The sequence below is a fragment of the Anaerofustis butyriciformans genome (genome assembly GCF_036289385.1).
Lineage (GTDB): Bacteria > Bacillota > Clostridia > Eubacteriales > Anaerofustaceae > Anaerofustis > Anaerofustis butyriciformans.
Genome location: NZ_JAYFFH010000002.1, coordinates 230,686 through 288,356, shown reverse-complemented (window position 1 = coordinate 288,356; position 57,671 = coordinate 230,686). Strand labels below are relative to the sequence as shown.

Genomic DNA, 57,671 nt, shown 5'->3' with positions numbered 1-57,671 from the left:
AGAAAAATCGATAAAATCACAAACGAACCTTTAATATATAGATATTTTGTATTACCAAAAGAATCTAAATTAAAATCTTCTCAATTAGACGAAAAAGAATTTGTAGTTGAATGTGTTATGAATATCAACACAAATATGAAAGGTTCTTATGTTTTTTCATGCGGGAAAAATATGGGTTCTTTTAAAGCAGTAGGTTATCCGGAAGATGTAGGAGAATTTTATAAACTTGATGAATACAAAGCATATTCTTGGACAGCACACGGAAGATACCCTACCAACACTCCCGGCTGGTGGGGAGGCGCTCATCCATTTAGCCTTCTTGACTATTCAATAGTTCATAACGGTGAAATTTCTTCTTACGATGCAAACAGAAGATATATTGAAATGTTTGGATATAAATGTAATCTTCTAACAGATACAGAAGTAATTACATATATGATGGACTATTTACTTAGAAAAAACAAATTAACTTTAAAAGAAGCAGCAGAAGTTGTTGCAGCACCTTTCTGGGAAACAATAAAAACAAAAGAAGAAAAAGAAAGAGAAAGACTCTCATATTTAAGAACTATTTTTTCAAGTCTGCTTATTACAGGTCCTTTCTCAATCATTTTAGGTTTTAACGGAGGACTTATGGCCCTTAACGATAGATTAAAACTTCGTTCAATGGTTGTTGCCGAAAAAGGAGAAAGCGTATATATGGCAAGTGAAGAAAGCGCAATAAAAATCATACAAAAACAAGTAGACAAAATTTACTCACCTGCCGGTGGTGAACCTGTAATAGTTACATTAAACAAGGGGGTAGAATAAGATGGGAATTAATTTTATACATCCACAGTTTGAAGTGGTAAGAAATCAAGACAGATGTATACAGTGCAGAGTATGTGAAAGACAATGTGCAAATGAAGTACACTTTTATGATGAAGACAGCAAACTTATGTTAAGCGACGAAACAAACTGCGTTGCTTGTCATAGATGTGTATCTCTCTGCCCTACTAAAGCACTAAAAATCGTTGAAAGCGACCATACTTTTAAACCTCATGCAAATTGGAATAAAGAAAACATTGAAAATATTTACCGTCAAGCTGACAGCGGTGGAGTGCTTCTTGCATCAATGGGAAATCCTAAAGAGTACCCTATTTACTTTGATAAAATGCTTATAAACGCATCTCAAGTAACAAACCCATCTATTGACCCCCTAAGAGAGCCAATGGAAACAAAAGTAAGCTTAGGAAAGAAAAATGTAAAAATTGAAAGAGATGATAAAGGAAATATTGTTCCAAACACTCCTCCTCAAATCAAATTAAACGTTCCTATAATGTTTTCTGCAATGTCTTACGGCTCAATAAGTTACAATGCTCATGAAAGCTTGGCAAGAGCTGCAAGCGAACTTGGAATAATGTATAACACAGGTGAAGGTGGTCTTCACGAAGACTTTTATAAATACGGGAAAAATACAATAGTCCAAGTTGCGTCAGGTAGATTTGGCGTACATAAAGATTATCTTGATACATCAGCAGCTATTGAAATAAAAATGGGTCAAGGTGCAAAACCCGGTATCGGAGGACATTTACCGGGAGAAAAAATCGGTCCTGATATTTCAAAAACAAGAATGATTCCAGAAGGAAGTGACGCAATAAGTCCTGCTCCTCATCATGATATTTATTCAATTGAAGATTTAAGACAGCTTGTTCTTTCTCTAAAAGAAGCAACAGGATATAAAAAACCCGTTATCGTAAAAATTGCAGCAGTACATAACGTTGCCGCAATAGCAAGCGGTATCGCAAGAAGCGGTGCAGATATAATTGCAATAGACGGTTTTAGAGGAGGAACAGGAGCAGCTCCAACAAGAATCAGGGATAACGTAGGTATTCCAATCGAACTTGCTCTTGCAAGCGTAGATTCAAGACTTAGAAGTGAAGGCATAAGAGATAATGTTTCTCTTGTAGTTGGCGGAAGTATAAGAAGCAGTGCAGATGTAGTAAAAGCAATTGCCCTTGGTGCCGACTGTGTTTATATAGCAACTTCAGCATTAATGGCCCTTGGCTGTCACTTATGTAGAAATTGCCACAGCGGAAAATGTAACTGGGGTATTGCAACGCAAAGACCAGATCTTGTAAAAAGATTAAATCCTGATATTGGATATAAAAGAGTAGTAAACCTAGTAACCGCATGGGAACATGAAATAAAAGAAATGATGGGCGGTATGGGAATAAACTCAATAGAAGCATTAAAAGGAAACAGACTGATGCTAAGAGGTGTAGGTCTTAACGAAAAAGAACTTGAAATACTAGGAATAAAGCACGCAGGAGAATAAAAAATGAAAAGAATTTACATCAATGAACAGTGGTGTTTAGGGTGCCACCTATGTGAATATAACTGTGCCTTTGCGAACAGTAAAAAAGACAGCATGATAAAAGCACTTAAAGGAAAGAAAATCTATCCTAATATAAGGGTTGAAGATAAAAATCAAGTTCACTTTGCAGTATCTTGCAGGCACTGCGAAGAACCAATATGCGTAAAAAGCTGTATCAGTGGAGCTTTATCGATAAAAGACGGGCTTATTAGTGTAGATAAAGAAAAATGTATCGGATGTTTGACATGCGTTTTAGTTTGTCCTTACGGTGCAATTCATCCCGACGAAGAAAACAGTGTTGTAAACAAATGTGAATTTTGTACAAACAATTCTATTGGAGAACCTAACTGTGTAAAAGGATGTCCAAATAATGCCATTGTTTTCGAAGAAAGGGGTTAATTATGAGCAAATATGTAATTATCGGCGGTTCTATTGCCGCCATTGGAACAATAGAAGGAATAAGAAGTGTTGATAAAAACGGTGATATAACTTTAGTAACGGATGAAAATCATTTTATCTACTCAAGACCTTTAATATCCTATCTTGTGGAAGGAAAGACAACTTTGGAGAAAATGAGATATAGAGAAGATGATTTTTATATAAAAAACAATGTAGAAGTGATAAAGGGGACTAAGGCGGAAAAAATCGATTATGAAAATAAATGTATCGTCCTTAATAATAAAAGAAACATCCCTTTCGAAAAACTAATGATTGCAACCGGCTCTTCCCCTTTTACACCTCACATTGAAGGAGAAGAAAAGGTAAAAAACAAATTTACTTTCATGTCTTTAGATGATGCTCTAAACCTAGAAAAAGCAATTACCAAAGACAGCAAAGTATTAATTTTAGGCGCAGGACTTATTGGACTTAAATGCGCCGAAGCAATTAACAATAAAGTTAAAAATGTTACGGTTGTTGACCTTGCTGATAGAATTTTACCAAGTATCCTTGATGAAAAAGGATGTAAATTGGTTCAAAAACACATTGAAAAACAAGGTGTTAAATTTATACTCGGTAACAGTATTGATAAAATTGATGAAAAACAAGCTACCCTAAAAGATGGTTCAAAGCTTGATTATGATATATTCGTGGTTGCAGTAGGTGTAAGACCAAATGTAAACTTAGCAGAAGAAATAGGTTGTGAAGTCAACAGAGGTATCATAACTGACGAACATGGAATGACAACATTAAAAGATATTTATGCCGCAGGAGACTGCACTGCAAGTTATGATATTACAAGAAATCAAAATATAATTCTTGCTCTTCTTCCAAATGCTTATTTTAAAGGTGAAACTGCAGGAGTAAATATGGCGGGAGGAGAAAAATCCTATAAAAATGCAATGCCAATGAACTCTCTTGGATTATTTGGTCTTCATATGGTAACAGCCGGAAACTACGATGGTGAAGAATATATAGTAGAAAATGAAGATGAATATAAGAAGCTTGTATATAAAGACAACCTTCTTAAAGGCTTCATTATTATAGGAAATGTAGATAAAGCCGGAATATATACTTATTTAATAAGAGAAAAAGTTAATCTTAGTGACATAGATTTCGATTTAATTAAAGATAATCCTGGGCTTATGGCATTTTCAAGAGATTACAGAGACTCTAAGCTTGGAGGTAAAAAGTTATGAGATTTGGTGCAAAAGGACTTGAACATAAACAAATAAATGAACAAATTAAAGCTTGTGCTTTAAAAGACTTGGATATAACCGTTGATGATGTAATGGGACAAAGATTTATAGGAGCAGGTATGTCTAAAGTTAATCTTACTATAAACGGAGTTCCGGGAAATGCAGTGGGAGCATATCTTGACGGAGCACACATCACTATAAATGAAAATGCACAAGACGCAACAGGAGATACAATGAATGACGGTGAAATTGTAATCCACGGTTCAAGCGGAGATGCAACGGGATATGCAATGCGTGGTGGCACAATATATGTTGAGGGTGATGTAGGATACAGAGCAGGTATCCATATGAAAGCCTATAAAGATAAAAAACCTGCAATAATCGTTGGAGGCAAAACCGGCTCATTCCTTGGAGAATATCAAGCAGGAGGAAATATCGTTGTATTAGGATTAGGTTACGAAGATAAAGAAATTCCAATGGGTAATTTCTGTGCAACAGGCATGCACGGAGGAAAAATTTATCTTAGAACAAACAACCCTCCTGTATTTGATGGCGACAAACTTATCGTTAAAGAAGCAGAAAAAGAAGATTTAGAGGAAATAAAAGATAATATAAAAAAATATTGTAATTATTTTAATAAAGATTATGATAATATTATAGAAAGTAAATTTTATATTATAATTCCAAACACAAAAAGTCCATACAAACAATTATATACTAATCATTAGGAGGGTATATGAATAATATTACAAAGGAAGTCATCAATTTCGTTAAAGAAAATGACATTAAATTTATAAGACTTGCATTTTGTGATGTATTCGGCATTCAAAAAAATATAGCTATAATGTCAGATGAACTACAAAATGCTTTTGAAAACGGAATAGCCTTTGACGGATTTGCCATAGACGGATTTTCAAACGAAAAAAATAATACTTTACTTTTATTTCCGGATCCAACAACTTTATCAATTCTTCCTTGGAGGCCATCGGAAGGAAGAGTCGCAAGATTTTTCTGCGATGTCAAATATCCAAATGGAGAAAATTTTGAAAGCGACTCTAGAATGATTCTCACAAAAGCAGTTAATAAAGCGAAGGAAATGGGATATACAATTAAAGTAGGAACAGAATGTGAATTTTATATTTTTAAAACAGACGACGAGGGGCAACCAACTTTAATGCCTTACGATGAAGCGGGATATTTTGATGTCTCTCCTGTTGATAAAGGAGAAAATATAAGAAGAGAAATATGCCTTACCCTTGAAGAAATGGGAATAACGCCTATAAGTTCTCATCATGAAAGAGGCCCCGGACAAAACAGAATAATATTTAGAAACTCCGAAGCCTTGCTTGCTGCAGATGATTTTGTCACATTCAAATGGATTGTAAAAGCAATTGCAAATAAAAACGGCGGATATGCTACTTTCATGCCAAAACCTCTAAAAGAATTATCCGGCAGCGGGCTTCATCTTAATCTTCTTGTATTTAAAGATAACGAAAATATTTTATCCAAAGGGCTTGAAGATTCTAAAGAAGCAAAATATTTTATAGCGGGAATAATGAATAGGATAAAAGAAATAACCGCTATTTTAAATCCGACAAGAAATTCATATAAAAGATTTGGAGAATTCTATGCACCAAAATCAATTACTTGGTCAAAAAAGAACCCAAATACTCTTATAAAAATAACAGACTATATTGAAAACAGAAGCAAGGTTACATTAAGAAGTCTTGACCCTACGGCAAATCCTTACTTAGCTTTTGCTCTTGTAATTAATGCAGGATTAGAAGGAATTAAAAGAAAAGAAGAATTAAACGAAAATGCCAATTTAAAATATTTTACACAAGATGCAAAAATAGAAGATATCGATACTCTTGCAGATAATTTTAGCTTAGCACTTGGCGTTTTTGAAAACAGTACATTCGTAAAAAAATGTCTTGGAGAAAATCTTGTATATAACTTTGTCAATAAAAGAAAAAAAGATTTACAAATAGACGAAGACATTCAGGAACTTAAATATTTTTTAACGGAATAAAAAAGTATATATCATATGGGAGGTGATTATTTGGATAAAGTATTGATAGTTTCATATAGCGAAAAAGCAAAAGATACTTTATGTCAATTATTAAAAGAATATCATAATGTTCAAATAATCACGACATCCTCTGCTTCAAAAGCAAGAAGATATGTAACAAACAACGAAGTAGCTATTGCAATTATAAATACTCCTTTAAAAGAGGAAACAGGAACGCAGCTTAGTCTTGATTTTGCAAGGCTCAATATAGGAACAATTTTAATGGTAAAAAGCGAAATTGTTGAACAAATAAGTGCAGATGTTGAATTTGCAGGAGTTTTTGTACTTCAAAAACCAATTATTAAACCTATGTTTTATCAAGCTTTTAAAATGCAGATGGCACTTAAGAACAGACTCTTAAATCTAAAAAAAGAGAATGAAAAGCTAAGGAATAAAATAGAAGAAATTAAAATTGTAGACAGAGCAAAACTTATTTTAATGGAAAATGAAAAGCTTAATGAAGAACAGGCACATAAATATATAGAAAAACAGGCAATGAATGAAAGAGTAAGCAGATACTTGGTAGCTAAAGATATTTTAATAAAATATAACATAATGTAGTTATCTATCATTTTTACTTTAATATATAATTTTACCAAAAAGAAGAGTCATATATATGACTCTTCTTTAATGTTTATATTATTACCCAGGAAATAATGCTCTTTCTATACCCCTTGAAGTTTTATTACTACTGTTCTATACTATTAAACATAACATTATTTGAGGTAAAAATATGAATATAGAAAAAAATAATTCAAAATATCTTTTTTGCGAATCAAAACTGGTATATTTACTGTTGATGTGCAGTGCAGGAATGATGGGAGCATATACTTTTAATCTAAGAGGCGGTGTGTTTTGTAATGCACAAACAGCAAACTTTGTAATGATGGCAATCGCATTTGGAAAAGGAAACATATCACACGGTTTTTATTTTTTAATTCCAATAACTGCTTACTTTCTCGGAGCTTTCATATCAGAATCTCTCCCCTCTCCAATAAAAAAACTGGGATTTTTATGATGGGATACGTATCTTATCGCTTTTGAAATAATTGTTCTTTTTATCATGGGACTAATTCCTCTTACACTTCCAAATCAAATAGTACAGGTATCCATTAATTTTATTGCTTCAATGCAGTATAATACATTCAGACAAGCTGAAGGCATTCCAATGTCCACAACTTTTTGCACTAACCATTTAAGACAAATAGGAATAGCGATGTCAAGAATCATAAGGAAAAAAGACTATACATTGTTAAATAAATGCTTAACTCATTTATGCATGTTATTCTTCTTTGTAATAGGTGGATTTATATTAACATTTGCTTGTAGTTTTCTTGTTGAAAAATCAATATGGCTTGCTATTATTCCTATTTTAATAACTTTAGCTATATTTATATACGGGGATACATATAAAGAACATGATCTACTTTATAGAAAACCTGCGGGACATTAAAAAAGAACGGTAGTACCGTTCTTTTTATGCTTTTGCTATTTGTTCAAGGGTTATATTTACTGCTTTTTCCAAATCATCATCAAGAGAAAATAATCCTCTGTTTCCTACTATATAAATATCAACTCCCGCATCTTTATATTCTCTAAAATGATCTTTATTTACTACTCCATCAACTTCAATCAAAAAGTTTAATTTCTTTTCTTCTCTAATTTTAACAAGTTCTTTTATTGTATCAAGACTTCCAGAAATAAACTCTCCTCCGGCAAACCCAGGTTCTTCGCTCATTACAGTAACTTTATCTACCTTTTCAATATATTTTTCCAAATCACTTGCTTTTGCTTTGGGGCTTAACACTACCCCAAAATCTTTATTTCTATCATGAAGAAATTTTGCTGTTCTAAATGCTTCGTTTATAAGTTTCTCGCTGTGAATACTTACACAGTCTGCCCCGCTTTCAACCATTTCTTCTAAATAATAAAATGGATCTATTAACATTACATGTGCATCTAACTTTTTATCTGTAATAGTTCGTATAGCCTTCATAAAAGGGGGTGTAAAAGAAAAATTCTTGAAGTATACTCCGTCTATTATGTCAACATGATATGAATATACATATTTATTTAGTATTTTTATTTGCTTTTCGATATTAAGTAAATCCATACACATAAGAGATGGGCTGATTTTATATTCCATTTGCTTTCTTCCTTTTTTTATTTTATTATACAAAAAAACCGACTATTTTGTCGATTTTATTTTAAAATTATTTCTTTTATTTCTTCTACGGCTTTTTCAAGATTATCATTTACTACAACATAATCGTATTTATCTTTATATGATATCTCTTTTTTTGCCGTGCCTATTCTAAGTTTAAGCTGTTCTTCACTTTCAGTGTTTCTTCCTGTAAGTCTGTTTATAAGCTCTTCTTCGCTTGGAGGCATTATAAAGATTAACTTTGCTTCACTATTTTGTTCTTTTATCTGCATTGCTCCTTGAACATCAATTTCAAGTATTACATGATATCCTTCATCGAGCATTTCATCAACTTTTGCTTTTAAAGTACCGTAGTAATTATTAAATACATTGGCATATTCGTAAAAAGCATTTTCCTTTATCTTTTTTTCAAATTCTTCTTTTGTAAGAAAGAAATAATTTACTCCGTCAACTTCACCTGTTCTTTTATCTCTTGTTGTTGCTGAAATTGATATCTTTATTTTATCTTCTTTTTCAAGAAGTGAACATATAGTGCTTTTCCCACTTCCTGAAGGACCTGATATTACAAATAAGTTTCCTCTCATTTTCTTCTCCTACTATTCTATATTTTGAACTTGTTCTCTTATTTTTTCTAACTCGCTTTTTATTTCAACAACTGCAGTACTTATTTCAAAGCTGTTTGATTTTGATGCAATTGTGTTTGCTTCTCTGTTAATTTCCTGTAAAAGAAAATCAAGCTTTCTTCCAATAGGTTCTTTTTTTTCTATTATTGAAAGGAAAGATTTTAAATGATTTGAAAGTCTTACAAGTTCTTCTGTTATGTTTACTCTTTCTGCATAAAGTGCAATTTCAGTTGCTATTCTGTCAGAATCAATAACGCCTATTTTATATTTTTCTATATGGTCATTTAATTCTTTTGCATAATTTTCTGGGATTTCGTGAGCAAGTTTTGATATTGTTTCTTTTTGTTCATCGATAATATTAATTCTTTTTACGAAATCTTTCTTTAATGCTTCACCTTCTGCACTTCTGCTTTCAACAAGTGTATCTACTGCTTCTTTTATGGCACTTTCAAAGTATTTCCATTGTTCCTCAAGGTCAATTTCTGCTTCTTCTGCTTTTATTACATCAGGATATCTTGCAATGTTTATGATTGATATATCATCATTTACCCCAGGGAAATCATTTTTTATTTGATTTAATATTTGATAATATTCCCCTGCAAGCTCTTTATCATAATGAAGAGATACATCTTCGCTTCCAAATTTTTCAGTCTTTATAAATACATCTATTCTTCCTCTGTTTACTTTTTCACTTATAAGGTTTCTTATTTTTTCTTCAAAGGCTGAATATCTTCTTGGAAGTCTTATATTAAAATCTCTGTAACGATGATTGATTGTTTTTATTTCAACATCAATTACAAGGTTTTCGCTTCTATATTCACCTCTTCCAAAGCCCGTCATGCTTTTCATGTTTTTATTCTCCTTCTTTTAATATATCGTCTATTCTGTCAAATACTTCATATACTTGTTCTTGTTCAAAAATGTTATTTATGCTGTTTCGTATTTTGGCACTGTTTTTTATTCCTTTTATATACCAATATAAATATTTTCTAAATTCCACAACGCTTTTCTTTGCAGTTGAATATTTCATGTGAATTTCAAAATGTTTTCTTGCAGCATTTATTTTATCTTGATTATTATACACGCTAACTTCCTTACCTTCAATAAGTTCGTTAAACTGAGAGAAAATAAACGGATCATAATTTGCCCCTCTTCCTATCATTACGGCATCTGTTTTTGTATAATCCATTTTTTCCTTTGCTTTAAGATAGTTATCCAAATCACCGTTTACTACTATAGGAACATCTGCATTCTCTTTTGCTTTTTTGATTTCGTCATAATCAACTTCACCGGTAAATACCTGTTCCCTTGTTCTTCCGTGTACGGTAATCATATCTGCTCCGCCGTCTTCTACAGCTTTTATAATATCGAGTATATATTTTTCATTAAAGCCAAGTCTTACTTTTACGCTTAAGGGTTTAGTTGAGTTTTTCTTAACAGCCTCAGTAACCTCTCTTGCTTTTACAAGATCTTTTAAAAGCGCAGAACCGTCCCCATTATTTACGATTTTCTTCATAGGACAGCCCATATTTATATCTATAAAGTCAAACTCTGTATCATTCAAATGTTCATTTGTTATCTTACCCATAATTTCAGGGTCACTTCCGAATATTTGAATTCCACAGGCACAATCCCTATGCTCAATTTCATTTGTTTCCATTAAAGGAAATGTGTTTTTACTTCCATAAAATATTCCTTTTGCGCTTACCATTTCGCTTACAAATATTCTACAGCCCATTTCCTTCATAAAAATACGATAAGGCAGGTTTGTTACACCTGCCATTGGAGCTAATATTCCTTTGTTTTGTTTAAAAAGTTCGCTAAAATAATTATTTTTTGTTTTTGTCATATATAATCTTTAATCCTTTTAATGTAAGTAATGGGTCAAAATCGTCTATAACATTTGTTTCAGGATAAATTATTTTTCCATATCCTCCACATGCTACAACTTTTATTCCCTCTTCGTTTAATTCTTCTTTCATTTTTCTTATAACATATTCAACTTGTCCGATATATCCGTATACAAGACCTGCCTGCATACTTGTTATAGTATTACTTGCAAGTATACTATCTGGTTTTTTTATTTCTATCTTAGGAAGTTTTGCAGCTTGTTTCCAAAGTGCATCGGCTGATATTTGAATACCGGGAGATGTTACCGCATAAGAAAATACTCCATCTTTATTTACATAATCATATCTTGTTGCAGTTCCAAAGTTTACCACTATAACAGGACATTTATATATATTATAAGCTGCCGCTGCATCTACGATTCTATCTGCACCTACTTCTTTTGGGTTATCTGTTCTTACGTTAATACCTGTTTTAATACCGCTGCCTACAATCATAGGAGTAACACATAGATATTTTTTTACCGCATTTATCAAGTGATAATTTACATCAGGAACAACACTTGAAATTATCGCTCCTTGGAAATCTTTTATATTAATCCCAAAATGAGAAAAGAATGTTATTATAAGAGTTCCTATTTCATCACTTGTTCTGTCTTGTTTTGTAATATATCTAAACTCATGTATTAATTTATCATTTTTAAAAATACCAAGTTGTGTAGTGGTATTGCCTACATCAATAACTAAAATCATTTTTCTCTCCTATTTTTCTACTTTTATATTTGGATTTTTCTTTATATATACCATCATTATTGCAACAGTAAATATTCCCATTACAAATGCTTCCAACAACATGGAAGATGTAATAATACCAATCAAAAGAACTTTGAAACTAGTTCCTACTGCTTTGGCAATTTCTGTACCATAAATTAAATATAACATTGGCATAACAAGTGCTGTATTTATTATTGCCCCAAAGGCACCAGAAAAGAAAAAGCTTAAAGCTTTTGACTTTGTTAACATTTTTACAATCTTATATATAAAATACGGAACAATACCTATAAAAATTCTAGGAAGAACTGATACAAGAGGATTTATAAAATATGGGTCAAGTATTCCTGCAGGAGCGATAATTGCTCTTGAAAGAGTAACAAGACCAGCAAGAGCCCCCATAAATGCACCAGCTTTTATTCCATAAATAAGAGATGTAAGAACAGTAGGAATAAAACAAAGTATTGCAACAGATGCCATACCTGCAGGAATCATTCCTGCAGTATAAGTAAAAAATATTGTTATTCCAAACATTATGCTCATAAATGTAAACTGCTTCGTATCTTTAAATAAGTTACCCATTATATTACCCTTCTTCCTTTTTATAATTACATATAAATGTTATATATTCTTTTTTATATTTGCCGCAATAGTATTTTTCTTCATAAGATAAATTTTTAAAACAGCAAAAGTTGCAATACCCATTATAATGGCTTCTATTACAGAAGAAGAAGTAATAATGCCAAGTAAAACAGCTTTAAAAGCTTTTCCCGTAACCGCTATTATATCTTTTGCATAAACAAGATAAAGCATAGTCATTGCAAAAGCTGTATTTGTAACAGCACCCATCATTCCTGATATAAAGGCTACTATATCTTTTTGTTTTATTATTTTATCCAAAAGTCTGTATACATAATAAGGTATAATTCCTATAAACATTCTTGGGAAAACTGATACAAGAGGATTAATAAAATAAGGAGAAAGTAATCCTGATGGCATTATGATATTTTTTGACATAGCAACAATTCCCGCTAAAATACCCATAAACGCACCTGTCTTAGGACCATATATAAGTGAAGTTAAAACTGTTGGGAAAAATGCAAGAACTGCCATCGAAGCCATCCCCGTAGGAATCATTCCGACCGTATAAGTGAAAAAAATAGTTAAAGCAAGCATTATGCTTAAAAATGTAAAAGATTTTGTGTCTTTAAATAATTTATTATTCATATTTACCTCCGTTCTCACTCCTTCTTTTAGGTTATTACCAAGGATGCAAGACGTTTTAACAAAATCATTATATCACCGCATATACCTTTGTCAAGAAAAAAAAATATATATGATACATTTGAAGGATTATTTGAAAATTATATTTTTGGTAGTATAATATAAAAAAATATTATAAGCAGGTGATAAAGTGCAGAATTTAAAATCATATATAACGGAAAAGCATAGAATAAAGTTTTCAAACGTTGATAATTTTAACAGACTAAAACCTATGGAAGCTGCAAGGTGGTTTCAAGATATATTTTTAAAACAAGATGAAACACTTGGCATAGACAGAACAAGTGACCTTACTTGGATACTTTTAAATTATGATATGAACATATACCACTTTGGTAAAATAGGCGATAATATAACAGTTGAAACATATCCTTATTCATTTAATAAATTCTATGGTAACAGAATATTTTTATTAAAAGATGAAAATGGAAAAATTCTAATAGAAGCTAAAACAAGATGGTTATTTGTCGAAAAAGATACTTTTAAAATAAGAAAAGTAACAAAAGAAATAGCAAATGTTTATGACATTGAAGATATAGAAAAAGGAAGAGGCTTTGATGTTGATAAAATTGATGATGAACTATTTAATAATGTAGAATATAAACCTCTTCAAATAAGACACTGCGATTTAGATACTAACAATCACGTAAACAATGCTTTATATTTTTCATATTTCTTAGACTATGTAGATGAAGATGTTTTAAGTAATTATCTACCTTATAAAATCCAAGTTACATATAAAAAACAAATTACTATAAATGATAAACCTATTGTATATTCAAAAGATACGATAGAAGACGGGCAAAAATATACAAACATTAAAATATGCAGTAAAGAAAATGAAATTTATACATTAATAAAAATACTTTGGAAGAAAAAAGATGAATATTAATATAATATGTGTAGGTAAATTAAAAGAAAAATATTGGGTTATGGCTGAGAATGAATATTCAAAAAGACTTTCAAGATTTGTAAAGTTAAATTTAATTCAACTTCCGGATGAGAAGCTAACCGGTAATGACTCTCTCGATAATATTGCAAAAGAAAAAGAAGGCGAAAAAATTATTTCCAAAATACCCAAAAATTCATTTGTAATTGCAATGGATATTAAAGGAAAACAATTATCATCAGAAGAATTTTCAAAGCAAATAGAAAATTTATCAATAACAGGTAAAAGCAACATAACCTTTATTATCGGCGGTAGCCTTGGAATAAGCGACAGCGTACTTAAAAAGGCAGATAAAAAAATCTCCTTTTCCAAAATGACTTTCCCCCACCAGCTATTTAGAATAATGTTACTTGAACAAATATATAGAAGTTTTAAAATAATAAACAATGAAACCTATCACAAATAAACTAAGGAAGACAATAAAATGACAGAAAAGAAACAAATGTCCGAAACCTATAGGCTGGGAATGATTTTGGCAATTGTTGGAGGTTTCCTAGATGCATATACTTATATTTCAAGAGGAGGTGTTTTTGCAAACGCCCAAACAGGAAATATAGTTTTGCTTGGAATAAATGTATCAAAAGGAAATCTTCAAATGGTTGGATTCTATTTCCTTCCTATATTCGCGTTTTTTATCGGAATACTTGCAGCAGAAATGATAAAGAAAAGACATAAATACAATGACAACATACATTGGAGACAAATAATTATTTTAATTGAAATTATAACTCTTTTAATTGTAGGATTTATTCCTTCCGGTAATTTAGATACATTATGTAATATATTAATATCCTTTGTATGCTCTTTGCAGGTAGAGGGCTTTAGAAAAGTAAACGGCAATGCATATGCGACAACAATGTGCACAGGAAATTTAAGAAGTGCAACAGAAAATTTATACAAATACAAACAAACCAAAAACAAACAGTTATTAAGAAATAGCATTCAATATTATGGAATAATATGTTTCTTTATTTTAGGTGCTATTATTGGAAGTCTTTTAACAAAGATATTTTTCACAAAAGCCGTATTATTTTCAGTAATAGGACTTATTATAGTATTTACTCTAATGTTTATTGAAGAAGTTGAAAAACGTTACTAATACAAATTACATATATCCTTATTTATTCTTAAATATTGTATATATTAATTATTTGTATTAAAATATATATATAATAGACGTTTAGGAGGGATTTATATGTCAAACCAGGTTATTGAAAATATTCTTTCAAGAAGAAGCGTAAGAAGTTATAAGGATACACAAATAAGTGACAAAGCACTTGAGCTTATTTTAAAATCAGGTGAATATGCACCTTCTGGAATGGGCAAACAATCTCCCGTTATCGTGGCCGTACAAAACAAAGATACTTTAACAAAACTTGCAAAAATGAATGCAGAGATTATGGGAAGTGATTCAAATCCTTATTATGATGCTCCAACAGTAATAATAGTTTTAGCTGACAAAAATGCAAGAACGCATGTTCAAGACGGTACTTGTGCACTTGAAAATATGATGCTTGCTGCTCATTCTTTGGGACTTTCAACTTGCTGGATAAACAGAGAATACGAAATGTTTAATACAGATGAAGGAAAAGCTCTTTTAAAAGAATGGAATTTAAGTGATGATTTAGTTGGGATAGGAGCTTTATCTCTTGGTTATTCAAAGGGCGAAATAAAAGAAGCAAAACCAAGAAAAGAAAATTACAGTATAATAATCAAATAAAAAAGAGATACAATATTGTATCTCTTTTTTTTATTATACCTTAATATATTTTGTAATATTACATAACAGTACTTTATTACTATTTCAAAATACTTATAACATTTAAAGTAATAATTTTATTATAAAAATCTTATCATAAATTCCTATTATCTTTTTAAATCTTCTTAAATGCCATTGAAGCCTTATTTTACAGGCTTCTAAGGCATTTTTCATAGGGTCAAGCACTTCACATAGATTTTTATATCTCTATGTATTTTACCGTTCGGAAGTAGTAAATTCTGTGGTAAATACTCTTTTTACCACTATGCACAAAGCCTGTCCATTTCAGACCTTGCAGAAGCATAAGAACCGTGTGCGTAGTAATTCAGCGTCATGGTGATATTGGCGTGTCCCATGATATACTGTAATGTATTTGGGTTCATTCCTTTATTCGCCATATTCGTACAGAACGTATGACGGAATGTATGCGGTGTGATGTGCGGTAAAGGTTCATCATGTGTCTTGTTATACTTCTTTACCAGACCTCTTAACATACCGTCATAATTCGTGGCTACTCTAGGCAATCCTTTTTGATTAAGGAACAGGAAACGGCTGTAACCATCTACTGTAAACGATATACCTTTCTCACGGTTCTTGATAACTCGCTTAAATGCTTCATAAGCCTTTTTGCTCATTGGCACTTGTCGGCTACCATTCTTTGTTTTAGGTGTGGAAATGTAATAACCGATTTCCTTATCCTTTAGCAACTGGTGTTCTACAAGGATTGACCTGTTACGCATGTCAACAGCTACATTTAAGTCCAATCCACAAAATTCAGAAATACGCAAGCCTGTTTCCAGCAGTATGACGACCTCATCATAATACTTGCGGTACGTCTTATCTGACTGCATAAAGGACAATAGGCTGGCTTCCTGCTCTGGTGTCAAAACTACCTTTTCCTCGGTGTCGTCGTCCAGAACGTCGCTCAACTTAAAATCAAACGGGTTCTTTCTGATGTAGTCGTCCTGTATTGCAAGATAGAACGACGCTTTCAAGGAACGCTTGTAATTGCGGATAGAACTGTACGCCACACCATTTTCACTCATACGGATTGCCCACTCTTTAGCGTCGGACAGCTTTACAGTATCAATCGTCATGCTTCCTAAAGGGTCTTTTTTCAGCAGGTTCATAAACTGCTTACGTCCCTTTACCGTATTGCGTTTGACATTCTTTCTAAGGCTGTTCTTTTTGTCATAGAGCTGGCATACCGTGATTTTCTTTCCCGTAGGGTCGATACCGTCATTAAGGTCTTTCTGCAACTGTTCAATCTTTTCTCGCAGGGAAATATCCTTACGTTTTCCTTTTGGTATCTTGTCTGTGGGAACGAGTTTCCATGAATAAAGCGAAACAGGTTCTCCTAATGCGTTGGTACACTTATATAAATATCTTCCGTCGGCTCTCTGGCTTTCTCCTGTGCGTAAAATACGTCCTTTGTTATCTCGTCTGACTTCTTTTGCCATTACAGGAAGCTCCTTTCGTAAAAGGAGCAAGCCTTAAACTCGATAGTATAATTATACCATATTTAAGGCTTGCTTTCATCAGATTGCGTCCAACTTATCAAGAATTTTCTCGAATTGCTTTCGCTTTATCTGCATACGGTTTCCATTCATAATGACCCAGTTTGAGCCGATATTTTCCTCAGCTAAACGGCGAAGTTTATTCTCTCCGATACGGAAGTATTTTGACGCTTCCTCAATCGTCAGCGTGTACTTTTCCCAGATAGGCACATCAGTATTGTTTGTCATGTATAAGCACCCCCTTTACTGTGTGTCTTTTAGAAGCAGACAGACGGCTTTGGAAAGCTCCACTGGCATTTCAGCCATTCCCATTCCTGTGGGCAGAACCGCACCATGCGGGTGTATCATTATCCTGTGAATACAGGTCGTGGCAAAACGACTTTTCCAACGGTCGCTCTCGGATCACTGCATGGGTCGCTCGCTTCCCCTTATGGAAAAGGTCGTGGCGTACAGTCCCCGTGGCTCGCTGTATCACAAACGTATCTGTCTGCTTTATTCACTTGTCAAAGAACAGTGGCGAAAGCCATAGGCTCTCATGTGTAAAAGCAGAGGGCAGGACAGGAAAGAGGGGATTTCAACAAATCATGCCCTGCCATAATTGCTTTATTCTTCTGTTGGAACAGTACCGATATCGAAGTCTAAAATCATTTTGATAATAGCTTCTCTGATACGCCCTTTAAGCTCCATATCTACTACGATATAAACATTACCGTATTCATCATATAGAGGACGCAAACAGCATTTTGATATGTACGGGTCATAAAATGCCAGTATTCTTTCAATAGACTGTTCATTTCCGTCCACAGCAGATGAAATAAGTCGATAGGGTGGAAGTTTGTACCCTTTTTTCATGTTTTATTCACGCTCCTTTGTCAGTGTTTTCTTCAAATTTTGTAAAGCTCTGTAACGGTTTTTAAAAACTCCTGCTCTGGAAATTTTCTGTGCTTTTGCAATTTCTGTATCGCTCATTTCCAGAAAGTAGTACATCAGAAGATTTTCACGGTTGCGTTCCGATAATTGCTTTAACGCTTCTGAAAGTTCTTCATCAAGCACTCGGATTTCAACGCCGCATACTTCAAACACGGTATAGTCACTCATGTACTCGTCCCATACAGCCAGCTTTTCAACAACGATTTCTGGAAGTTCACAGAAAGGAATTTCTTTATCTTTACGACGTTTTAATTCCTTTTTATAATTCCAGATAACGCCCTTAACAGTACGTTTGAGCTTACAGTCAAACTGACACTGGATTGTCTTTTGGAAGTCAGACGGTTTCATCATCTCACCCCCTCTCTGTCCAGACGTAAAAGGTATCTATCCCTCTTTCCGCCCCACATCGGTACAGGAGTGGGTGATTTGCTAACCTGTATAAGAAAGAAATTCAAAAAAATATTGAACTTCTCATAAATAACAAAAACAGTCAATCAGCACATGAATGTACCAACAGACTGTTTTTGCTATGTTTGCGATATGAATTTTTAACTCATGTTTAGGGTGTGCTGACTGGATAACCATTGTAAGGCGGTTATTCAGTTGTGAATACTGGCGTGTTCGCTGATACGCAATCATAGCACACCCCCCTTATCCAGAGCTGTGCCGTGAGTGCAGAAGAAAAGGACAGCTCTGGTTATCCAAAACCGTCCTAATCAGATTGAAAGACATGGAAAAAGATATTACCTTAGAACGGTTTTTTTTATTTACCGTCAAGGTAATATTGATACGAATTACTAACGCATAATATATGCGCTTTTAACACATTCTAATCATGTGCCATGAAGTATAAACTCATGACAGGTGATTTGAAATGAGGAAAAAGAAAGACACGCACAGCTTTGATTTCCGTCCGTTAGGACTGGCAATCAGAGAAGCGAGAGAAAAAGCTGGGCTTTCCCGTAATGATTTAGGCGATAAGGTCTTTTACGGAGAACGTCATATCGCAGATATTGAGAATATAGGGAAACACCCCAGCTTCCAGTTATTTCATGATTTAGTGACAATGTTCCATATCTCTGTTGATGAATACTTCTATCCGCAGGAGAAAGCGGAAAAATCTACAATCCGCAGGCAGATAGACGTATCGCTTGATGAACTGACAGATGAAGAACTCAAAATCATTCAAGGAACAATCGACGGTATCATGAAATACAAGGGGACGGGAAGCAAATAGGCTTCTCGTTTTCTTTTTCCTCGCATAAGCTATCCTGCTGATCTGCTTTGCAGGAAGCAGGATAAGCACCTAAATCTTAGTTTTCTTTGTAATTGTGTAAATGTATTCTTCTGGTGTAGGTATCTTATTACCAAAATACTTTTTAAATCGTTTCTGTACCACTGGGTCTTGACTATTCATAGAGTTGTCAATATTCTCCTGTATTTCAGCCCTAAACTCTGGTAGCGACAATCCTCTGGCTTTTGCCCCAGCTTTTAAAATAGTTCTCATATCTCGTTTTTTAAGACCAATCATTTTGTCACCTCATTACCGATTAGATTAGAAAAGAATTTATAATCGCTATAACAGATTTATCAAATACGCTAACTTTATGCCTTGTTACTAAATTGATAGTATCGTTAATTGAAGTCAAGTTACCATTTTCCAAAAAAGCTAGGCAATTACATTCTAATGCAATGATAACTTTGTCTAATGTCCAGCAAGAGGATAAAGCTATCCTATGAAAGATTGCACATTCTTGTAGTTCACTTAAAATAATATCTTTATCAGCGTCCATATCTAAAATTGCAATATTCTCTAAAGAGCCGTTATTTATCGGGAGTAAATAATTCTGTATCTGTTGAAAAATCGCTAACCCTTGATAATCTGTAATATATTCAACGTTTAAATTTGTAAGAGAGAATACCTTAATCATTATTAGCCTTTCATTCTGCGTTTAAAGATAATAACAGACGGAATGATAAGTACCAGAGCGTATCCTAAAACCCATACAAGCTGTAATGGTATATCTGAAAAATTACCGTTTATTGCATAATTTACCGCATTTACTGCATGACTGAATGGTAGTAAATCGCAGACCGTTTTGAATGTACCACCAATCATATCCAATGATAAGACAGCACCACTTAAAAACACTGTTGCATTCACTAAGATTGTTCCAAATCCATTGACCGCATTATTTGTTGAAAGTACACTACCAATAAATAAGCCAAAACTGATAAATAATATCGCCACTGGAATTAAGGTCAAAATAGCTATAAAAATATTTATATTTAATTCTAATCCGAAGAACAGAGCTACACCAAAACAGCAAACAGCCTGTAAAATTGCAAGCGGAATTATAGGTATAGAATATCCTAAGATGTAATCAATTCCCTTCATAGGTGACGCAAATAATCGGGTTAGGAAAGAACTATTCCTATCGGTGGACATCAACGTACCTACAAAGGTACTTAGAAACGCCATTCCTAAAATCGTCATACTCGGTGCAAAATTTTGGACTTCAAATACATCAGCCATTCCACCGATACTTTCTTTCATCAAAGCTAACGCAATAATCAGCAAAACAGGAAATCCGAGACACATGAGAATACTCATGGGATCTCGCACAATTTCTTTAAAATTACGTCCTGTAAAAATAGTAAATCTCATAATTCAGTACCCCTTTCTGTATACATCAAAAATGCTTCTTCAAAATTTCTAGCACCAGATACCTTGATAATTTCATCAGCCGTACCAAGAACCTGCACAACACCCTTATCCATAATACAGATACGGTCAGCTAATTCCTCTGCTTCTTCAAGATAATGTGTTGTTAAAATCAAAGTTAATTTTCCTTTCAATTTTTCCATTGTTCCCCATAATTCTCGTCTTGCTCTTACGTCAAGCCCGATTGTCGGTTCATCAAGGAAAAGAATTTTAGGATTACTTATCAAAGCCATTGCGATACTTAATTTTCTCTGCCAGCCACCCGATAACTGTTTTGCTCTGTCATTTTTTCGGTCAGTTAGTTCAAAAGTTTCCATGATTTTGTCGGCTTTTTCCCTTGCTTCCTGTTTAGAACTACCATGTAAGCGGGCAATCATCATCAGATTTTCTTTAACTGTCAGCTTTGGTGCAACGGCTGTTTCCTGTGGAGAAAGGTTGATAATATCTTTTACTTTATCTGCCTGTTTTCTCAAACTGTTTCCTAACATAAGGGCATCACCACTTGTTGGCTCTGTCAGACAGCTCAACATTTTAATAGTTGTTGTTTTTCCTGCACCATTTGAACCAAGCATTGCGAAAAATTCTCCTTGTTTGATATTAAGCGAAAGAGAATTAACTGCTGTTAAATTTCCATATCGCTTTGTTAAATCTCTAATTTCTATTGCATTCATTCTTTGTCCTCCTTTTGAAATGCCATTTGAAACGCTTCGTTACAACCGTCCATTTTCTGTAAGGCAATTCCTTTGTCTTTATCAGCAAGTAACACTAATAGCTCGCCGATATGAATACCAAAGAAATCCCTTACCTCTTTTGGAATAAGAATTTGTCCTTTTGTTCCCACTTTTAAGGTGCCTAAATATCGTCCATTGTGGGAATAGTGTTCTGTAACATCTCTATTCACTATATCTCCTCCTTTTGGTATAACAAGTATTACTTGTTATACCAATATTAACACCAGCAGAGTAAAACGTCAATAGAAAAGTATTACTTTTCCTACTTTTTGCTAAAAGTTATAAAAAAGACGGTGCCATAAGCACCGTCTTAATAATTTAATTTATTCTGACTTCGTAGGTGATTGCCCAGAGTTAAACACTTGTTCAAAAAAATCTTTGTAAACCTCATATTTTTGAACAGCGATACCTTGTTTTGCGTCTGCTAATAAGACCAAAGTATCACCTGTACTGATATTTAGCATTTCTCTTGCTTCTTTGGGTATAACAATCTGTCCCTTTGGACCTACTTTCACAGAGCCGACAAATTTATCATTCTTTGTTTTTTTGTTTTCATCAGACATGAACTCGCTCCTCTCTAAAATCGTATAACATTTCCTACTTATTATACAACTCGAACAATAAAAAAACAAGTACTGGTTTTACTCTATTATCTTCCAGTTACTATCCTTATGAAGCGTCAACTCATACTGTGATACCTGTGTTGCCTTTGTCTGGTTATCAATGAACTTCACAGATACCTTGACATTCACATTATCTCCGTCCTTTGTAAATACTGGGTTTACTAGCTCGGAAAAGAGATAGTCCCCGTTTATCGGTTCAAGAGCGTTTCCCTCTACATAGTAGGCAAGCTCCTTATCCGTTGCGGTCGGGTACAGCTTAAAGAATGTTTCCAGAAACGCCGTAGCGTCATTTACCGTATCAGCGTCCACGCTGTTGTCTGCTTCCTGTGCCTTTGGTTCATAGCTGGATTTTTCCATAGCAGGGGCAAGGGTAGGGTTCTGTATGATAACCATATCCCCGTCAGCGTCCACATGAACGGTCACGGTATAGGTTTCTGATACGTTCCTTGTCTGGTCGCCCTCTTTTATCTGCTGATCTACTTCGTAGGTAACAGAAAAAGCGTTCTCCCCAAACTGTTCCACGTCCCAGATAAGTACATCCGTGACCGTGGAGCTGGTCGGTATATCCGTCCTTACCGTATCAACATTCAAATCCTGCAATTCCTGTGTCAGATAGGCACTGATAGCCTGTGTCCTTGCTTCGATTGCTTCCTTGCTGTTGCTCCATGTGTAGTAGGATTTACAGAAATTCTTCACGAAATTTTCTATCCCGTTGGTGTCATTCAAGCGGAGCTGTATGGTTTCTATCTCATGCGTGGTGTGCTGGTCGATAGCGGTAAAGTTCTTATACACACCAAAGCTCACGCTTGCGATAAGCACCACCCAGAGGGCAATGACGGATTTCTTATGCGTCCCCACTTTCATAGTGCGGACTTTCTTTTCCTTTATCGGTTTTTCTTTCTTCTTGAACATGATATTTCCATTCCTTTCTTTCTATTGCTTAATTCTGCCAGCCCCGATAAGGTGCTGTTGCCAGTAGGAGCTTGTAAGGTCGGTGTAACCTATCGGGTCGCCAGCGTGGTACATCTGATTGTTTCCTACATAGATACCGACGTGCGTTACATACGTTCCCGCATTGTAGGTACTGTGGAAGAACACCAAATCCCCAGCCTGTGCCTGTGAAAGCGGGATATGCTGGGTAGCGTCATACTGTGCCTGTGCCGTTCTCGGCAGACTGATACCAGCCTTTCCATAGCACCATTGAACCAGTCCCGAACAGTCAAAAGAAGTGTTAGGATTGCTCCCGCCGTACACATAGTCCCAGCCTTGATATTTCAGTGCTTCGTCCATGATTTTTTGAACGGTCGCATTATCGAATTTTGTAATCGTTAAATATTGGTTGACTATCTCTACATAGAACATATTCCCGTAGGCATATCGCCAGCCACCGTTGCGGGCGACAGCAATAGGGTTCGTGTAGGTGACTTTCTTCCCGCCAGACTTGTCACGGGCGAAATTCTCTGCCAGCGTGAAGCTGTGCTTTTTCCCATTGGAAGCCACATAGCCGATATAGCCACCGCCATAGTTATAGGACTGTATCACCACGTTTATATCCTCTATGCCTTGATTTTCTGCTGAAGAAAGCAGGGACGCAAAATATTTGCACCCCTGCTTGATTGAACTTTCCGTATCAAGGGAATTAGGCGGTAAGCCCATGCTCTCGGAACTCTGCATAACGTCCTCGGCTGTCCCGCCACTTTCCACCTGTATGATTGCCAGCAGATAGGGGACGTACTCGGATATGCCGTACTCTTTAGCGTATTTCTCTACCATAGGCTGATGTTTCAAGACCTCTGCGGACAGGTTCATGCCCGTTACCCATGAGGAAGAACCACCGCCCCCGTCGTCGTCCTCGGCACTGATAAGCACACCAAAGAAAAGCACTATCGCAAGAAGAAAGGGAAACAGACTGCCGATAAGGGCGATATGTCTTAGCTTCATTTCTTATGTCCTTTCTTTCCTGTCATGTTTAGGGTCGCTTTCTTGATGGTTCGCTCTTTTCTGGTGGTCTGCTGGTTCAGCTCTACACCATTGAGCCTTGTTCCGTGTTTCTGCAATACAGGTTCAGCAGATTTTGAAGCAAGCGGACGCTCCTTGACAGGTTGTGCTTTCGTCGGCTCGGTATGTACCTTGTCCGTAGTGACAGGACGCTTGATTTCCTGTGCTTTTCCTGTATCTGTCTTTGACGCAGGAGAAGCAGTCACAGGTCTGTCATGGGGACGGGTAGCTCCTGTTGTCGCTGATCCGTCCGTCGCTTTGCCAGACTGCTTTGCTTCCTGTGCCTTTTGAAGTTCTATACGCTTGTCAGCGATATTCTGTCTGTGTTGCTCACGCTTATCGGCACGCTGGCTCTGTCTGGTTTCCTGTCCCTGCACAATGCCACGCTTGAAGCCGGACACATTTTCCTTTGCCTTTTCCTTAGCGGAGTGCAGGGCATAGGCGGTCTGTGTCGGCATATCCTTGATATTCTCCTTGACAGCCGTTGCCTTGTCCTTGACCTTGTTTTTTGTATCAAGCACCGCACCTATGGCTGAACCCGCTCGGCTTCCAAAAGAAGTATTTTCTCGGCGTTCTTTTCTGCCCGTACCAGCTCTAGTAGATTTCCCAGAACCGTCATTCATGGTTGTTCCTGCTACTGTACCAGCCACCGCACCAGCAACGCTTCCAGCACCGACAGCCCTTGCGATACGGTGTTCCATACGCCTAGCCCTGTGTCGCATGAACATGTACGGGCGACGGAATATCCTGCGTCCCATGCTCTGGCTGTCCCCAGCATTTAAGCTGAACATACTCATAAGGTCGCCCAGCTTCATGTAGATACCCGCAAAGCAGACTATCTGTAAGAACGCAATCATAAAGAACGGGTAATCGGTAGAGATGTTGTAGAACATACTGGAAATACTGAAAGCCACCGTAACAATGAGCGTTATCCCCGCCCTTGTCATAATCGTATTGAACACTCGCACGATTGCCTGTTTCGCCATGTTCTCATAGCTGGGTATCATGCTCAAAAGAAAACTGATAGGCAGGAACATAGCGAAGATGATAAAAAGTATCTGGGAGAATATCATCATGCCCGTAAGCAGGAAAACGAATATCGTTATCCCCAGATTGAAGATGAGCAGGAAGAACACCATTCCCAGACGGTTGATGACCTGCGGTATCGTCAGATTGTCGTTGTCGTTATCCTCGATTTCTGTTTTTACCACGTCCTCACGGGTCGCCCCGTCGTCTGCTGACGGACTGGCAGATACCAGAGCTTCCACACGGTCAGCCCCGATTTCCTCTATATCGCTGTTACCGAACTGCAAAAGTAGCCACGGCTGTTGTACCTGTATGGAAAACAGGCTGTCCCTTATCAAGTCCACGCTGTCTTTTCCAGCACTGTCGCTGTCGGGAAGCATGATTTTTGTTCCCAAATCCAGCGAAGCGGTACTTATATCACTGGAAAAATCGTTTATCTTCTTAATGTAGTCGGGAGCGTAGGCAATAAAGGAAGCGGACAGCACGAACACCACAACAAAGTTGATAACGGCGTGTAATGCCTTGCTGGTTTCTCGCTTGATAAGTCCCGTGTAGGCTACATAGATACCCACTACAAGGATAATAAGAAGCAGGAAACCCACATAGAAACCCGTACTTTCGAAGCCGTTTTCCGTTACACCCGCTAGGGTCTGTATGCTTTTGCCGATACTGTCTGCCATGTCGTTGATGAAGTCCAGCTTATACGCCTGCTGGACGACGTACCCCGTGGCGTTGGATAGATACAGACTGATAGTCCAGATAAAATTGGTGATACAGTACAATCCGTATTGTACGGACTTACCGATACCATCCAGCCAGTTCCACGGAAGCCAGCCCCAGCTATTGTCCACATAGAAGTCAAGCTGGTAGTTTTCCAGCGGGTACTGCGAATACAGGTTGTCCGCATTGACCGTATCATCAACCAGCCCTGTGGCATGAGCCACCGTCCCGAACAGGGAGAGGAACACAACAGAGCTAAAAATGACTATCAGAGCAATCTTGAAAAAGCGAAAGAGCTTCTTTTTTGTCAGAAGCCCCTTTATCCTATCTTTCATCACTCCACCTCGCTTTTCACGGGCGGTCTGGTATCAAAGGCGTGCAGTAATTCTTCAAAAACAGGGTGTATCTGCACCACGCCCACACGCCCGTACAAGTCTTGAAGCAGGCATTGTCCGTTCTCCAAGTCACGAAGTCGTTTCTGGTTGTTCTCGTCGTCCTTGTCGATACCGAAAAATTCAAGGGTCTGCTTTATCTCGTTGATGTCCGTAGAGCGGAAAGCGAATTTCAGCCCGATATTGTTCTTTAGGCTCTCTTTGGACACGTCGCCAGAGGATTGCGTGACGAAGTACACGCCAGCCTGCATAGCACGTCCCGCTCGCACCAGCTTGTTTGAGAGAGTTTCGCCCTGTGCCACGTTGAGGAACGCCCACGCTTCATCTAAATCCACGATTTTAAAGATACTGCGGTCTGAATGAATGAAGTCTAAGGCAAAGGTACTAATGACAATCAGCATAGCCACGGACAGCAGTTCAATGGTCGTGTATTCCTCAAAGGTCGTGTCCTTGTCTGGAAGTACCAAATCTGCCACCTGTATGATATTGAGCTGGTTGTCCAAGCTGATAGCGTTAGACACCGAACCGTCCGAGAACAGCAGATGTGCAAAGTCATAGTCCGTAAAGCTGTCGATATGGTCGGCAATGTTGCGGGCAATCGCCGTGTCCTCTCTGCGTAGCTCGTCTATCACATGGAGCAAGCCTCGCTGATCGCTCTGGGTCACGGCTCGCACCGCTTTTCTAAGGACAGGGAACTTCTCACCGTCCCTAGAGGAAATCCCCGTAAGGAATGTGAGAATGTCTATCGCCAGACTTTCAGCGTCCTTTACATTCTTCATAATCACGAACGGGTCAAGAAGCCCTGCATTTTCCTTATCGCTGGTAAGATTGACGATATTGATTTCATGGGCTATCTCTGGGAGCGTTTCTTTCCAGTTGCCACGCTCGCTTTTAGGGTCGAGAATGACCGCCTGTCCACCAAAGAGGACGGAATAATAGACAATCAGATTGTTACAGAACGATTTTCCACCGCCAAGACTTCCCACAAAGGCAGAAGCCAGAGCATTGGTGACTGTCCCCTTGATACCCTGTGAAGCAAGAGAGGGCTGTAAATAGACGTTTCTTCCTGTATCTACGGAATAGCCGATATAGATACCCGTATTCTCGCCAAGCTGTTGTGTCGCCCCGAAGCCAAGCCCTGCCAGAAAATCACTCTTGACATATTGCACATAGTCATTGATGTAACGCTTGCTGGCAGGGAGAAATTCAGAGTGAAGCCCCAGCATATCCCCAGCGGGTCGCACCAGCTTGACGTTCAAGTCGTCGTAGAAATCCTTGACTTCATCACAACGGCGTTTCAGCTCGTCGAGGTCGGGAGCGGACACACGGATAACGTAAGAAAGTTTATACATACTTTCCTTGCTCTGGTCTAAATCGGTTTCCAGCTCATCCACGCTGTCCAGTGCGTCCACCACATTTGAGCTGGTTTCGCTTCCAGACTGATAGGCATGGTTGTCCAAATCTTTCAGCTCTTTCTTTTTATTTCTCACCGTGGAAAGTGCCTTGCGGTTGCCGACGATTTCCACATTCATACTTGTGTCCACAGGGAAAGTGAACTGCTGTTGCTGGAAGTAGAATATCTCACTGGACGGAAAATCCAGCTCGCCCACAATCGCATTAACGGTAAAGTAGGACACGAAGCTTTCGCTGTCCTCATATTCCAGACGCAAGTATCGCTGGCTTTCCTCTATCAGACAGCGGGTCGGACGGATAAGGTCATACTGCTTGATAAGCGTTGCCTTTTTCAGCTTCTTCTTTGGAAGCGAATATTCATAGTCCTCATACGCCACGCCGTCCCTGCCGTAGATATGCTCGATAAGATAGCCGAAGTCGTTCTTATCCAAGCGTCGGAACTTGAAACGGCGGGAGATTTTATTTTCCAGCAGTTTTTCCATTTTCATGTAGCGGTTGATTTCATCATCTGGCATGGAGATAAAGTCGTTCATCAGCGTATGGTTGACCTCGTTCAAGAACTCTTTGAATGTCATGAACGCCGATTTCTTCATGCTGTCAAGGCTGACCTTTTCCTCTGTCACAATGAGCTTGAAGCCAATAAAAAAGCGGTAGTCCACTTGATTGTCCCCAATCATGCTTACTAACGCTTCTGTCTGTTCGTCTATCTTCTGTATCGCCACATCACGAAGTCGTCCCGTCACCAGCTTTTTTGACTGCTCCTGTATGCTTCTTATGGAGCTTTCCGTCGCTATCTGCAAGGCGTGTATCTTTCCCTCACGGGACTGTGCGATAAGCTGACGGAAGCTGTCATGGACGATAAACTTCTGCTCCGCTGACAGAAAAGAATAGTTATACGGTATCAGCTCATAGTAGGCGAATACCTCATTGTCCTTGTTCCAGACAAGGTTGTTGTCGATATATTTAATCGGGAACATACATCACACTCCTAACTGCCGTGACGGGTTCGCTGAACACTTCCTTTTCCAGCTTCACGGCTTTTCCTGCATAGGTCACTTTTGGTCGCAGGACAAACGTAATCTGCGATTTCAAGAAGCTGTAAGGCTTCTTGCCGTCAAAGGTCTTTTGGCTCATAAACCATGTGAGGGCAACAGGAATACCGAAATATTTCAGAAATGCCCCCTCGATAAACGATAACGGCGGTAAGTCCCCTAAGATAATGACGGCAAACTCCGTGATGACAAACCACGTTATCTGGGTAAAGGTAACAGGAAACGGGAGAGTAAAGTCATTGATTGCATACAAGACTTTCTCCACGTTCCAGATACCCGTGTAGCTCTTAATCTTTTTCAATTCGTTTCAGCTCCTTTCGTTGTAATGGAAAAGGACAGCCGTTTTTCAGACTGTCCTTGATAGAAAAAGCTGTCAGTAGCGACCTTGCCTGTCGCTGATCTGCCAGCTCTAATATGGTATCTCGCATATCCCACGGCTTGTTTCAATGAATGTCCCCTCTATGGACAAGTCCCTGCCGTATGCTTCATAGTCGATATAGTTCTGCAACGGTAGCGGTATCTGTCCCAATACCTGCAACTCGTCAATGAAGTAATAGGCAACGTCGGTCATGTCCCCGCAGTCTGGATAATAATAAATCTCGTCCTTATGCTCGTAAACTTCTTCCAGACTTCCATAGTAGGAAACAAACTCGTCCAGGGCGTCCGTGATATAGTCGGGAAGCTCACAAATCATGTCGTACATCTCATTGAGTTCTTCAATGGAGATATACTCCCCGATTTCAATAGGGAAGTTGTCGGTATCATGGACAGCGTATTCCTCATAATAACTGTTCAGCCCGATACGCTCCGCTATCGTCTCCTCGTCGATAGGGAAAGAGAACCAGTCCCCGACAAGTTCGCCCTCATTGTACTTGCCAAGATTAGCGATATACACCCTCATGTCGTCCACCACAGGCTTACACCTCTTTTCTACGGAAGCTCATAGATACCGTGGTCGGTTTCCACAAAGCGTCCGTTGTCGTCAAGGTACTGCCCGTAGGCTTCATAATCGAAATAGCGGATAACATTCTCACTTAGGGAAGTAAAGTCTAGGTCATTGTTCAGTATGTGGCGGGCAACGTCCGTCATGTTCTTACACCACGAATAATGAATGATGTCGTTTCTGTATCGGTGCAGTTCGTCAAGGTCGGTGAAATAGCACATCAGCTCCCCGTAGTCCTTTTTCAAGTCAGAGGGTAGGCTTTCATAGGTATGGTACAGGTCGTCGAGCCTTTCAATGGTGGTATCTTCCTGCACTTCATCAGCAAAGGGAAGCTCCTTGCCCGTGATAGAGTAATAGTCGATATCTACATCAATCCCCAGCAGTTCTTCCACCTGTTCTGTGTCGATAGGCAGGGTGAACCAAAAGGCTCTGATTTCTCCGTCTGTCGGCTCTCGTGCTTCAATCTGCACACGCATTTCTTCCATATTTCATCACGTCCTTTCTTTGTAACGCTTCCTGTATGACTGCATAAGGCACACCGAATACATAGCGTGAAAAATCTTCCAACTGTTTCTTAGGGTAGTCGGACAGGCAAAGGCGTTTTATCTCAAACCAGACCGCACGCTTGCAGTAGGGCAGGTCGGAAAGATACGGACACCCGATTTTTGCCTGCATATCCGTAAAAATGTCTTTCAATCAATCACTCCAATCTGAAATTTGAGTATAGAAAAAGCGGTTGATCTCCAATGGAGTAACCGCTTTCAACGATAGGCTACGCTCCAATGATACGGTTGAACAGCTCTAACAGCACGTCCTTGACACCGCCTGCATTGAATACCAGCCCGACGGCGATTAAGGCAATCACAAGGAAGCCGATTAACTTAGAAAACTCTCTTTTAAATCCTAAGTAGATACCGATTACCACGATTGCCATAAGCACCAAGCTCTGTGCGTTGCTTAAAAACCAGTTGTATAAGTTCTGTCCGAAATTCATTCTTTATCAATCCTTTCTTTCTTGATTTCTTCCATTTGCTCGTCAGCCATTTTGCTGACCTGTGCAATACACATAAGGACGACACCAATACCCATTCCCAGCGATACCAGCACCAAGTCCTTGACAAGTTCTGCCATAGTCAAAATTCTCCTTTACTCTGTGATAAGTTCCTCTGTGTCCGCTGTCTGCTGTCTGATTATCTGCAAATGCTTTTCCGTCAGCTTTGCGTTGTCCTCAATCTCTTTCAGATAGCTTGTGCTGTTGCCTGCGTCTATCTTTTTCAGCATTTTCAGCGTAGGAGCGACCTGTCGGCTTATCCAGCCCAGCGTCCTTTCCAATGTGTAAGGCTCTGGGTCTGTCGTCAGCTTGACAGGCGGGCGGTCTTTCCCGATAAACCACGCCCAGCGGTCATTGAGCTTCCAGTCTGTCTTTCGCTTCTCCGGCTCTCTGTCCACGAAGCGGATATAGTGATTGATGATAGAAAATGCCGTCTGTTCTGCGTCATAATGGGTCAGCAGTTCACGGACGGCATAATAGGCTCTTTCATCTTTCAGTCGTATCTCGAAGCGGTTCTTTATGGGTGCTTCCTCAATCGGTATCCCCAACTTTGCGTACTGTTCGTAGTCTTTCTCATAACAGCAGAAGTAGACTTCCGATTTCAGAGAGCCGATATACAGCGTGTGTCCCATGCCCGCCTTGTCCTGCTCGTTGTGCTTCACCAGCTCACCGGAAGCATAGGACTTGAAAGAACGGAACAGGGAAACACATTCCTCACGGTTGCATTTGGCGGTCAGATCTGGAATATCCAGTATGCCCGCCCTGTCGTTAATCGCAAGGTCAAGGCGTTTCATCACACCGCCCTCAACCAGAGCGTCCATGAGGAAGTCATACCAGCTTCGCTCCTGTGCCAACAGATAGCTCTCAAACTGGCGACAGCCTTTTCCTTTCAGCTCCAGAAGCGTGCCTTTTTCCTCGTCCTGCGAGGTGTAGACGAACACATCACCCAGATAGTAATGCTCGGTGTATTTGTAATGTCCGTAGTCCTCATGGAGCATATAGTCAATGTTGAGCTTCAATATATCTTTGATAACGTGCTGTATATCCAGCGTGGGGAAACGGATACGCACATAGTCGAACAGCAGGAACATGGGAGCGTCGGGATTGAATTTCTCGACAGCTTCCATGAGCTTTTCCTGCATATCGTCCGTGGGCTTGACCTTTCCCGCTTCAATACGGTTTAGGTGTTCACGACTGATACCAGCCATGATTGCAAGCCTTGTCTGGGACACGCCGTAAGATAGGCGTTTCTCTTTCAAGGCGGTTATAAAGGTGCTTTCATTCAGCCTGCATACCCCCAATCGTGTATTTTTAGAAATCTGTGATATTTTCCGCCGATTGTCACAGCCAGCCATGAGTAAGGGAAAGCCCTTATACCAAGCGGGATTTCCAGACTTTTTGACCGTAGTTTCCAGCGGAATTGTGCCCCTCTGTTAGATACCGAGGGGCTTCTTTCGTGGAGCAGGGCAAGCCCTGCTCCACAGGACGGCTTACACGGTCTGGTTCGCTTCGCTGACCGTTCCAGCCGTCAGTGGTTCAGTCTATCCTTGTCATGCCCGTATAAACTACGATAACGTCGGTATCGGCAGAAAGGCATTTTCTGACAATATCCTTGTCAATCTCGTATTCATGGTATATCTGTCTGAAAAACTCCTTATCCACCACAAGAAACGTAAAGCGGTAGTCAAACCCATGAATGGAAAGCCATTCGTCCAGCACCACGGAAAAGAGCAACGGAAGTTTCAATCTCCCAAGCCCCGCTTCTGTCAGAATATCTTCCATGCGTGCATGATAGGCTTCTGTCGGAAATTCCTCGCATTTATCATCAGTCGTGCCAGCGACACTTTCCAAGTCCGCAAGAAAGCGGTCAAAGTCTACGCAGACACCCTCAACATGAAAATCAGTGTTAGGGTCGCTGTAACCCATTTCTAAAAATCCCATAAATTTTTCAATTCTCCTTTCGTTCATCTGATACGGTTTGTCTTGCCAGTGCAAGAGAGCCGATAGCCTGTAAAAAATCATGCCCCTTTGGAACAAGGGGAGTGTAAAACTCCGATATGACGCTCGTTCCCACATCACAATAGCCACGTCCTTTGATACGCTTCTGGAAGAACTGTTTCTTTACGTCGCTTCCGAAAAGCATACCGTAGCCTAGCTCGCTGATACGCCCCAAGCCCACACGGAAGTTGAAGTTATCTCTGATACCGTCTGAAAAATACTTTGCGTCGGGTCGCTGGCAGGCAACAATGAGAAAATAGCCCGCCTGTCTGCCGAGCATGACGATTTTCTTTAGCTGGCTTAAAAGGCTTATGCTTTCCTTTGTCCCCAGCATTTCCAAGAACGCCACATACTCGTCAAAGATAAGGAAGCAGGGCGGTAAGCCCAGATAGGCATAGTTTTCGCCCGTCTTGTAGTCTGGGTGTTGCTTCATTTCCTCGCTTCGCTGTATCATGCCCTCATAGAACGCATTGACACATTCAATCATATCTTCTTTGGTATGGTACACGTTATCCATGACCGTACCCAAGTCCGCAAGGTCAGCGTTCTTAGGGTCTAAGATGAATAGCTGGGCGTTGGTCTGCAAGAGGGCTTCAATGATTGTCAGCAGGAAATAGGTCTTTCCACCGCCAGTCCCGCCACAGATAAGGGCGTGAGGGAGTGCGTCATATTCCCATGTGAGGTTCTTCATCAGACGCAAGCCCCCGTTTTCTGCTTTTACTTCGTCAATCGAGATACGGTTCGCTATCATGTCATAAAGTAAAACGTATTCGATATAGCCGTCATGGAGCGTCTTGTCGGTCAGCTCACAGTAAAGCCCGCTTTCCAGTTTATCTTCCAGTCTAAGGAGCTGGTCTTGATACTTTCCCAAAGAGATTTCACAGCGGATATGAAGCAGTCCCGTTTCCATTTGATAATAGATTTTAGGAAACCAGACAATTTTTTCCCTTGATCTGCCTTGCAGGTCAGTGAAAAAACCGCTGTCCTGTACGGTCTGTGCTTCATACCACTTATTGTCCAGTATCATGCGGGAGAGCTTTTGGCGGTGTAATAGCTTCTTGAAGCTGTCATAGCGAAAGCGGTAATAAAGAAAAGCGACCAATGTACAAACACCAGTCGCTATCCCTATGGTTATGAAGTTGTATGTAGAAAGCGTCAGCCCATTATCAAGTAAACTGAAATGTTCCCAATCGGTACGCATGAGCTGTCCCATGTTCAGTAGCAGGAGAACCGCCACGAACAGGAGCAGGAGCGTACCCGCACAGAAGCGGTACACAAGGTTCTTGTCGCTGGCTCTGATACGCTTTCCCTTGTATTTCAATATGTTCATAAACACCCCTTTCTGGATATGGAAAAAGCGGTCAATCGTAAAGACTAACCGCTTCGTGTAATACTGGATATAGATTGAAAATCAATAGTTATTTGAGCTTTTCAACATCTTCAATGTAAATAGATACCTCGCCACATTTAGGGCAGATAGCCACTTTAGGTTTACCCATTCTTCCACCAAATAATTTGTTTTCATCTGATGATAAAACGATACCATAACCAGCTCCCTCAACTTTAACAGCACAATTTTCTTTCATTTCACTGCCACAGCGAATACATTTACGCATTTACCAGCACCTCCAAAATCGTAATTTATAAGCTCATTATATCTCTATTCCATATCATCTACAATGAAAATATGTTTTGCTAATTATTTTTTCTGCTGTCCCTGCGGAGCGTGGTTCTGCGGATTGCCTGCGGGCTGACCGCCTTTATTCTTCAATACAATGTCGTCTGCCTTGATGTACCATTCCACGTCTGCCCCTCGGTAGTTGGCGTTTGCCACCGTATCGGCAACAGGATTGATAAGCTCCACCTCTGCATTATACGGGTAGTCCTTGACAGGGATTTCCGCTGGGATAGATACCTGTATCGTGCGTTCCTGCTGACTGCATTTCAAGTCGTAGGTTCTACGCTTGATTTCTTCGCTGGTCGTCCCGTCCTCATTTTCTACACGCACCTCATGTCTAAGGGCAGAGAATTTCAGCACTCCAAACGTCTTTTCCTTATCTAATACAATTCCATTTGCTAATCTCATATTCTGTTATCCCCCTTTACTTGCTTTCCTCGACTGGAAGCATATCGTCAGCGTTTAAAATATAGTTGGTGTAGCCACGACCTCGCACGTTCTTTCCCTCGGCGGTAATCTTAGGATTGACGAGCTTTACTTTCTGCTCATACTTGAAACGCTTTTCCCCAGCCTTTGCGGGAAGCACCACGATAATGTCGTCGGCTCTCTGAATGTCGGAATACAGGTTATAGCTTCTTGTCACGGGAACAAAGCGACCATTGACACGCTGTTGCTCCACGTCATTTTCTCCTGCAAACTCCAAATTTCCAAATGTCTGTGCCATGTTAGGCACGATATATTTTAATTTCATGTGTTCTACCTCATTTCTTTCTGTGATTGATATGTGGGGAGCTACACTCCCCACGCCCCTAGTGGACTGTTCTTTTCCGTTGATCTGCAAGCAGAAGAACAGAAAAGAAACAGTTTCGATTATCATTTCCTGTTACATCAGAACATACGGCGGGGAACGTGATTTCTTCATCATCATAAGCAGATTATCCTATGAGCGTTTACGACGCTTGATGAAGTATGTTCCTGCCACGCCTGCACCAGAAAGAACAAGAAGCCCTAAGAATAAGGCAATGTTTGTATTATCACCTGTCTTTGGAGCGTCCGTTGTCTTGCTCGGTGTATCTGGTGTGGTCGGCTGTTCTGGCTCTGTTGGTTCTTCTGGCGTTTCTGGTACTTCTGTGATTGTCACAGTCTGCCCGTCGTCCTCAATGTCCTTATGCTCTGTAACCTTTGTCGGTTCGTCTGGATTGCTCAAATCGTATAATTCCTCAAAGGTTACAAGTTCTTTCTCGCCCAGCTCGGAAGCGTCGAAAGTAAAGGAAATCTGGACTTCCATGCTTTCACTCTCGGCAGTAAAGGTATAGTCATTCTCGACACGCTCACCATTGATGATAAGCTCGGCGTTTTCGTCCTTAATCATCTGCCAGCCTACAAGCTGATACTTTGTGCCGATTTCCAAGCCGTCAAGGGTAACGGTATCAATGATTGTCACGTCTTTTCCTGCTTCAATCTCTTTCTTTCCGTCCTCGCTGGTCGCTGTGGTATGGATAGAGATGATACGCTCCGTGATAAGCACCGTCTGTCCCTCGTCGTCAATGTCCTTGTGTTCTGCCACCTTTACAGGCTCGTCCTCATTGGAAAGGTCGTAAAGTTCCTCAAAGGTAACAAGGTTCTGACCGCCCAGAGAAGAAGCGTTGAACGTATATTCCATTTCAATCTTCATTTCTTCGCTGTCGGCTGTGAATGTGTAATCACTTTCCACACGCTGTCCGTCGATAAGAAGCTCGGCGTTTTCTTCTTTCAATATCTGCCAGCCTTTGAGCTGATATTTTGTGCCTTTTTCCAGCCCGTCAAGGGTAACGGTATCAATGATTGTTACCTCTTTGCCAGCCACGATAGACTTCTCACCGTCCTTGCCTGTGGCTGTGGTATGGATAGAGATTTCTTTCTCATATTCATCAGTCAGTGTCCCTAAGTCAACGGTCACGTTGTTTCTGGACACCACGATTTCAAACGGTGGGATAAGCTCAAAGCCTTTGTTGCCCTCACAGCGTAATTCCTCAATGATATAGGTATCGTAAATCAAAGCACCCTTGCTGTCGTCTGGCTCGCTTGTTCCAAACCAGATACCGTCCTCGCTGGTCTTTCCTGCATTGGTGTTGTGTTTATGGGAAGCCCAGTCAGAAGAAGTGGAGAACTGCCCGTTATCATCTGTCACGATAATGTGGCTCTCACCTGTGGTCTTGCTTGTGATCCTAAAGGTCACTCCCGCAAGACGCTGGTGTGTGCCGTCTCCAATCTTGACACCCTCTAGGTCGCCACGCTTCACTTGATTGTAAATGGAAGTGTCCGCACCTGTAAGGTCAACGATTTTTCCGTCCTCTGTGATTTCAAATTCAATCGGTTCTGCACCGTCCGTCAAATAGCCCTCTGGTGCTTTGCTTTCCTCGATACGGTATTTTCCGTAAGGAAGTAAATCGGCAGAAGTAGAAGCCACGCCCTCAATGTCGGTAAGGATTGTCTTTACCACTTCATTCTTGCTGTAAAGTTTTCCCTCGACAAGTACGGCATTGTCATTAAGGGAAATGATTTCAAATTCAGCGTCTTTCAAGGTCGCACTTCCTTGACCTTTGGTATCGCTGGTTTCCAAATCTCGTTTCTGGATTTTCACACCGCCACGGATAACCTTGTCTGATACATGGTACTGATTGCTTCCAGACAGTACGGCAATGTCGCCGTCCTCGGTAATCTGTGTAAGGTACATTCCTTTAATCTGTTCTTCGCTACCGTTTGCCTGCATATATGCACCGTCAAGAAGATAGCCGTTAGGAGCTTTCGTTTCCTCAACGGTCAGCGTTCCTAAAGGAAGCACGTTCTTACCGTCCTGTGTATAGAAGCTGTCCCCAGATACCTTGTATTCATCAGAAAGGCGGGAAACATAATGGATAGTGCCGTCGCTGTCTTTTTCAGCGATTGTCTTTGTCACCCATGTTTTGGTAGGCTCGCTAGGGAGATTGTCAGCGGTATAGTGTCCCGCATAGAATTTCCATGTGAACTCCGCACCCTCTAGGGAAGCGTCGCCCTGTGGAGCGTCTTTCTGTGTTTCCATGTCAATCTTGAAAAGCTCAATAAGTGTGTCTGTAACCTTTGGCGTATCGGATACGTTCAAGGTTGCTGTCTTGCCCGCTTCCACATTTAAGGAATACACTGTATTGTCCACCTTGTAGCCAGCAGGAGCGGAAAGCTCTTTGATATAGACTGTGCCAGCCTTTACTTCCACGGTATCAGTATTTCCGCTGTTATCAGTCGTAAGGGTGGCAAGCTGTTTTGTGCAGTCCTTATCAGAATAGATACCATAAGTCGCACCAGCGATAGAGTAAAGCCCGTTCCCGTCGGTAATGCTGGCATTACTGGAAGTCTTTTTAAGGGTGGCATTTCCAACGGCAAGTTTCGCCCAGAACTGTCCAATGTCCTGCCCCTCGCCAGAGTAGATATAACCGCCACATTCATAGCGTTCCTTGTTCTCGCTGGCAAAGGCTTTCGCCCCAGCGTAAACCTCGTCCTGTATCGCTTTTGGGATTTCATCATAGGAAGCTCTGACGTTATCGCATTGCCAGCCCAGATGAACGCTCAACCTCTGCCATACGACACACTGTTCAAGAAGATAGACCTGTTTATAGTTCAATCCGCTGTGACTTTGTGTGTACTGCTTGACGTATTCCAGAGAGAGGGCAACGTCGGAAATCTGGTCGTAGCTCATGCGTGTGCTTGCGTCGGCTCTGGTCTTGTAGCCGTTCTTGAAGTCGGTGTTAATGTCTACACAATAGGCAGTTTCACCCTCAACTTTCATATAGCCCTCATTGAACGTCGAACCGATAGAGCCGTCATTCATCACTTTTTCAACGATACCGACACGCTCGGCACTTTCTGTCCAGTATTGCTTCTCGGAAGCGTGGACTGCCGTTGTCGGCAAAGCGGTAGCGATAGTTGCAAAGGCAAGGAAGCCTGTGGCTAATCGCTTCAATATCTTTTTCATAGCTTTAAATTCTCCTTTCGTTTGGATATAGAAAAAGCCGTCCATTTCTGAACGGCTGGAAATAGAAAAGGAACGTCAATATCGGCGTTCCATAATCTACTTGCGATATTCAATTTTTAGTTTATCAATACTGATGTGCTGTACCATATCTATCAGAGCTGGGACTTCGTATCGAGTTCAAGGCTTGCTCGTTTGTAGTAAATTCGTGGTAAATTCAAAGTTTGAAGTCCTCAAAAAATACGATAAATACAGTGTTTTAGGGGATAATCGGACTTTTTAGAAAGATTTTCCCCTTAAAAATATTATAATAAATTACTTTAAATATTATTTAATCACTAAATATGTATCATTGTTTAATTTGAAAACAAATACATAATAAAAATGTTCTTGAAGAAAAAAATAATGTGTTAAAATTTTCTTTGAGGTGTTATTATGAATAGTTTGATTTTCAGTTTAAATGCAACAATACCTATTTTCCTTATTATGATTGTGGGTATGTTTTTAAAAAAGATAAATATAATAAATGAAGAATTTAATAAGGGCTTAAATAAAATAGTATTTTCTGTTGCTCTTCCAATACTTTTATTTGAAGATGTAAGCAGTGTTGATTTTATTGAACTTTGGGATACAAAATTTGTTTTATTCTGCTTTATAGCTACTCTTATTTCAATTTTGATATCCTATGTTATATCTTTATTCTTAAAAAACAAAAATATACAGGGAGAATTTATTCAAGGTTCATACAGAAGCTCTGCATCAATTATCGGAATAGCATTCGTACAAAACATTTACGGGAACATAGGAGCTTCCCCTTTAATGATTATAGGCGCAGTTCCTCTTTATAATGTTGCCGCTGTTATAATACTTTCCATTTTCAAACCAAATAAAGAAAAACTTGATAGAAAAGTTATAAAGTCTACCTTTATAGATATACTAAAAAATCCTATAATCTTAGGTATTTTATTTGGAATCTTATGGTCTTTATCAGGACTTTCAAAGCCCGTAATAATGGATACAACATTAGAAAACTTAGCAAACCTTGCAACACCTCTTGGACTTATATCCATAGGTGCAAGTTTTGATTTTAAAAAGGCAGTTGGAGAAATAAAACCTACAATAATATGTGCAGTGCTTAAGTTAATAGTATTTTGTGCTTTATTTTTACCACTTGCAGTTTATATGGGATACAGAAATGATTATCTTGTTACAATACTTGTCATGCTTGGAAGTGCTACAACAGTCAGCTCATTTATTATGGCAAAGAATATGGGACATGAAGGCATTTTATCATCTTCAACCGTTATGATAACGACACTATTAAGCTCATTTACCTTGACCATGTGGCTTTTTATATTGAAATCATTAAACTTAATATAAAATGTTTCACGTGAAACATTTCTTTAATAATATTATAAATAAAGGTTTCCCTTGAAAATATATAGTTAATAATATATACTTTTTATATATAAGTTGTTGTAAAAATAATTATAAAATAAAAAGGAGAAACTAATGCAAAAACAAAACAAAAAAATTATATCTGTTTTTGCGATTATTGCCATCATATGTTCTTTATTCTCAAATGTATTCGCAGCAACAGATGCAGTAACACTCCAAATCGGAGACAGCAAAACAAATTATGATACTGTGGCAGAAGCGGTGGCAGCTGTTCCAAAGGACAATATCAACGCAGTCATTATATTTAATGACAATTTTACGGGTTCCGGTGTAAAAGTAAATGAAAATCAAAACATAACATTCGATTTAAATAATTTTACATGGGATATTACAGACACTGTAGGTTCAACAGGTACTGAAACAAATGGTCTTCAATTATTAAAAGGCTCAACAGTTAAAATTCAAAACGGTGCCCTTACATCTAAAACAGCAAAGCTTTTAATCCAAAATTATTGTAACCTAACTATTGATAATGTTAAATTATCAGGTACAGACAATTTAACACAATATATCGTTTCAAACAATAACGGTTCAACTACAATAACAGGTGGCAGTGAAATAACTGCAGCAGAAGGCGGAATAGCTTTCGATGCTGACAAATGGGGCGGTTATGATGGTGGAAACGTAATTCTTGAAAGCGGAATAATAAATGGTAATATTAATGCTACAAACGGCGGTAAAATGACTTTAAATGGAGGAACAATTAACGGAGAAGTTTTAGCATCAAATTATACTAGTGCAGGATATGATTCTCAATCACCTATAATTACAATTAATGGTACTGATATTAACGGCAACGTATATAGTACAGGAGAAGGTAAAGTAATTATTCAAAAAGGAATCATAGACGGAACAGTTAATTCAACAGGAACAAATAAGATTGAAATAACAGGCGGAACTTTCCTTAAGGAACTTGGTGATAATGTTAATGTAAACAGCGAATATAGTGCAAAAATTGGCAATAAAACAGTAATTGGAGAAGAAGATTTTAATGAAACAATTAATAATTTAAAATCAGGTGATGAAATTGAACTTCTAGCTGTTCCTGAAAACACAAAACTTTCTATACCAGAAAATGTTAAAGTAATTAATAATTCAGGAAATAACGTTATTATAAATGATGAAAACCTAAATACAGGTGGTAATATCACAACACCTCCAACAGATAAAGATGATTCTTCAAGCAGCTCAGGTTCTACATCAACAGATAATAATACAAATGATAATGCAGGAACTCTTTCACCACAAACAAGTGACAATTCAAATATGACATTATTTGTAATTACATTTATGATTTCAATTATTGGAATTACAACTGCAATTACATTAAAGAAAAAACAACAACACTAAAATAAAAAGGATATCAATCGATATCCTTTTATTTTTTGTTCTTTACACTTTTATTAAATTTATTTCTTTGAATTGTAATTATTCTTCCACATCCCATGCATTCAAGCTTGACATCAAGCCCTATCCTTATTATTTTCCATTCATTTGTTCCGCATGGATGTCCTTTTTTCATAACCACAATATCATCCGCATAATATTTTTCTTCCATAATAACCTCTTAAAACAATATATATCCTATATAAAAATAACTTGCAAACATCGAATCTCTCAGTGCAACATTAAGAGATGAATCTTTTAAGAATATTGCAACAACAAATATAATGCTTATTAGTATTAAGTTTATTATAAGCCCTTTAACAATTCCAAACAATGCTCCACCGAGTTTATTAAATGTTCTTATAACAGGAAGCTTTGTTGCAAGGTTTAAAATTTCAACTATCAAAGATAACACTACATAAGCTAAAATCAAAATACCTACAAAAGAGATAAAAGAAACTATTGATGCAGTAAGCGCATCTACTGCCATATTACCTCCCGAGCTTACAGCATTTGAACCACTATTCCATAGGTTTTCAAAAAAATGAATTATTGATGATGGAATATCTCCTAGGTTCAAACCCGCAAACCAATCTGCTACATTAGTACTTCCCTGTTCTACACTATTTGACACACTTTCAGGAATAACATTATTTACTCTTAAAAAAGTATGAATTGTATCTTCTATTCTTGTATTGTTAATAAGCCAAGTACTTAATGTACCTGAAAAAAGTTTTGCTATTATAAAACTGCATATAATTGTTATTATGGAAAATATACTTTTAACAAGCCCCCTAAATGTTCCCCATATCATACATACCAATATAATACCTACAATTAATATATCTATCCATGTAAACATAATTTATTCTGTTAAAACGCAAAGATTATTCATTTTCTTTATTTTGTTTTTCTCTTTGCTCTTTTAAATTCTCCTTTAAAATATTATTTACAATTTCCTCTGCCAATCTGTCTTCTTTTTCTTCAATTTCAGGAGTAATTTTTTCTGTTAATACATTTACGTTTGTTTCTTCTTCAACAACTTCGTTTTTTTCTTTTAATTCTTCAACGCTTTTATTTTCGTTTTCTGTATTGACATATTCTTTTTCTGTATCTAAAGAGTCTTTAGCTTCTTCTTCATTATCATCTTCTTCAATAGATAATTCTTTATTTTTCTTTTGTTCTTTCTTTAATTGTTTCTTTTCTTTTCTGCTTAACTTTTTTTCTTTAACTTTTGGTGTTTTTTCTTTTTTGCTTGCCTTAGCACTTTTTTTATTATTCATCATTCTTTTACCGCCATTAATTACAAAACCGAAAAATTCACCGATAAAGTAACAAACAGTAATAATGACATAATTTGCCGCAAATAATAAATAACCATGACCTCTAAAAATACTCATTAAAAGAGTAACTGGTTTATTATAAAATATTATAGGTCCGCCAAGGAAGAAAAACTCTGTCCAGCCTTGGGACTGTGTAGGCACAAGTTTACTTACTCCATAAGCAATGGAAGTATAAACCAAGATAGGAACTATTGCAATAAAAGCACCTACAAACAACTTCCAGAATTTATCCATTTTACCGCTTACCGCAAGTTTAAATCCACATACAAGCCATATAATCATTTCCGCTATAAGCATTACTCCCGCAATGATTACATTATTTACTCCGATTATCAGACTTACAAGATAAATTATAAAACATAATAATAACTGAAGTCCGTTTACTAACATAGCTGTTGCAAAATATTTTGTTTCTTTATTATTCATAGTTTATTTTTCCTCTATTTTAAAAAGTTCTAAAAGTCTTGATAAATCATCATTTGAATAATAATCTATCACAATACTGCCTTTATTATTTCCATTATCTTTTAATTTTACTTTTGTTCCAAATGTAAAAGACAATCTGTTTTCCAAATCCTTAATATAAGGGTTTTCTTTTTTTTCTTTTTTTAAAGGTTTTTCTTCTTTCCCTTTAAATTCTTTAGCTAATTTTTCACTCTCTCTAACAGAAAGATTTTTACTTATAATAAGCTCTAAAAATTCTTCCCTATATTCTTCTTCCACAGAAAGAATTGCTCTTGCGTGCCCCGCAGAAATAAGATTATTTCTTATTGCATCTTTTACTATTTCGCTTAAAGATAAAAGTCTTAATGTATTTGCAATTGAAGCCCTGCTTGTTCCAAGTCTTTTTGCGATATCTTCTTGAGTCATATTAAAACTTTCTTTAAGCTCATTATAAGCCACAGCTTTTTCAATTTCATTTAAATCCTCTCTTTGAAGATTTTCAATCAAAGCAACTTCGCTTATTTCTTTTTCGCTGTATTCTTTAACGATAACAGGAATTTCTTTAAGACCTGCAACAATGGCAGCTCTGTATCTTCTTTCCCCTGCAACGATTATATAATCATCATCTTTTTTAACAACCAGTAAAGGTTGAATAATTCCATGTTCTTTAATGGAACTTGCAAGCTCGTTTATTTTTTCTTTATCAAATTTTTTTCTAGGTTGGTTTGTATTTGCTCTTATTAAATTTATATCAATATGTTTTATATCACGTTCTTCATTTTCAGAAAAAACTCCATCCACATCTTCTTGTGGAATCAACGCCGAAAGTCCTCTTCCAAGGCCTCCTGCCTTTTTCTTTCCTTTTGCCATATTACTTATTCCCCTTTCTTAATAAGCTCTTTTGCAAGCTGCATATAAGCTTTATATCCTTTTGAAGAAGGATCATAATCAACAATCGTCTGACCGTAACTTGGTGCTTCCGCAAGCCTTATATTTCTTGGAATAATAGTTTCATAAACTTTCTTTCCAAAAAATCTTTTAACTTCTTCCACAACCTGCATTGAAAGATTAGTTCTGTTATCAAACATAGTAAGCAATACGCCTTCAACCTTTAATTTAGGATTGATACCTTTTTTTACAAGATTGATTGTATTCATAAGTTGGCTAACCCCTTCAAGTGCATAATATTCACATTGAATTGGAATAAGAACACTATTCGAAGCACAAAGTGCATTTACAGGTAAAAGTCCAAGAGAAGGTGCACAGTCTATTATTACATAATCATAATTATTTACTATGCTTTTTATCCCTCTTTTTAATATTGTTTCTCTTTTAGGTCTTCCCGCAATTTCTATTTCTGCACTTGCAAGATCTATGCTTGAAGGAATTAAATCCAAATTTTCAACTTCTGTTTTTATTACAACATCAGCTGCATCCATTTCATTTACTATAATATCATATGTACTGTTTTCCAATGTTGTTCTATCGATATCAAGTCCGCTTGTAAAATTACTTTGAGGGTCAAGGTCTATTCCCAAAACTTTTTTACCCATTTTTGTAAGACAAGCGGATAAATTTACGGCAGTAGTAGTTTTCCCTACCCCGCCTTTTTGATTAAATAATGATATAATTTTAGTCATAAACATTCTTCTTCCTATATTTTTTTACTAACACATTGTAACATAGAAAAACTACCCCTTCAATAAATTTAATATTAAAAATTGTTTCACATGAAACATAATATTATTTAATATTAAAGGCGTATATTTAAATTGTTTATATTAAATACCACATTAATGTTTTATATATTATAAGAAATAAACATAAATATTATATGAAATTAAAATGAAAAAATGATTATATTTTTTTCTGATATAAAATAATTAATAAGGAAGTATATATATTATAGATTAAATATATAAATGTATAATTAAAATTAAAAAAATTTAGTTAATAATTAGCTGTATATCATACGATGAAGCTATATAAGACACAAAGTAATATTAAAATATAACTTAATTTATAAGTACATTATAACCATGATTTATTATATATGAATAACAAAAATGAAAAATATATAATATATAATGATAAGACAAATAAAAGCAGTAAATGTTTCACGTGAAACATTTGGGAAAACTGAAAATTTTTTCTTATTTTTTGTTAAAATTACTGTTTACAAAAATCAATTTTTGCATTAATATATATATAAATTAAATATAGTTTACATTTTAGAAGATAGGCAAAAAATATCTTCGATTTTTTTATATTTTAAAGGAGGCTATCATGGGAAAATTTTTAAAAGAAGGCTTAACATTTGATGATGTATTATTAATACCAAGAAAAAGCGATGTTATCCCTTCACAAGTAGACACATCAACATATTTAACAAAGAAAATTAAACTTAACGTTCCACTAATAAGTGCCGGAATGGATACAGTTACAGAATCAAAACTTGCTATTGCTATGTCAAGACAAGGCGGTATCGGTATAATTCATAAAAACATGACAATAGAACAACAAGCAGCCGAAGTTGATAAAGTAAAAAGAAGTGAACATGGTGTTATAATAGATCCTTTCTTCCTATCACCTGAACACGTAATCGAAGATGCAAATGAAATAATGGCAAGATATAAAATATCAGGTGTTCCTATTACAGACGAAAGCGGAACATTGGTTGGTATAATCACAAATAGAGATTTAAGATTTGAAAGAGATCCTAAAAAGAAAATTAAAGATGCAATGACTAAAGATAATTTAATCACTGCACCAGAAGGAACAACTCTTGAAGAAGCAGAAAAAATCTTAAAGAAAAACAGAATAGAAAAACTTCCTATAGTAGATGAAAATTATAAACTTAAAGGTTTAATCACAATTAAAGATATTGAAAAGAAAATCCAATATCCAAATGCAGCAAAAGACGAACAAGGAAGACTTCTTGCAGGTGCAGCTGTAGGTACTGCTGCTGATACAATGGAAAGAGTTGAAGCTTTAGTTAATGCAAAAGTTGACGTAATCGTTCTTGATACAGCTCACGGACATTCTACAAACGTATCAAACTGGTTAAAGAAAATTAAAGCCGCTTATCCTGATTTACAAGTTATCGCAGGTAACGTTGCAACAGGCGAAGCAACAGAAGATTTAATTAAAGCAGGGGCAGATGCAGTAAAAGTAGGTATGGGTCCTGGTTCAATTTGTACAACAAGAATCGTTGCAGGTATCGGTGTACCTCAAATCACAGCTGTTATGGACTGTGCAGAAGTTGGAGATAAATACGGCGTTCCTGTAATCGCAGACGGTGGTATTAAATTCTCAGGTGATATTTCAAAAGCAATCGCAGCAGGTGCAAGCACGGTAATGCTTGGAAGTATGTTCGCAGGAACAGAAGAAGCACCTGGAGAACTTATCATATATCAAGGAAGACAATTTAAAGCATACAGAGGAATGGGTTCTGTTGCAGCAATGTCACAAGCAAATAACTCTTCAGATAGATACTTCCAAAGCGGAGCTAAAAAACTTGTTCCTGAAGGAGTTGAAGGAAGAGTTGCTTATAAAGGTAGCATAGCAGATAATGTATTCCAACTAATCGGTGGTCTACGTGCCGGTATGGGATACTGCGGATGTGCAACAATTGATGAATTAAGACATGATGCAAACTTCGTTAAAATAACAGCAGCATCACTTCAAGAATCACATCCACATGATATTTCAATAACAAAAGAAGCACCAAACTATACAAGAGAATTTTAAGGAAAATAAAATATGAGTAACAAAAATGAATTAGTAGTAGTATTGGACTTTGGAGGGCAATATAACCAACTAATCGCAAGAAGAGTTAGAGAGTGTAATGTGTACTGTGAAATAAAACCTTATACAATTTCCCTTGATGATTTAAAAGCCTTAAATCCTAAAGGTATCATTTTCACAGGCGGACCTAACAGTGTATATAAAGAAGATTCTGCATCATATACAAAAGAAATCTTCGATTTAAACATTCCAATCCTTGGAATATGTTATGGTTCACAATTAATGGCTCATAAACTTGACGGCGAAGTTGCCACAGCTCCTGTAAGTGAATATGGTCACACAAACGTTAATCTTGATACTTCTTCCCTATTATTTGAAGGAATCGATGAAGAAAATGTTTGCTGGATGAGCCACACAGATTATATTAAAAAACAACCTGAAGGTTTTAAAATAACAGGCCATACACCTGTATGTCCTGTTGCGGCAATGGAAAACAAAGAAAGAAATCTTTATGCTGTACAATTCCACCCAGAAGTAATGCATACAAAAAACGGAACAAAGATGATTCATAACTTCCTATACAATGTATGTAAATGTAAGGGTGATTGGAAAATGGATTCTTTCGTTGAAGAAACTATTGAAGCAATTAGAAAAAAAGTAGGAAACGGAAAAGTACTTTGTGCCCTATCAGGCGGAGTTGATTCTTCCGTTGCTGCCGTACTTCTAGCAAAAGCAGTAGGAAAGCAACTTACATGTGTTTTCGTAGATCATGGTCTTCTTCGTAAAAACGAAGGAGATGAAGTAGAAGCGGTATTTGGTCCAGATGGTCCTTATGACTTGAACTTCGTAAGAGCAAACGTGCAACAAAGATTCTACGACAAACTTGCAGGAGTAACAGATCCCGAAAAGAAAAGAAAAATAATCGGTGAAGAATTCATAAGAGTATTTGAAGAAGAAGCTAAAAAAATCGGTGCGGTTGATTTCCTTGTTCAAGGAACAATCTATCCTGACGTTGTAGAAAGCGGACTTGATAAAAGTGCGGTTATAAAATCTCACCACAATGTTGGAGGATTACCTGACCATGTAGACTTCAAAGAAATTATCGAACCACTTAGAGATTTATTTAAAGACGAAGTAAGAAAAGCAGGAAAGGAACTTGGAATACCTGAGTATTTAGTAATGCGTCAACCATTCCCCGGTCCTGGACTTGCAATTAGAATAATCGGTGAAGTTACCGAAGAAAAAGTAAAAATAGTTCAAGATGCCGATGCAATATATCGTGAAGAAGTTGCAAAAGCAGGAGTAGACAAAGACCTTGGACAATATTTTGCAGCACTAACAAATATGCGCTCAGTTGGTGTTATGGGAGACTTCAGAACATACGACTATGCGATAGCACTAAGAGCAGTTATGACATCTGACTTCATGACAGCAAGTGCCGCACAACTTCCATGGGAAGTTCTACAAAAAGTAACAACAAGAATCGTAAACGAAGTGGACCATGTCAACAGAGTACTGTATGACTGTACAAGTAAACCACCTGGAACGATTGAGTTTGAGTAATACAATGAACTCAACACATCCAAGTATTTATAATGAATCGCGAAATTTTGATAACAAACTAAAGTTTAAGATTATTCTTATATTTCAAGTAGATTACAAAAAAATATAATATTTTCAAATGACAAAGCATTACTGACTTTTTAGTCAGTAATGTTTTTTTTAATTTTTAAAAGAATATAAAATCATATACATGATAAATTCATGATAAAAAAAAGAAATAATATATTCTAATTATCAAAAGAATAAATATAGACTGCGAATATCAATATTTTCTTGAACATTATATTACGATGAAATATAATAAAATAAAAGGATGAAATTTGCACAAAATAATTTACGCTTAAAATAATTAAAATAAATGTTAAAACTAGGAGGGGGAAATTTTGACAGATATTACCAATACAAATCAAAATAAACAAGATAAACTTATTGCATTATTTAAATTTATAGAAGAATTAAATAAAGTAAGAAACAGAGAAATATTAAATATTTCAGAATATAGATGGTATAAACCATTAACTTATTTTAATAATGATAAAGAAAATATTAAAATTTACTATAAAGATAAAATAGAAGAAGAAAAAAATAATAACGATATATTACTTACTGTTCATAAACCTAATTTGCAATCATGCCCAAAACCAGATAATCAACTTTTAAAATGGCTAGAGGAAGGTTGGGATGATGATAGAAAAGAATTAAAAATAAAAAAATCAATAGAAAAAAATAAAATTAATATAAATATAACAAAAAGTTCATTAAACAAAGAAGTTGAAGAAGCTACTACTCCTCTAATAGAATTATTTACAGATAATAAAGAACGCATAGAAATTTTTAATATATGGAAAGAGCAAAGAGAAAATTGGGCACAAAAACAAAAAATATTAAGAAAAACAAGATCAATATTTTCAGAACTATATAAATTATACATAGATTTAAATAGAGAATCAGAAACATTAGAATTAATCGTAGCAAACGGTTTTATAAAATGTAAAGATGAACCACAAATTAATCACCCCATTTTAACAAGACGTGTACAAATTTATCATGATGCAGAAAAAAATACCATATTAATAAAAGACAGTGATGTCGAAACACAAATATATACTTCTATATTTCAAAACATAAAAGATATAAATTTAAATGCTATTAATCATATACAAAATGATCTACATGAAAATGACTACCATCCATTGGATAGAAACGATTTACCTTTATTTTTAAAAATTTTTACACATCAACTTTCAGCAAAAAGCATATATTCTGAAAATGGAATTCCTGAGGGATGGGAAAAAAGAGAAAATATTTTAATATATCAAAATCCATGTTATATTTTAAGAAATCGAAAAGATGGAACTATAAAAGCAATTGAACAAATAATAGATAATATTGAAGAAACAAATGAAGTGCCAAACCCAATAAAAGATATTATTGAAGGTGGAACAATTGATATTGTTCAAGAAAACAAAGAAAATACAATCGAAGAACAACTAGCTGCAGTTGGAGGAGAAAGTATTGATATATTGCTATCTAAAGAAGCAAATAAAGAACAACTGGAAATAGCACAAAGAATAGAGCAATATAATGCTGTTTTAGTACAAGGCCCTCCAGGAACAGGAAAAACACACACAATTGCAAATTTAATGGGGCATTTTTTAGCTCAAGGGAAAAGTGTGCTTGTAACAAGTCATACAAAAAAAGCATTAAGTGTTTTAAAAGAAAAAGTAAATAAAAATCTACAAAATTTATGCGTGTCAATGCTTGATGATTCTAATATTGATATGGAAAAATCTATTGATGGAATAATAGAGTATATGTCATCTACAAATTCATTAAAATTATCAAAAGAAATGAATTTGCTAAAAGAAGAAAGAGTTAAAATAATTAAAGATCTATCAATGATAAGAAAAAAAATATTTAACATAATAAATAAAGAATGTAACAGCATTGTATACAATGGTGAAGAAATATCTCTTTCAAAAATGGCACAATATGTCCATGACAACATGAATAATTTATCCTACATTCCTGGAACAGCAAAACTATATTCTCCCCTCCCTCTTAGTCTAGAAGAATTAAAAGAGTTATATGAAACTAATATAACTTTAAGCACAGAAGATGAAAATGAATTTGCACAAAATATCCCAACACCACAAGAAATACCAACACCAAATGAACTTAAAGAAAATTATAATAAATTAAATAAAGCTACAGCTCATTTAAAATCTATTATATCAAATAATAAATTTGACATAAAAATATCTACTAAAGAAAAAAAAATAATGATAAATGATGTAACAAATAATTATATATTAAATTATCCAAGTGAAGATAACGTAAATGAGTTAAAGGATTATATTAATTCATTACCAAAATTAGAAGAATGGATGAAACATTGTGCTACTGATGGAAAAAGAGGAGGAGCTTATAAACAAATATGGCATAATTTAATAGATAAAATAAACGAAACAAGCAATTTCTCTGAGGAACTGGTAACAAAACAATTCGGTAAAGAAGTTAAAATTTTAAATAATAATCCACAATATCCTGATGCAGTACGTGAATTATTAAGTAAATATAATCAAAATAATAAAATAGGAAAATTATCTTTTATATTAAATAAAAATTTAGAAATAGCCTTAAATGGTGCAACAATTAACAATAAGAAGCCAGAAAATGCTAATGATTGTAAATTGATTCTAGATATAATATATATAAAAAATTTAAGAAATGAGTGTGCAATATACTGGGATAATCTTATTAAAAAATATGGAGGCCCAGCATTTAAAGATCTAGATATAAATGAACCTGAACATATTGCTGCAAAATATATACCTACAATACAAAGATACTTAGATTGGTTTACAAATGAATATGAAATTCTTTTGAATAAAATAACAAATATAAATATTCCTCATAACATTATATTTAAATACGATACATTTGACTCAGAAATTGTAGAATCAGAAAAGATTCTTTATGCAATTCAACATACTATCCCTGATATATGTAATGCTTTTGAAACAATTGAAACAGCAACAAAAATTAAAACAAAATTTGATGAAACTATTAATATATTAAATAAAGATAAAAGAAAATATTCCCAATTATGTAAAAATATTACAAAAGCTCTAAAAAAACATAATATTGAGGATTATAAAACATCATATAATCTATTGGTAGAAACATATGAAAAAAATAATATTATTATAAAACGTAAGGAATATTTAAAAAAATTAGCTATCATAGCTCCCCAATGGGCTAAATCGATAGAAAAAAGAGAAGGAATACACGGAGAAGGAAGCATACCTAATAATATAGAGGATGCATGGAAGTGGAAACAATATTATGAAATAATCAATGAAACACTTAAAGAACCCTTTGCACAACTACAGAAAAAAAGTATTTTATTAAGTAAAAAATATCGTGAAAAAACAGCAGAATATGCTGAAAAATCTGCTTGGTATAACCTACTATACAAAATAGAACGTGATATTGATATGACACAAGCATTAATTGGATGGAAACAGACAATTAAAAGAATTGGAAAAGGTACAGGAAAAAATGCACCAAAATATAGAGCAGAAGCACGTATATTAATGGCAAAATGTCAAAATGCAGTTCCAGGATGGATTATGACTATAAACAAGGCATTAGAAAGTTTAAATCCTAAAAAAAATAGATTTGATATTATTATTATTGATGAAGCTAGTCAATCAGATATATCTTCACTTGCTATTTTATATATGGGTAAAAAACTAATAATTGTTGGAGATGATAAACAAGTAAGCCCTATGGCTATTGGTGCAAATATTGAAAAAATGAATAATTTAAGAGAAATGTATATTAATGGGAAAATTCCAAATGCTCATTTATATGATGGTAAAACATCAATATATGATATTGCAGCAACTACATTTAAGCCATTAATGCTACATGAGCATTTCAGATGCACACCAGAAATTATTGGCTTTTCTAATTGGTTATCATATGATTTCAAAATAAAACCTTTAAGGGATTGTAGTAATAACGAACTTCTCCCTTCTGTTATAAACTATCGTGTTGCAAATGGACAAAGAATAAATAAAACAAACCCAAATGAAGCAAAAACAATTGTTGCATTAATGCAAGCATGTATGGAACAACCAGAATACAAATCAAAAACATTTGGAATAATTTCTTTACTTGGGGATGAACAAGTTAATATTCTACAAGAAGAAATATTTAAAAGAATTGACCCAAAAGAGCAAAGTAAAAGAAAAATTTTATGTGGAAATGCTTCTAACTTCCAGGGAGATGAAAGAGATGTAATTTTCTTAAGTTTAGTTGATTGTGCTAATGGAGAAGGACCATTATCAAAAGTAGGCTTTGGCATAGATGATTCAACTAGAAAACGATATAATGTTGCTACAAGCAGAGCAAAAGATCAACTTTGGGTTGTACACTCTATAGATTCAGCAAATGATTTAAAACAAGGAGACATACGAAAAATGCTAATAGAATATTCTATGAATCCTAAGAAATTTGAAGTACAAAATAGTAAAATAGAAAAAAATTCTGAATCACCATTTGAAGAAGAAGTAGCAAAATTTTTAAGTGTTAGAGGTTATCATATTGTACAACAATGGGAAGTAGGCGCATACAGAATTGATATGATCGCAATATGTGGTAAAAGAAAAATCGCAATTGAATGTGATGGAGAACTATATCACAGTGGAGAAGAAAAAATTAGAGAAGACATGGAACGACAAACAATACTAGAACGTTTAGGATGGAAATTTATAAGAATACGAGGTAGTGAATATTATCTAAATAAAGAAAAAACAATGCAAAAAGTTATATCAGAATTAAAAGAAAATGGAATAGAACCAGAAGAATATGATATTACAAAGTTATCAGATAATAAAGATACAAAATTACTACAAAAAATAAAAGGACGTGCAAATGAAATTCTTAACGAATATAAAAAGGATGAAAATTCTGAATTAGATCAACATATTGTAGCGACTGCACTAAACTCACAAAAGGATATTGAAAATTTAAATATTTTTAATTATAAGAATTTTTAATAACACATTATGTATATTTATTAAATAAAATATTAGCTCATAAAAACTTAAGTAAAAGCACTCCCCTACCCTAAATCATATAATTAGAAAAAAGGAGAAAAACCATGATCTGTCCATTTTGTAATAAAGAAATGATAAAAGGTAAAGTTTGCAGTAATGACGCACTATGGTGGGCTGAAGCAGGAATAAAAACAAGGCTTAACGATGAAGGGGGAATTATTGGAAGATTAAATGGCGATAGGGTAAGTGCATATAGATGTGATAAATGTAAAAAAATAATTATTGATGAAAAATAAAAAATTAAAAAACAGAACCCCTAAAGGTTCTGTTTTTTATTAGATTTTTCTTTGCCTTCTAATATTTCTAACACTTAATCCTATACCGATAAACGAAACAACCATTAGGAAGATTAAACCTGACATATCGTTACTATCCCCTGTTGCTGCACTGCTTGTAGACCAGTGTGCCTTAAATTCAATATTAGATGTTACTGTATATTTTTGACCTGAACTGTATTTGTTATTAGAACCTTCAAAGTATTCAAAAGTTGCACCATTTTTCTTAGGAGCATCAGGTATTGTAATTGTACTTCCATATTCGGCAGTTATTACTTTCTTACCGGTTGTACCATCTGCCCAAGTTCCTCCGTTAGGGTCAAAGGTTATAGTAAGAATTATTGGTTCCCAATTTGCGGTATACTTCATATCACCACTTGAGCCTTTTTTAACTATAACATTCTTTTCAGGAGTATCACCGTTAGAACCGGTCCAACCAATAAAGTTATATACTATTTTTGTAGGATTATTAAGTGTGAAAGAATCTGTTTCATATGTATAAGTAGTTGGATTTTCCTTTGAAAGTGTTCCTCCGTTCAAATCATATTCTATGTTATAGTCCGTTAATTTCCACTGTGCATATAATGTAACTGTGGAATCTTTTTCTCCATTATCGGAAATAAATTCCGCTTCATCGGCATATGAAGTTCCGCTTCCGTCAGCTTTTGTATTCCAGCCTATAAAATCATAATATTCTCTTGTAAATTTACATGGAATAAGTTTAGTGTTATTTTCATAATAAGTGGTCTGATCAAGCATTGAACCGTCACCGCCGTTAGCATCAAATTTAATAAATGTTTGAACAGGATTCCACTGTGCGTATAATTTAACATTACCGCCATTTTCAGATGTTAAATTCTTAACACTTTCCATATCGGCATATAATTTTTCTTCACCGCTCCATTTTTCGCCCTCAGTCCAGCCTGCAAATTCATATCCATATCTTACGAATTGATTTGCAAATAGATTTTGAGGTTCATTGTATACCATATCCTGAGTTATTGATGGTCCGCCATCTTCAAAGTTTGGAATAAACTGGATAGTATAACGATTTGCCAATGGATGAGCATCAATTTGAACTTCACCTGTAACGGTTATAGTTTGATTAGCCTTTGTTGGATCGTCCTTTTCAAATCCAGGAGCACTTCCAACAGCTGTATAACTTTCAAAGGTATACCCTTCATCTACCTCTGTTCCTATTTCAAGCTGTGTTCCAACTAAAACTTTTTCTTTAGTTGTATTTCCTTTAGATTCTATCCATGAGGTTGCATGATCGTCTGAAGATATGCGTACAGTACAATAATTAAAGTTATATGCTCCACCAGAAGTATCAACTTCTATTGTCCTATCATCTGTATCATATCCTTCCAATGCTCCGCTAAATTTAACTTTATAAGTTCCCTCAGGTATAGCAGCAGTATCTGATATTCCATAAACTCCGCTTTCTATAAACTCAAATACCCCACTGAATTCTTCGCCTGTATTATAATTTATCAAAGTAATATCATTTTCAGGATTATTTGTATTTACTGATTTTTCATTATCAGTAATTAAAATTACGGCACTGTCTGCTTCAACCCAGTTCGGATAAAGTGTTATACCCTCAGGATCTCCGTTACTATCAAGAGTACATATATTTACTACAGAAGATTCATCTAAATACTTGCTTCCAAAAGCAAAGGTTGACCAATATGTAAATATATTGTCTGTTTTCGTAAAGGTGCAAGGATCTAATTTTTCAGCAGTATCAAATACCATTTCTTGAGTTTTTGTATGTCCCTCTTCGTCATCAAAGGTTACCGAATAAGTCTTTGGCTCCCACTGTGCATATAACGTAATATTTTTAACAGATGCTCCATATAAATTTTTTACTTCCTGCTTATCAGTAAAGCTGTCTCCGCTTCCGTCTGCTTTTGTATTCCAACCTTTAAAACTCCATCCAGGAAGTGAATAAGCATTTGAACTTAAACTTCCACTTTCATTATATTTTAACGTCATATCCTGCATACTTCCTGTCATTTCCGTTGAAGCATTTCTTGGTTTGTTGGAATCAAATTTAATATTATATGAATCATATGCCCATATAGCATAAAGCCTGATATCATTGGTAGCTTCTATTTTATCTCCAGGTTTATATACTACATTTTTTGAACTTTCATCAGTATCCCAGCCAAGGAAAACATGTCCGTCTTTTGTAGGGATATTATCAGGAATTACAGCAGTAGTGTTTTCAGTATATGTATAAACATTACTTGGCATATTACTTGCTTTACCCTCTTGATTCAAGTCATGAAAAGAAACTGTATTATAACTCGTATCAATCACAAGTTCTAATTCAGGATTATATAAATCCCCGTTTTCTTCATCAAATCCTTGTTCAATAAAGTTAGCAACCGAAGTAAAATGATGTTTTAAATTACTGTTATATAAATCCGCAGTAATATCAAAACTCCCTTCAGGAACATATATAACTGCATTACCATCAGCATCGGTCTTTCCTTCTTTTAAATATTCAAACTGATTATCATCATTAGGATACGAAACTTTTACATCAGATAAACTTTTATCATTCTGATCTACTACATGAACATTAAGCTTATATCCTTTATAAGGACACTCCGTTCGACCTGATGTTTTGTATGTGCCGGAGTAATATAAATTGCATATCAATTGAGGCGGAAGAATATCTCCCGAAATTCCTCTACTGAACATGAGCAAATTAATTGAAAAGCTATATCCCAGAAGTTTTAAACTTACCTCTCCGTCAATACATTCAAAATCTTTACATGCATGATATATTTTTTCTTCTTCAAAGTAGTGCCCTGAATTTAAAGTTCCTGAAATATCAAAGCCGGATTCAAGATCTGCGCTTAACGAAATAAGTTTTATTATTTCAAAAGAAACACCAAAAGCAAACCCCGTAAATACACTTCCTGTAAGACTAAATCCTTGGAACTTAGTATCACTTCCCTTAGACTTATTGTTTAAAAATGTTTTTCCCTTATTTGTCATTCCAAGTTCAAAACCTGAATTTAAATCATAATCAAATCTTACACCGCCCGTTGCACTTCCTGAAATTCTGGCATTAATGCCAATATCAAATTCCATTACTCCAGGCATGCCTATTGGAACTTGAAGAACAGGAATATCAAAGAACACAGAAGGAGAATCTATGTCGATTTCAGTATCTTTGCAATGCAAGTCATTTTCAAAGGAAATTGCGCATATATTACTTTTACCAAAATCAATACATAATTCAAAGGTTATTTTTCCTTGTGGTTTTGCACTTATTGTTCCATAAGAAGCAAGAGGTAAAGAAAAGGAAGTTGAATACTCTTTTTCAGTATGTCCTTTATAAGCTTCAAATATAGTTTGTAAATTAGAATATTCGACTTCTCCCTCATCTGTGTTTGCATTCAAATTTTCCCCATAAATAATTGCACCGTTTGCATCATCCATTTGCGCACTATTTATGTTAAGCATATAAAAATTAGTTTTTACACCAGAAGATTCAGATGATTTATCAATTACAAAAACAGGAGTTTTTCCCTCTATATTATTTAACTCATCAGCAAGTTTAGAATCAACATTTCCAAGGGAAAACATAAGAGAGTTTTCATCATTTGTAGGAACAATATTAACCTGTAAACTATCAGTTCCTTCTTCAGAAGCACTTTCTTCTTTTATTAAAATAACATCATCCTTAAGAACCATAAAAGTATCATTATCTTTTAGTTCTTCATCATCGCTTGCAACCTTATCAACATCAATTAAACGATCTCCCTCGTCTTTATAATCCTCTGCGGTCATGTTCCTAAGTTCATAAATATCTTTTGTATATGAATTAGAAAGAAAATCATAAGAAGCAACGTTCCCTTTTTCATCAAGCATATAGATCTTTAATATAAAATATGTAGGAATAGAACTGTCATTTTCATATGAAACATTAGTCTTTACAATCTCTGTCGCAGAAGATGTAACATCTTCTGTCTTCCTTGAAATCAAATGAGAAGCCGCATCATTTTCACCGTCAAATTCTTCATCATAAAACTCAATAACAACTTTACTTGCCTGACCATACCACTCTAT

General features: G+C 36.1%; 58 protein-coding genes and 1 pseudogene (2 of these 59 only partly in view). 19 read left to right on the top strand and 40 right to left on the bottom strand.

Annotated elements, in window-relative coordinates; translation table 11 throughout:
- The 8 genes and pseudogenes from V2W16_RS04860 to V2W16_RS04825 form a co-directional block, all read left to right on the top strand.
- Positions 1-807, top strand: the 3' portion of a protein-coding gene (locus V2W16_RS04860; protein ID WP_329382426.1) for a class II glutamine amidotransferase. It extends 300 nt beyond the left edge of the window; only the last 807 of its 1,107 coding nucleotides appear in the window; its start codon lies beyond the left edge, outside the window; the stop codon is at positions 805-807.
- Between the two features lies 1 nt (position 808).
- Positions 809-2,314, top strand: a complete 1,506-nt coding sequence (locus V2W16_RS04855) for a glutamate synthase-related protein (RefSeq protein WP_329382423.1) — start codon at positions 809-811, stop codon at positions 2,312-2,314.
- Between the two features lie 3 nt (positions 2,315-2,317).
- Positions 2,318-2,752, top strand: coding sequence for a 4Fe-4S dicluster domain-containing protein (locus V2W16_RS04850; protein WP_329382419.1), 435 nt, complete (start codon positions 2,318-2,320; stop codon positions 2,750-2,752).
- A gap of 2 nt (positions 2,753-2,754) precedes the next feature.
- Positions 2,755-3,990 (top strand): NAD(P)/FAD-dependent oxidoreductase, encoded by a 1,236-nt coding sequence (locus tag V2W16_RS04845; RefSeq protein WP_329382416.1) that lies wholly within the window; start codon positions 2,755-2,757, stop codon positions 3,988-3,990.
- The gene (locus tag V2W16_RS04840) at positions 3,987-4,718 is read left to right on the top strand and encodes a GltB/FmdC/FwdC-like GXGXG domain-containing protein (RefSeq protein ID WP_329382413.1); all 732 of its coding nucleotides are present in this window, start codon (positions 3,987-3,989) and stop codon (positions 4,716-4,718) included. Before V2W16_RS04845 ends, V2W16_RS04840 begins: the two co-directional genes overlap by 4 nt.
- Before the next feature lie 8 nt (positions 4,719-4,726).
- Positions 4,727-6,022: a glutamine synthetase family protein gene (locus V2W16_RS04835; RefSeq protein ID WP_329382410.1), complete on the top strand. Its 1,296-nt coding sequence runs from the start codon at positions 4,727-4,729 to the stop codon at positions 6,020-6,022.
- Positions 6,023-6,052: 30 nt separating this feature from the next.
- Complete coding sequence (locus tag V2W16_RS04830) at positions 6,053-6,622, top strand: ANTAR domain-containing response regulator (protein WP_329382407.1); 570 nt, start codon at positions 6,053-6,055, stop codon at positions 6,620-6,622.
- Positions 6,623-6,794: 172 nt separating this feature from the next.
- A pseudogene (locus tag V2W16_RS04825) lies at positions 6,795-7,514 on the top strand (YoaK family protein).
- 24 nt (positions 7,515-7,538) lie between these two features.
- Here V2W16_RS04825 and V2W16_RS04820 read toward each other — a convergent pair.
- From V2W16_RS04820 to V2W16_RS04790, 7 genes are read right to left on the bottom strand one after another with little or no spacing between them, the layout of a single operon-like run.
- The gene (locus tag V2W16_RS04820; protein ID WP_329382404.1) at positions 7,539-8,207 is read right to left on the bottom strand and encodes a beta/alpha barrel domain-containing protein; all 669 of its coding nucleotides are present in this window, start codon (positions 8,205-8,207) and stop codon (positions 7,539-7,541) included.
- Positions 8,208-8,263: 56 nt separating this feature from the next.
- Entirely contained in the window at positions 8,264-8,809 is a 546-nt protein-coding gene (gene gmk / locus V2W16_RS04815) for a guanylate kinase (RefSeq protein WP_138267903.1), read from the bottom strand.
- A 12-nt stretch (positions 8,810-8,821) separates the two neighbouring features.
- The gene (locus V2W16_RS04810; RefSeq protein WP_329382399.1) at positions 8,822-9,697 is read right to left on the bottom strand and encodes a YicC/YloC family endoribonuclease; all 876 of its coding nucleotides are present in this window, start codon (positions 9,695-9,697) and stop codon (positions 8,822-8,824) included.
- Between the two features lie 4 nt (positions 9,698-9,701).
- Complete coding sequence (locus tag V2W16_RS04805; protein WP_329382396.1) at positions 9,702-10,697, bottom strand: tRNA dihydrouridine synthase; 996 nt, start codon at positions 10,695-10,697, stop codon at positions 9,702-9,704.
- Positions 10,678-11,448, bottom strand: coding sequence for a type III pantothenate kinase (locus V2W16_RS04800; RefSeq protein ID WP_329382393.1), 771 nt, complete (start codon positions 11,446-11,448; stop codon positions 10,678-10,680). Before V2W16_RS04800 ends, V2W16_RS04805 begins: the two co-directional genes overlap by 20 nt.
- A gap of 9 nt (positions 11,449-11,457) precedes the next feature.
- Complete coding sequence (locus tag V2W16_RS04795) at positions 11,458-12,048, bottom strand: ECF transporter S component (RefSeq protein ID WP_329382390.1); 591 nt, start codon at positions 12,046-12,048, stop codon at positions 11,458-11,460.
- Between the two features lie 39 nt (positions 12,049-12,087).
- Positions 12,088-12,693 carry an ECF transporter S component gene (locus V2W16_RS04790; RefSeq protein WP_253229633.1) on the bottom strand — a complete coding sequence of 202 codons (606 nt, stop codon included), beginning with the start codon at positions 12,691-12,693 and terminating at the stop codon, positions 12,088-12,090.
- 187 nt (positions 12,694-12,880) lie between these two features.
- Here V2W16_RS04790 and V2W16_RS04785 point away from each other — a divergent pair, with 187 nt between their 5' ends.
- The 4 genes from V2W16_RS04785 (at position 12,881) to V2W16_RS04770 (ending at position 15,416) form a co-directional block, all read left to right on the top strand.
- Complete coding sequence (locus V2W16_RS04785; protein WP_138267897.1) at positions 12,881-13,639, top strand: acyl-[acyl-carrier-protein] thioesterase; 759 nt, start codon at positions 12,881-12,883, stop codon at positions 13,637-13,639.
- Complete coding sequence (gene rlmH, locus V2W16_RS04780; protein WP_138267896.1) at positions 13,629-14,102, top strand: 23S rRNA (pseudouridine(1915)-N(3))-methyltransferase RlmH; 474 nt, start codon at positions 13,629-13,631, stop codon at positions 14,100-14,102. The genes V2W16_RS04785 and rlmH overlap by 11 nt, the downstream gene beginning before the upstream one ends.
- 18 nt (positions 14,103-14,120) lie before the next feature.
- Positions 14,121-14,795 carry a YoaK family protein gene (locus tag V2W16_RS04775; RefSeq protein WP_138267895.1) on the top strand — a complete coding sequence of 225 codons (675 nt, stop codon included), beginning with the start codon at positions 14,121-14,123 and terminating at the stop codon, positions 14,793-14,795.
- A gap of 96 nt (positions 14,796-14,891) precedes the next feature.
- Positions 14,892-15,416 carry a nitroreductase family protein gene (locus V2W16_RS04770; RefSeq protein WP_138267894.1) on the top strand — a complete coding sequence of 175 codons (525 nt, stop codon included), beginning with the start codon at positions 14,892-14,894 and terminating at the stop codon, positions 15,414-15,416.
- Positions 15,417-15,718: 302 nt separating this feature from the next.
- On the opposite strand, the gene V2W16_RS04765 is transcribed toward V2W16_RS04770, so the two are convergent.
- The 4 genes from V2W16_RS04765 to V2W16_RS04750 all read right to left on the bottom strand — a co-directional run bounded on the left by V2W16_RS04765 (position 15,719) and on the right by V2W16_RS04750 (position 18,250).
- The gene (locus tag V2W16_RS04765; protein WP_074141138.1) at positions 15,719-16,915 is read right to left on the bottom strand and encodes a tyrosine-type recombinase/integrase; all 1,197 of its coding nucleotides are present in this window, start codon (positions 16,913-16,915) and stop codon (positions 15,719-15,721) included.
- A 78-nt stretch (positions 16,916-16,993) separates the two neighbouring features.
- Positions 16,994-17,200 carry an excisionase gene (locus V2W16_RS04760; RefSeq protein ID WP_116632633.1) on the bottom strand — a complete coding sequence of 69 codons (207 nt, stop codon included), beginning with the start codon at positions 17,198-17,200 and terminating at the stop codon, positions 16,994-16,996.
- A gap of 375 nt (positions 17,201-17,575) precedes the next feature.
- Positions 17,576-17,824 carry a helix-turn-helix domain-containing protein gene (locus V2W16_RS04755; protein WP_021421703.1) on the bottom strand — a complete coding sequence of 83 codons (249 nt, stop codon included), beginning with the start codon at positions 17,822-17,824 and terminating at the stop codon, positions 17,576-17,578.
- Positions 17,825-17,827: 3 nt separating this feature from the next.
- Positions 17,828-18,250 carry an RNA polymerase sigma factor gene (locus V2W16_RS04750; protein WP_021421704.1) on the bottom strand — a complete coding sequence of 141 codons (423 nt, stop codon included), beginning with the start codon at positions 18,248-18,250 and terminating at the stop codon, positions 17,828-17,830.
- 526 nt (positions 18,251-18,776) lie between these two features.
- Between V2W16_RS04750 and V2W16_RS04745 the strand changes: the two genes are divergently transcribed.
- Entirely contained in the window at positions 18,777-19,139 is a 363-nt protein-coding gene (locus V2W16_RS04745) for a helix-turn-helix transcriptional regulator (RefSeq protein ID WP_032509185.1), read from the top strand.
- Between the two features lie 69 nt (positions 19,140-19,208).
- Here the strand turns inward: V2W16_RS04745 and V2W16_RS04740 are convergent, their stop codons facing one another.
- The 23 genes from V2W16_RS04740 to V2W16_RS04630 all read right to left on the bottom strand — a co-directional run bounded on the left by V2W16_RS04740 (position 19,209) and on the right by V2W16_RS04630 (position 38,240).
- A complete protein-coding gene (locus tag V2W16_RS04740) occupies positions 19,209-19,433 on the bottom strand; it encodes a hypothetical protein (protein ID WP_074141164.1) in 225 nt (74 codons plus the stop codon).
- 19 nt (positions 19,434-19,452) lie between these two features.
- Positions 19,453-19,833: a hypothetical protein gene (locus V2W16_RS04735; protein ID WP_074141165.1), complete on the bottom strand. Its 381-nt coding sequence runs from the start codon at positions 19,831-19,833 to the stop codon at positions 19,453-19,455.
- A gap of 2 nt (positions 19,834-19,835) precedes the next feature.
- Positions 19,836-20,570 carry an ABC transporter permease gene (locus V2W16_RS04730; RefSeq protein ID WP_074141166.1) on the bottom strand — a complete coding sequence of 245 codons (735 nt, stop codon included), beginning with the start codon at positions 20,568-20,570 and terminating at the stop codon, positions 19,836-19,838.
- The gene (locus V2W16_RS04725) at positions 20,567-21,298 is read right to left on the bottom strand and encodes an ABC transporter ATP-binding protein (RefSeq protein WP_074141167.1); all 732 of its coding nucleotides are present in this window, start codon (positions 21,296-21,298) and stop codon (positions 20,567-20,569) included. The genes V2W16_RS04730 and V2W16_RS04725 overlap by 4 nt, the downstream gene beginning before the upstream one ends.
- Positions 21,295-21,528, bottom strand: a complete 234-nt coding sequence (locus V2W16_RS04720) for an AbrB/MazE/SpoVT family DNA-binding domain-containing protein (RefSeq protein WP_074141168.1) — start codon at positions 21,526-21,528, stop codon at positions 21,295-21,297. The genes V2W16_RS04725 and V2W16_RS04720 overlap by 4 nt, the downstream gene beginning before the upstream one ends.
- Positions 21,529-21,681: 153 nt before the next feature.
- Complete coding sequence (locus V2W16_RS04715; RefSeq protein ID WP_074141169.1) at positions 21,682-21,921, bottom strand: AbrB/MazE/SpoVT family DNA-binding domain-containing protein; 240 nt, start codon at positions 21,919-21,921, stop codon at positions 21,682-21,684.
- A gap of 78 nt (positions 21,922-21,999) precedes the next feature.
- A complete protein-coding gene (locus V2W16_RS04710) occupies positions 22,000-22,893 on the bottom strand; it encodes a conjugal transfer protein (protein WP_075877378.1) in 894 nt (297 codons plus the stop codon).
- A 21-nt stretch (positions 22,894-22,914) separates the two neighbouring features.
- On the bottom strand, positions 22,915-23,922 hold the full coding sequence (locus tag V2W16_RS04705; protein WP_075877379.1) for a bifunctional lytic transglycosylase/C40 family peptidase: 1,008 nt from the start codon (positions 23,920-23,922) through the stop codon (positions 22,915-22,917).
- Positions 23,919-26,060 (bottom strand): CD3337/EF1877 family mobilome membrane protein, encoded by a 2,142-nt coding sequence (locus tag V2W16_RS04700; RefSeq protein ID WP_329382338.1) that lies wholly within the window; start codon positions 26,058-26,060, stop codon positions 23,919-23,921. The genes V2W16_RS04705 and V2W16_RS04700 overlap by 4 nt, the downstream gene beginning before the upstream one ends.
- Entirely contained in the window at positions 26,060-28,507 is a 2,448-nt protein-coding gene (gene tcpF / locus V2W16_RS04695; RefSeq protein WP_329382335.1) for a conjugal transfer ATPase TcpF, read from the bottom strand. Before tcpF ends, V2W16_RS04700 begins: the two co-directional genes overlap by 1 nt.
- Positions 28,494-28,883 (bottom strand): conjugal transfer protein, encoded by a 390-nt coding sequence (locus tag V2W16_RS04690; protein ID WP_075877382.1) that lies wholly within the window; start codon positions 28,881-28,883, stop codon positions 28,494-28,496. Before V2W16_RS04690 ends, tcpF begins: the two co-directional genes overlap by 14 nt.
- Positions 28,884-28,991: 108 nt before the next feature.
- On the bottom strand, positions 28,992-29,495 hold the full coding sequence (locus V2W16_RS04685) for an antirestriction protein ArdA (RefSeq protein WP_076779923.1): 504 nt from the start codon (positions 29,493-29,495) through the stop codon (positions 28,992-28,994).
- A gap of 17 nt (positions 29,496-29,512) precedes the next feature.
- Complete coding sequence (locus tag V2W16_RS04680; protein WP_074141189.1) at positions 29,513-30,010, bottom strand: antirestriction protein ArdA; 498 nt, start codon at positions 30,008-30,010, stop codon at positions 29,513-29,515.
- Complete coding sequence (locus V2W16_RS04675; protein ID WP_329382326.1) at positions 29,985-30,221, bottom strand: hypothetical protein; 237 nt, start codon at positions 30,219-30,221, stop codon at positions 29,985-29,987. Before V2W16_RS04675 ends, V2W16_RS04680 begins: the two co-directional genes overlap by 26 nt.
- 76 nt (positions 30,222-30,297) lie before the next feature.
- Positions 30,298-30,519 carry a hypothetical protein gene (locus tag V2W16_RS04670; protein ID WP_010817890.1) on the bottom strand — a complete coding sequence of 74 codons (222 nt, stop codon included), beginning with the start codon at positions 30,517-30,519 and terminating at the stop codon, positions 30,298-30,300.
- Complete coding sequence (locus V2W16_RS04665) at positions 30,516-30,656, bottom strand: DUF3789 domain-containing protein (protein ID WP_021374764.1); 141 nt, start codon at positions 30,654-30,656, stop codon at positions 30,516-30,518. Before V2W16_RS04665 ends, V2W16_RS04670 begins: the two co-directional genes overlap by 4 nt.
- 15 nt (positions 30,657-30,671) lie before the next feature.
- Positions 30,672-31,862 (bottom strand): MobT family relaxase, encoded by a 1,191-nt coding sequence (mobT, locus tag V2W16_RS04660; protein ID WP_329382626.1) that lies wholly within the window; start codon positions 31,860-31,862, stop codon positions 30,672-30,674.
- A 250-nt stretch (positions 31,863-32,112) separates the two neighbouring features.
- Positions 32,113-32,517 carry a hypothetical protein gene (locus tag V2W16_RS04655; RefSeq protein ID WP_074141192.1) on the bottom strand — a complete coding sequence of 135 codons (405 nt, stop codon included), beginning with the start codon at positions 32,515-32,517 and terminating at the stop codon, positions 32,113-32,115.
- Positions 32,518-32,524: 7 nt separating this feature from the next.
- Positions 32,525-33,904, bottom strand: a complete 1,380-nt coding sequence (locus V2W16_RS04650; protein WP_116632627.1) for an FtsK/SpoIIIE domain-containing protein — start codon at positions 33,902-33,904, stop codon at positions 32,525-32,527.
- 88 nt (positions 33,905-33,992) lie between these two features.
- Entirely contained in the window at positions 33,993-34,190 is a 198-nt protein-coding gene (locus V2W16_RS04645) for a nucleic acid-binding protein (protein ID WP_070112024.1), read from the bottom strand.
- A gap of 83 nt (positions 34,191-34,273) precedes the next feature.
- Positions 34,274-34,660 carry a YdcP family protein gene (locus V2W16_RS04640; protein WP_054344453.1) on the bottom strand — a complete coding sequence of 129 codons (387 nt, stop codon included), beginning with the start codon at positions 34,658-34,660 and terminating at the stop codon, positions 34,274-34,276.
- A gap of 16 nt (positions 34,661-34,676) precedes the next feature.
- Positions 34,677-35,129 carry a YdcP family protein gene (locus V2W16_RS04635; RefSeq protein WP_425353940.1) on the bottom strand — a complete coding sequence of 151 codons (453 nt, stop codon included), beginning with the start codon at positions 35,127-35,129 and terminating at the stop codon, positions 34,677-34,679.
- A 63-nt stretch (positions 35,130-35,192) separates the two neighbouring features.
- Positions 35,193-38,240, bottom strand: a complete 3,048-nt coding sequence (locus V2W16_RS04630; protein ID WP_329382234.1) for an SrtB-anchored collagen-binding adhesin — start codon at positions 38,238-38,240, stop codon at positions 35,193-35,195.
- Positions 38,241-38,672: 432 nt separating this feature from the next.
- Here V2W16_RS04630 and V2W16_RS04625 point away from each other — a divergent pair, with 432 nt between their 5' ends.
- Together V2W16_RS04625 and V2W16_RS04620 are read left to right on the top strand one after the other, a co-directional pair.
- Complete coding sequence (locus V2W16_RS04625) at positions 38,673-39,617, top strand: AEC family transporter (RefSeq protein WP_329382231.1); 945 nt, start codon at positions 38,673-38,675, stop codon at positions 39,615-39,617.
- Between the two features lie 132 nt (positions 39,618-39,749).
- Positions 39,750-41,045, top strand: a complete 1,296-nt coding sequence (locus V2W16_RS04620; RefSeq protein WP_329382228.1) for a hypothetical protein — start codon at positions 39,750-39,752, stop codon at positions 41,043-41,045.
- A gap of 28 nt (positions 41,046-41,073) precedes the next feature.
- Here the strand turns inward: V2W16_RS04620 and V2W16_RS04615 are convergent, their stop codons facing one another.
- Genes V2W16_RS04615 through V2W16_RS04595 form a run of 5 tightly spaced genes read right to left on the bottom strand, consistent with a single transcriptional unit; the run spans position 41,074 to position 44,508 of the window.
- Positions 41,074-41,253, bottom strand: coding sequence for a DUF951 domain-containing protein (locus V2W16_RS04615; RefSeq protein WP_329382225.1), 180 nt, complete (start codon positions 41,251-41,253; stop codon positions 41,074-41,076).
- Positions 41,254-41,262: 9 nt separating this feature from the next.
- A complete protein-coding gene (locus V2W16_RS04610) occupies positions 41,263-41,943 on the bottom strand; it encodes a CvpA family protein (protein WP_329382222.1) in 681 nt (226 codons plus the stop codon).
- Between the two features lie 25 nt (positions 41,944-41,968).
- Complete coding sequence (locus V2W16_RS04605) at positions 41,969-42,850, bottom strand: hypothetical protein (protein ID WP_329382219.1); 882 nt, start codon at positions 42,848-42,850, stop codon at positions 41,969-41,971.
- A 3-nt stretch (positions 42,851-42,853) separates the two neighbouring features.
- Positions 42,854-43,738 (bottom strand): ParB/RepB/Spo0J family partition protein, encoded by an 885-nt coding sequence (locus tag V2W16_RS04600; RefSeq protein WP_329382217.1) that lies wholly within the window; start codon positions 43,736-43,738, stop codon positions 42,854-42,856.
- Positions 43,739-43,743: 5 nt separating this feature from the next.
- Entirely contained in the window at positions 43,744-44,508 is a 765-nt protein-coding gene (locus V2W16_RS04595; protein WP_329382214.1) for a ParA family protein, read from the bottom strand.
- Between the two features lie 646 nt (positions 44,509-45,154).
- On the opposite strand from V2W16_RS04595, the gene guaB reads away from it, so the two are divergent.
- The 4 genes from guaB to V2W16_RS04575 all read left to right on the top strand — a co-directional run bounded on the left by guaB (position 45,155) and on the right by V2W16_RS04575 (position 53,543).
- Positions 45,155-46,618 (top strand): IMP dehydrogenase, encoded by a 1,464-nt coding sequence (guaB, locus tag V2W16_RS04590; RefSeq protein ID WP_329382211.1) that lies wholly within the window; start codon positions 45,155-45,157, stop codon positions 46,616-46,618.
- A 12-nt stretch (positions 46,619-46,630) separates the two neighbouring features.
- Positions 46,631-48,178 carry a glutamine-hydrolyzing GMP synthase gene (gene guaA / locus V2W16_RS04585; protein WP_329382208.1) on the top strand — a complete coding sequence of 516 codons (1,548 nt, stop codon included), beginning with the start codon at positions 46,631-46,633 and terminating at the stop codon, positions 48,176-48,178.
- Positions 48,179-48,561: 383 nt separating this feature from the next.
- A complete protein-coding gene (locus tag V2W16_RS04580; protein WP_329382205.1) occupies positions 48,562-53,247 on the top strand; it encodes an AAA domain-containing protein in 4,686 nt (1,561 codons plus the stop codon).
- A 104-nt stretch (positions 53,248-53,351) separates the two neighbouring features.
- Positions 53,352-53,543: a PF20097 family protein gene (locus V2W16_RS04575; protein ID WP_329382200.1), complete on the top strand. Its 192-nt coding sequence runs from the start codon at positions 53,352-53,354 to the stop codon at positions 53,541-53,543.
- 39 nt (positions 53,544-53,582) lie between these two features.
- Here the strand turns inward: V2W16_RS04575 and V2W16_RS04570 are convergent, their stop codons facing one another.
- On the bottom strand, positions 53,583-57,671 hold the 3' portion of the coding sequence (locus V2W16_RS04570; RefSeq protein ID WP_329382197.1) for an InlB B-repeat-containing protein. Its footprint extends 285 nt past the window's final position; 4,089 of the gene's 4,374 nt are visible here — the last part of the coding sequence; its start codon lies beyond the right edge, outside the window; the stop codon is at positions 53,583-53,585.

Coding starts and splice junctions, on each gene's coding strand:
- V2W16_RS04855 (WP_329382423.1), top strand. CDS start 809: ATGGGAATTAATTTTATACATCCACAGTTTGAAGTGGTAAGAAATCAA.
- V2W16_RS04850 (WP_329382419.1), top strand. CDS start 2,318: ATGAAAAGAATTTACATCAATGAACAGTGGTGTTTAGGGTGCCACCTA.
- V2W16_RS04845 (WP_329382416.1), top strand. CDS start 2,755: ATGAGCAAATATGTAATTATCGGCGGTTCTATTGCCGCCATTGGAACA.
- V2W16_RS04840 (WP_329382413.1), top strand. CDS start 3,987: ATGAGATTTGGTGCAAAAGGACTTGAACATAAACAAATAAATGAACAA.
- V2W16_RS04835 (WP_329382410.1), top strand. CDS start 4,727: ATGAATAATATTACAAAGGAAGTCATCAATTTCGTTAAAGAAAATGAC.
- V2W16_RS04820 (WP_329382404.1), bottom strand. CDS start 8,207: ATGGAATATAAAATCAGCCCATCTCTTATGTGTATGGATTTACTTAAT.
- gmk (WP_138267903.1), bottom strand. CDS start 8,809: ATGAGAGGAAACTTATTTGTAATATCAGGTCCTTCAGGAAGTGGGAAA.
- V2W16_RS04810 (WP_329382399.1), bottom strand. CDS start 9,697: ATGAAAAGCATGACGGGCTTTGGAAGAGGTGAATATAGAAGCGAAAAC.
- V2W16_RS04805 (WP_329382396.1), bottom strand. CDS start 10,697: ATGACAAAAACAAAAAATAATTATTTTAGCGAACTTTTTAAACAAAAC.
- V2W16_RS04800 (WP_329382393.1), bottom strand. CDS start 11,448: ATGATTTTAGTTATTGATGTAGGCAATACCACTACACAACTTGGTATT.
- V2W16_RS04795 (WP_329382390.1), bottom strand. CDS start 12,048: ATGGGTAACTTATTTAAAGATACGAAGCAGTTTACATTTATGAGCATA.
- V2W16_RS04790 (WP_253229633.1), bottom strand. CDS start 12,693: ATGAATAATAAATTATTTAAAGACACAAAATCTTTTACATTTTTAAGC.
- rlmH (WP_138267896.1), top strand. CDS start 13,629: ATGAATATTAATATAATATGTGTAGGTAAATTAAAAGAAAAATATTGG.
- V2W16_RS04775 (WP_138267895.1), top strand. CDS start 14,121: ATGACAGAAAAGAAACAAATGTCCGAAACCTATAGGCTGGGAATGATT.
- V2W16_RS04770 (WP_138267894.1), top strand. CDS start 14,892: ATGTCAAACCAGGTTATTGAAAATATTCTTTCAAGAAGAAGCGTAAGA.
- V2W16_RS04765 (WP_074141138.1), bottom strand. CDS start 16,915: ATGGCAAAAGAAGTCAGACGAGATAACAAAGGACGTATTTTACGCACA.
- V2W16_RS04760 (WP_116632633.1), bottom strand. CDS start 17,200: ATGACAAACAATACTGATGTGCCTATCTGGGAAAAGTACACGCTGACG.
- V2W16_RS04755 (WP_021421703.1), bottom strand. CDS start 17,824: ATGAAAAAAGGGTACAAACTTCCACCCTATCGACTTATTTCATCTGCT.
- V2W16_RS04750 (WP_021421704.1), bottom strand. CDS start 18,250: ATGAAACCGTCTGACTTCCAAAAGACAATCCAGTGTCAGTTTGACTGT.
- V2W16_RS04745 (WP_032509185.1), top strand. CDS start 18,777: ATGAGGAAAAAGAAAGACACGCACAGCTTTGATTTCCGTCCGTTAGGA.
- V2W16_RS04740 (WP_074141164.1), bottom strand. CDS start 19,433: ATGATTGGTCTTAAAAAACGAGATATGAGAACTATTTTAAAAGCTGGG.
- V2W16_RS04735 (WP_074141165.1), bottom strand. CDS start 19,833: ATGATTAAGGTATTCTCTCTTACAAATTTAAACGTTGAATATATTACA.
- V2W16_RS04730 (WP_074141166.1), bottom strand. CDS start 20,570: ATGAGATTTACTATTTTTACAGGACGTAATTTTAAAGAAATTGTGCGA.
- V2W16_RS04725 (WP_074141167.1), bottom strand. CDS start 21,298: ATGAATGCAATAGAAATTAGAGATTTAACAAAGCGATATGGAAATTTA.
- V2W16_RS04715 (WP_074141169.1), bottom strand. CDS start 21,921: ATGTCTGATGAAAACAAAAAAACAAAGAATGATAAATTTGTCGGCTCT.
- V2W16_RS04710 (WP_075877378.1), bottom strand. CDS start 22,893: ATGTTCAAGAAGAAAGAAAAACCGATAAAGGAAAAGAAAGTCCGCACT.
- V2W16_RS04705 (WP_075877379.1), bottom strand. CDS start 23,922: ATGAAGCTAAGACATATCGCCCTTATCGGCAGTCTGTTTCCCTTTCTT.
- V2W16_RS04700 (WP_329382338.1), bottom strand. CDS start 26,060: ATGAAAGATAGGATAAAGGGGCTTCTGACAAAAAAGAAGCTCTTTCGC.
- tcpF (WP_329382335.1), bottom strand. CDS start 28,507: ATGTTCCCGATTAAATATATCGACAACAACCTTGTCTGGAACAAGGAC.
- V2W16_RS04680 (WP_074141189.1), bottom strand. CDS start 30,010: ATGGAAGAAATGCGTGTGCAGATTGAAGCACGAGAGCCGACAGACGGA.
- V2W16_RS04670 (WP_010817890.1), bottom strand. CDS start 30,519: ATGAATTTCGGACAGAACTTATACAACTGGTTTTTAAGCAACGCACAG.
- V2W16_RS04665 (WP_021374764.1), bottom strand. CDS start 30,656: ATGGCAGAACTTGTCAAGGACTTGGTGCTGGTATCGCTGGGAATGGGT.
- V2W16_RS04655 (WP_074141192.1), bottom strand. CDS start 32,517: ATGGGATTTTTAGAAATGGGTTACAGCGACCCTAACACTGATTTTCAT.
- V2W16_RS04650 (WP_116632627.1), bottom strand. CDS start 33,904: ATGAACATATTGAAATACAAGGGAAAGCGTATCAGAGCCAGCGACAAG.
- V2W16_RS04645 (WP_070112024.1), bottom strand. CDS start 34,190: ATGCGTAAATGTATTCGCTGTGGCAGTGAAATGAAAGAAAATTGTGCT.
- V2W16_RS04640 (WP_054344453.1), bottom strand. CDS start 34,660: ATGAGATTAGCAAATGGAATTGTATTAGATAAGGAAAAGACGTTTGGA.
- V2W16_RS04635 (WP_425353940.1), bottom strand. CDS start 35,129: ATGATAATCGAAACTGTTTCTTTTCTGTTCTTCTGCTTGCAGATCAAC.
- V2W16_RS04630 (WP_329382234.1), bottom strand. CDS start 38,240: ATGAAAAAGATATTGAAGCGATTAGCCACAGGCTTCCTTGCCTTTGCA.
- V2W16_RS04625 (WP_329382231.1), top strand. CDS start 38,673: ATGAATAGTTTGATTTTCAGTTTAAATGCAACAATACCTATTTTCCTT.
- V2W16_RS04620 (WP_329382228.1), top strand. CDS start 39,750: ATGCAAAAACAAAACAAAAAAATTATATCTGTTTTTGCGATTATTGCC.
- V2W16_RS04615 (WP_329382225.1), bottom strand. CDS start 41,253: ATGGAAGAAAAATATTATGCGGATGATATTGTGGTTATGAAAAAAGGA.
- V2W16_RS04610 (WP_329382222.1), bottom strand. CDS start 41,943: ATGTTTACATGGATAGATATATTAATTGTAGGTATTATATTGGTATGT.
- V2W16_RS04605 (WP_329382219.1), bottom strand. CDS start 42,850: ATGAATAATAAAGAAACAAAATATTTTGCAACAGCTATGTTAGTAAAC.
- V2W16_RS04600 (WP_329382217.1), bottom strand. CDS start 43,738: ATGGCAAAAGGAAAGAAAAAGGCAGGAGGCCTTGGAAGAGGACTTTCG.
- V2W16_RS04595 (WP_329382214.1), bottom strand. CDS start 44,508: ATGACTAAAATTATATCATTATTTAATCAAAAAGGCGGGGTAGGGAAA.
- guaB (WP_329382211.1), top strand. CDS start 45,155: ATGGGAAAATTTTTAAAAGAAGGCTTAACATTTGATGATGTATTATTA.
- guaA (WP_329382208.1), top strand. CDS start 46,631: ATGAGTAACAAAAATGAATTAGTAGTAGTATTGGACTTTGGAGGGCAA.
- V2W16_RS04575 (WP_329382200.1), top strand. CDS start 53,352: ATGATCTGTCCATTTTGTAATAAAGAAATGATAAAAGGTAAAGTTTGC.